This is a genomic window from Pygmaiobacter massiliensis (assembly GCF_900199435.1).
GTDB lineage: Bacteria > Bacillota > Clostridia > Oscillospirales > Ruminococcaceae > Pygmaiobacter > Pygmaiobacter massiliensis.
Genome location: NZ_OAML01000002.1, coordinates 402957 through 460627 on the forward strand (window position 1 = coordinate 402957; position 57671 = coordinate 460627).

51 protein-coding genes, 7 tRNA genes and 3 riboswitches (2 of these 61 cut by a window edge) are annotated in these 57671 nt (G+C 50.0%); of the genes, 14 read left to right on the forward strand and 44 right to left on the reverse strand.

The features are described from left to right. A protein-coding gene (gene pyk / locus C1A11_RS01935; protein ID WP_102048745.1) for a pyruvate kinase crosses the window boundary here: on the forward strand, positions 1 to 161 show its end. It extends 1585 nt beyond the left edge of the window; 161 of the gene's 1746 nt are visible here — the last part of the coding sequence; the start codon falls outside the window, past its left edge; its stop codon occupies positions 159 to 161. Between the two features lie 33 nt (positions 162 to 194). Continuing rightward, the gene (locus tag C1A11_RS01940) at positions 195 to 662 is read left to right on the forward strand and encodes an S-ribosylhomocysteine lyase (protein WP_207653944.1); all 468 of its coding nucleotides are present in this window, start codon (positions 195 to 197) and stop codon (positions 660 to 662) included. Positions 663 to 765: 103 nt separating this feature from the next. On the opposite strand, the gene C1A11_RS01945 is transcribed toward C1A11_RS01940, so the two are convergent. Beyond that, positions 766 to 1707, reverse strand: a complete 942-nt coding sequence (locus C1A11_RS01945; RefSeq protein WP_102048747.1) for a LysR family transcriptional regulator — start codon at positions 1705 to 1707, stop codon at positions 766 to 768. 134 nt (positions 1708 to 1841) lie between these two features. Here C1A11_RS01945 and C1A11_RS01950 point away from each other — a divergent pair, with 134 nt between their 5' ends. Together C1A11_RS01950 and C1A11_RS01955 are read left to right on the forward strand one after the other, a co-directional pair. Continuing rightward, positions 1842 to 3257, forward strand: a complete 1416-nt coding sequence (locus C1A11_RS01950; protein ID WP_242965785.1) for a YfcC family protein — start codon at positions 1842 to 1844, stop codon at positions 3255 to 3257. 34 nt (positions 3258 to 3291) lie between these two features. Continuing rightward, complete coding sequence (locus C1A11_RS01955; RefSeq protein WP_102048748.1) at positions 3292 to 4458, forward strand: M20 family metallopeptidase; 1167 nt, start codon at positions 3292 to 3294, stop codon at positions 4456 to 4458. Between the two features lie 168 nt (positions 4459 to 4626). Here C1A11_RS01955 and C1A11_RS01960 read toward each other — a convergent pair whose 3' ends face one another. From C1A11_RS01960 to C1A11_RS02030, 15 genes are all read right to left on the reverse strand, one after another. Next, positions 4627 to 6513, reverse strand: coding sequence for an ABC-F family ATP-binding cassette domain-containing protein (locus tag C1A11_RS01960; RefSeq protein WP_102048749.1), 1887 nt, complete (start codon positions 6511 to 6513; stop codon positions 4627 to 4629). Positions 6514 to 6749: 236 nt separating this feature from the next. Continuing rightward, positions 6750 to 7703 (reverse strand): alpha/beta hydrolase, encoded by a 954-nt coding sequence (locus C1A11_RS01965; protein ID WP_102048750.1) that lies wholly within the window; start codon positions 7701 to 7703, stop codon positions 6750 to 6752. Beyond that, positions 7672 to 8406, reverse strand: a complete 735-nt coding sequence (locus C1A11_RS01970; RefSeq protein WP_102048751.1) for a YjjG family noncanonical pyrimidine nucleotidase — start codon at positions 8404 to 8406, stop codon at positions 7672 to 7674. The genes C1A11_RS01965 and C1A11_RS01970 overlap by 32 nt, the downstream gene beginning before the upstream one ends. Positions 8407 to 8439: 33 nt before the next feature. Next, entirely contained in the window at positions 8440 to 9402 is a 963-nt protein-coding gene (locus tag C1A11_RS01975) for an NAD(P)H-dependent glycerol-3-phosphate dehydrogenase (protein WP_102048752.1), read from the reverse strand. Positions 9403 to 9436: 34 nt separating this feature from the next. After that, a complete protein-coding gene (locus tag C1A11_RS01980) occupies positions 9437 to 10633 on the reverse strand; it encodes a GDSL-type esterase/lipase family protein (RefSeq protein ID WP_102048753.1) in 1197 nt (398 codons plus the stop codon). Positions 10634 to 10657: 24 nt separating this feature from the next. Then, positions 10658 to 11293, reverse strand: a complete 636-nt coding sequence (locus tag C1A11_RS01985; protein ID WP_180950212.1) for an HAD hydrolase-like protein — start codon at positions 11291 to 11293, stop codon at positions 10658 to 10660. Positions 11294 to 11347: 54 nt separating this feature from the next. Then, positions 11348 to 12670, reverse strand: coding sequence for a pyrimidine-nucleoside phosphorylase (locus C1A11_RS01990; protein WP_102048755.1), 1323 nt, complete (start codon positions 12668 to 12670; stop codon positions 11348 to 11350). A gap of 152 nt (positions 12671 to 12822) precedes the next feature. Further along, entirely contained in the window at positions 12823 to 13776 is a 954-nt protein-coding gene (locus tag C1A11_RS01995) for an ABC transporter permease (protein WP_102048756.1), read from the reverse strand. Then, complete coding sequence (locus C1A11_RS02000) at positions 13776 to 14888, reverse strand: ABC transporter permease (RefSeq protein WP_180950213.1); 1113 nt, start codon at positions 14886 to 14888, stop codon at positions 13776 to 13778. Before C1A11_RS02000 ends, C1A11_RS01995 begins: the two co-directional genes overlap by 1 nt. A gap of 3 nt (positions 14889 to 14891) precedes the next feature. After that, the gene (locus C1A11_RS02005; RefSeq protein WP_102049214.1) at positions 14892 to 16397 is read right to left on the reverse strand and encodes an ABC transporter ATP-binding protein; all 1506 of its coding nucleotides are present in this window, start codon (positions 16395 to 16397) and stop codon (positions 14892 to 14894) included. Between the two features lie 292 nt (positions 16398 to 16689). Beyond that, complete coding sequence (locus C1A11_RS02010; protein WP_102048757.1) at positions 16690 to 17817, reverse strand: BMP family lipoprotein; 1128 nt, start codon at positions 17815 to 17817, stop codon at positions 16690 to 16692. A gap of 207 nt (positions 17818 to 18024) precedes the next feature. Further along, a complete protein-coding gene (locus C1A11_RS02015) occupies positions 18025 to 18435 on the reverse strand; it encodes a cytidine deaminase (RefSeq protein ID WP_102048758.1) in 411 nt (136 codons plus the stop codon). A gap of 150 nt (positions 18436 to 18585) precedes the next feature. Further along, positions 18586 to 19302, reverse strand: coding sequence for a purine-nucleoside phosphorylase (gene deoD, locus C1A11_RS02020; protein WP_102048759.1), 717 nt, complete (start codon positions 19300 to 19302; stop codon positions 18586 to 18588). Between the two features lie 82 nt (positions 19303 to 19384). Further along, positions 19385 to 20653 carry a replication-associated recombination protein A gene (locus C1A11_RS02025; protein ID WP_102048760.1) on the reverse strand — a complete coding sequence of 423 codons (1269 nt, stop codon included), beginning with the start codon at positions 20651 to 20653 and terminating at the stop codon, positions 19385 to 19387. Between the two features lie 28 nt (positions 20654 to 20681). Beyond that, positions 20682 to 21515, reverse strand: coding sequence for an alpha/beta hydrolase (locus tag C1A11_RS02030; protein ID WP_102048761.1), 834 nt, complete (start codon positions 21513 to 21515; stop codon positions 20682 to 20684). A 160-nt stretch (positions 21516 to 21675) separates the two neighbouring features. Here C1A11_RS02030 and nth point away from each other — a divergent pair, with 160 nt between their 5' ends. Then, entirely contained in the window at positions 21676 to 22314 is a 639-nt protein-coding gene (gene nth / locus C1A11_RS02035) for an endonuclease III (RefSeq protein WP_102048762.1), read from the forward strand. Between the two features lie 69 nt (positions 22315 to 22383). Beyond that, on the forward strand, positions 22384 to 22782 hold the full coding sequence (locus C1A11_RS02040; RefSeq protein ID WP_102048763.1) for a DUF3887 domain-containing protein: 399 nt from the start codon (positions 22384 to 22386) through the stop codon (positions 22780 to 22782). 78 nt (positions 22783 to 22860) lie between these two features. Here C1A11_RS02040 and C1A11_RS02045 read toward each other — a convergent pair whose 3' ends face one another. Next, positions 22861 to 23085 carry a hypothetical protein gene (locus C1A11_RS02045; protein WP_102048764.1) on the reverse strand — a complete coding sequence of 75 codons (225 nt, stop codon included), beginning with the start codon at positions 23083 to 23085 and terminating at the stop codon, positions 22861 to 22863. 204 nt (positions 23086 to 23289) lie between these two features. Beyond that, positions 23290 to 23389: riboswitch (TPP riboswitch) on the forward strand. 111 nt (positions 23390 to 23500) lie between these two features. Here C1A11_RS02045 and thiT point away from each other — a divergent pair. Continuing rightward, positions 23501 to 24073: an energy-coupled thiamine transporter ThiT gene (gene thiT / locus C1A11_RS02050; protein WP_102048765.1), complete on the forward strand. Its 573-nt coding sequence runs from the start codon at positions 23501 to 23503 to the stop codon at positions 24071 to 24073. Between the two features lie 209 nt (positions 24074 to 24282). After that, positions 24283 to 26940, forward strand: a complete 2658-nt coding sequence (locus C1A11_RS02055; protein ID WP_102048766.1) for a cation-translocating P-type ATPase — start codon at positions 24283 to 24285, stop codon at positions 26938 to 26940. A gap of 69 nt (positions 26941 to 27009) precedes the next feature. Here C1A11_RS02055 and C1A11_RS02060 read toward each other — a convergent pair whose 3' ends face one another. The 3 genes from C1A11_RS02060 to C1A11_RS02070 all read right to left on the reverse strand — a co-directional run bounded on the left by C1A11_RS02060 (position 27010) and on the right by C1A11_RS02070 (position 28992). Beyond that, positions 27010 to 27582 (reverse strand): chromate transporter, encoded by a 573-nt coding sequence (locus tag C1A11_RS02060; protein WP_102048767.1) that lies wholly within the window; start codon positions 27580 to 27582, stop codon positions 27010 to 27012. Next, positions 27579 to 28154, reverse strand: a complete 576-nt coding sequence (locus C1A11_RS02065) for a chromate transporter (RefSeq protein WP_102048768.1) — start codon at positions 28152 to 28154, stop codon at positions 27579 to 27581. Before C1A11_RS02065 ends, C1A11_RS02060 begins: the two co-directional genes overlap by 4 nt. A gap of 160 nt (positions 28155 to 28314) precedes the next feature. Beyond that, a complete protein-coding gene (locus C1A11_RS02070) occupies positions 28315 to 28992 on the reverse strand; it encodes a phosphoribosylaminoimidazolesuccinocarboxamide synthase (RefSeq protein WP_102048769.1) in 678 nt (225 codons plus the stop codon). Between the two features lie 55 nt (positions 28993 to 29047). Then, positions 29048 to 29147: riboswitch (purine riboswitch) on the reverse strand. A 94-nt stretch (positions 29148 to 29241) separates the two neighbouring features. After that, positions 29242 to 29422, forward strand: a riboswitch (cobalamin riboswitch). A 152-nt stretch (positions 29423 to 29574) separates the two neighbouring features. Between C1A11_RS02070 and C1A11_RS02075 the strand changes: the two genes are divergently transcribed. Further along, complete coding sequence (locus C1A11_RS02075; protein WP_102048770.1) at positions 29575 to 33789, forward strand: immunoglobulin-like domain-containing protein; 4215 nt, start codon at positions 29575 to 29577, stop codon at positions 33787 to 33789. A gap of 47 nt (positions 33790 to 33836) precedes the next feature. Then, positions 33837 to 34460, forward strand: coding sequence for a DUF4430 domain-containing protein (locus C1A11_RS02080; RefSeq protein WP_102048771.1), 624 nt, complete (start codon positions 33837 to 33839; stop codon positions 34458 to 34460). A 62-nt stretch (positions 34461 to 34522) separates the two neighbouring features. Here C1A11_RS02080 and C1A11_RS02085 read toward each other — a convergent pair whose 3' ends face one another. Both C1A11_RS02085 and dapF read right to left on the reverse strand, forming a co-directional pair. Further along, positions 34523 to 34798: an acylphosphatase gene (locus tag C1A11_RS02085; RefSeq protein ID WP_102048772.1), complete on the reverse strand. Its 276-nt coding sequence runs from the start codon at positions 34796 to 34798 to the stop codon at positions 34523 to 34525. A 12-nt stretch (positions 34799 to 34810) separates the two neighbouring features. Beyond that, on the reverse strand, positions 34811 to 35647 hold the full coding sequence (dapF, locus tag C1A11_RS02090) for a diaminopimelate epimerase (RefSeq protein WP_102048773.1): 837 nt from the start codon (positions 35645 to 35647) through the stop codon (positions 34811 to 34813). 297 nt (positions 35648 to 35944) lie between these two features. On the opposite strand from dapF, the gene C1A11_RS02095 reads away from it, so the two are divergent. Next, positions 35945 to 36511 (forward strand): LexA family transcriptional regulator, encoded by a 567-nt coding sequence (locus tag C1A11_RS02095; RefSeq protein ID WP_180950214.1) that lies wholly within the window; start codon positions 35945 to 35947, stop codon positions 36509 to 36511. A gap of 44 nt (positions 36512 to 36555) precedes the next feature. Here the strand turns inward: C1A11_RS02095 and C1A11_RS02100 are convergent, their stop codons facing one another. From C1A11_RS02100 to C1A11_RS02155, 12 genes are all read right to left on the reverse strand, one after another. Then, positions 36556 to 37248: an MgtC/SapB family protein gene (locus C1A11_RS02100; protein WP_242965786.1), complete on the reverse strand. Its 693-nt coding sequence runs from the start codon at positions 37246 to 37248 to the stop codon at positions 36556 to 36558. A 262-nt stretch (positions 37249 to 37510) separates the two neighbouring features. Next, positions 37511 to 37585 (reverse strand) — tRNA-Cys (locus tag C1A11_RS02105). A gap of 4 nt (positions 37586 to 37589) precedes the next feature. Continuing rightward, positions 37590 to 37665, reverse strand: a tRNA-Gly gene (locus C1A11_RS02110). A gap of 4 nt (positions 37666 to 37669) precedes the next feature. After that, positions 37670 to 37745 (reverse strand) — tRNA-Phe (locus C1A11_RS02115). A gap of 4 nt (positions 37746 to 37749) precedes the next feature. After that, positions 37750 to 37826: transfer RNA gene (locus tag C1A11_RS02120), tRNA-Asp, on the reverse strand. Between the two features lie 3 nt (positions 37827 to 37829). Beyond that, a tRNA-Val gene (locus C1A11_RS02125) sits at positions 37830 to 37905 on the reverse strand. Positions 37906 to 37995: 90 nt separating this feature from the next. Further along, positions 37996 to 38071 (reverse strand) — tRNA-Gly (locus C1A11_RS02130). A gap of 97 nt (positions 38072 to 38168) precedes the next feature. Continuing rightward, positions 38169 to 38477 (reverse strand): YerC/YecD family TrpR-related protein, encoded by a 309-nt coding sequence (locus C1A11_RS02135; protein WP_102049216.1) that lies wholly within the window; start codon positions 38475 to 38477, stop codon positions 38169 to 38171. Between the two features lie 83 nt (positions 38478 to 38560). Then, entirely contained in the window at positions 38561 to 39295 is a 735-nt protein-coding gene (gene ymfI / locus C1A11_RS02140; RefSeq protein WP_102048775.1) for an elongation factor P 5-aminopentanone reductase, read from the reverse strand. Between the two features lie 24 nt (positions 39296 to 39319). After that, positions 39320 to 39919, reverse strand: coding sequence for a DUF6553 family protein (locus tag C1A11_RS02145; protein WP_102048776.1), 600 nt, complete (start codon positions 39917 to 39919; stop codon positions 39320 to 39322). A 36-nt stretch (positions 39920 to 39955) separates the two neighbouring features. After that, positions 39956 to 40546 (reverse strand): TetR/AcrR family transcriptional regulator, encoded by a 591-nt coding sequence (locus tag C1A11_RS02150; protein ID WP_145995704.1) that lies wholly within the window; start codon positions 40544 to 40546, stop codon positions 39956 to 39958. 420 nt (positions 40547 to 40966) lie between these two features. Then, positions 40967 to 41042, reverse strand: a tRNA-Ala gene (locus C1A11_RS02155). A 164-nt stretch (positions 41043 to 41206) separates the two neighbouring features. Between C1A11_RS02155 and C1A11_RS02160 the strand changes: the two genes are divergently transcribed. After that, positions 41207 to 43120 carry an NAD(+) synthase gene (locus C1A11_RS02160; protein WP_102048778.1) on the forward strand — a complete coding sequence of 638 codons (1914 nt, stop codon included), beginning with the start codon at positions 41207 to 41209 and terminating at the stop codon, positions 43118 to 43120. Between the two features lie 35 nt (positions 43121 to 43155). On the opposite strand, the gene C1A11_RS02165 is transcribed toward C1A11_RS02160, so the two are convergent. From C1A11_RS02165 to glsA, 3 genes are all read right to left on the reverse strand, one after another. Next, positions 43156 to 44220, reverse strand: coding sequence for an alanine/ornithine racemase family PLP-dependent enzyme (locus C1A11_RS02165; RefSeq protein WP_102048779.1), 1065 nt, complete (start codon positions 44218 to 44220; stop codon positions 43156 to 43158). Between the two features lie 18 nt (positions 44221 to 44238). After that, positions 44239 to 45642: an alanine/glycine:cation symporter family protein gene (locus C1A11_RS02170; RefSeq protein ID WP_102049217.1), complete on the reverse strand. Its 1404-nt coding sequence runs from the start codon at positions 45640 to 45642 to the stop codon at positions 44239 to 44241. A 232-nt stretch (positions 45643 to 45874) separates the two neighbouring features. Further along, positions 45875 to 46807, reverse strand: coding sequence for a glutaminase A (gene glsA, locus C1A11_RS02175; RefSeq protein WP_423242018.1), 933 nt, complete (start codon positions 46805 to 46807; stop codon positions 45875 to 45877). A 297-nt stretch (positions 46808 to 47104) separates the two neighbouring features. Here glsA and C1A11_RS02180 point away from each other — a divergent pair, with 297 nt between their 5' ends. Both C1A11_RS02180 and C1A11_RS02185 read left to right on the forward strand, forming a co-directional pair. After that, entirely contained in the window at positions 47105 to 48046 is a 942-nt protein-coding gene (locus tag C1A11_RS02180; protein ID WP_102048781.1) for a LysR family transcriptional regulator, read from the forward strand. 367 nt (positions 48047 to 48413) lie between these two features. Continuing rightward, the gene (locus C1A11_RS02185) at positions 48414 to 49667 is read left to right on the forward strand and encodes a cation:proton antiporter (RefSeq protein ID WP_102048782.1); all 1254 of its coding nucleotides are present in this window, start codon (positions 48414 to 48416) and stop codon (positions 49665 to 49667) included. 73 nt (positions 49668 to 49740) lie between these two features. On the opposite strand, the gene C1A11_RS02190 is transcribed toward C1A11_RS02185, so the two are convergent. The 7 genes from C1A11_RS02190 to C1A11_RS02220 all read right to left on the reverse strand — a co-directional run. After that, positions 49741 to 50163, reverse strand: a complete 423-nt coding sequence (locus tag C1A11_RS02190) for a VOC family protein (protein ID WP_446677000.1) — start codon at positions 50161 to 50163, stop codon at positions 49741 to 49743. A 182-nt stretch (positions 50164 to 50345) separates the two neighbouring features. Beyond that, the gene (gene srtB, locus C1A11_RS02195; protein ID WP_102048784.1) at positions 50346 to 51125 is read right to left on the reverse strand and encodes a class B sortase; all 780 of its coding nucleotides are present in this window, start codon (positions 51123 to 51125) and stop codon (positions 50346 to 50348) included. 79 nt (positions 51126 to 51204) lie between these two features. Next, positions 51205 to 51960, reverse strand: coding sequence for an LPXTG cell wall anchor domain-containing protein (locus tag C1A11_RS02200; protein ID WP_102048785.1), 756 nt, complete (start codon positions 51958 to 51960; stop codon positions 51205 to 51207). Positions 51961 to 51978: 18 nt separating this feature from the next. Then, the gene (locus C1A11_RS02205) at positions 51979 to 52602 is read right to left on the reverse strand and encodes a hypothetical protein (RefSeq protein WP_102048786.1); all 624 of its coding nucleotides are present in this window, start codon (positions 52600 to 52602) and stop codon (positions 51979 to 51981) included. Positions 52603 to 52648: 46 nt separating this feature from the next. Then, entirely contained in the window at positions 52649 to 53149 is a 501-nt protein-coding gene (locus C1A11_RS02210) for a signal peptidase I (protein ID WP_102048787.1), read from the reverse strand. A 57-nt stretch (positions 53150 to 53206) separates the two neighbouring features. Next, the gene (locus tag C1A11_RS02215) at positions 53207 to 53746 is read right to left on the reverse strand and encodes a hypothetical protein (protein ID WP_102048788.1); all 540 of its coding nucleotides are present in this window, start codon (positions 53744 to 53746) and stop codon (positions 53207 to 53209) included. An 18-nt stretch (positions 53747 to 53764) separates the two neighbouring features. Then, positions 53765 to 57671 carry the 3' end of a Spy0128 family protein gene (locus C1A11_RS02220; protein ID WP_102048789.1) on the reverse strand. It continues 5327 nt past the right edge of the window, so the window shows 3907 of its 9234 coding nt (coding positions 5328–9234); its start codon lies beyond the right edge, outside the window; its stop codon occupies positions 53765 to 53767.

Below are 57671 nucleotides of genomic sequence, written 5' to 3' on the forward strand. Positions count from 1 at the left end.
TCACAGAAGAGCCGGGCCTTAACAGCCATGCTGCTATTGTAGGCTTAACGCTGGAAAAACCGGTCATTGTCGGCGCGGTTGGCGCTACCCATAATTTGACAGATGGGGCCAAGGTAGCGGTGGATGCCGAGCGTGGCATTGTGCGTGCTATCCCCGACTAACCACCAAGAAAGGACCCTTTATAGATTATGGAATTGCAACGTATCGCAAGTTTTTCAGTAGACCATACCAAGCTTGACCGAGGCATGTACACCTCTCGTGTAGATGGAGATGTGGTAACCTATGACATCCGCATGAAGCGCCCCAACGCAGGCAAGTATCTCGAAAATGCTGCTATGCATACTTTCGAACATTTGTTTGCTACCTACGCGCGCAGCTCTGCTCTTTCGGATAAAGTTGTCTACGTCGGCCCAATGGGGTGCCGTACCGGCTTTTACCTGTTGGTGCGCGGCATGAGCGAGCAGGAGGCAATTTTACTGGTACAGCAGAGCATGGCATTCATCGCGGCATACGAGGGAGAAATCCCGGGCGCAACAGAGCCGGAATGCGGCAATTACCGTGAACAGGATTTGCTTGGTGCAAAGCGCGAAGCTGCTGCCATGGTCCAAGTTCTGCAAAACTGGACGGCTGAAAAGCTTGCCTATCCCGCTTATCTTGCCTAACCGTAGCGATAGGCTAAAATTACAACCAATAAAAGCCGGAACCACTCCAAAAGTGATTCCGGCTTTTTGTTGGTAAAACTCAAAGCAATTTTGCCAGGGGCGTTCAACGCGGCCAGAATTTATCCAGCCGTACATCACGCATCTGGTCTTCTAAAAGCTGCAAAAAGTCCTGCATATAGGCAGGCACTACTGCATTTTTACGCCACACGGCATTCCAGCCCGTGCGCAGAGCCGGGTCCCCTATCGCAAAGCATTTGGTAGGCCTTAAGTAATTGAAATACCGGTGGTAGCTTTCCATCGTAAACGCGATGCCGAGTTCCTCCGCCGCCATCTGACAGCCCAGGTCAATATTGGTGATTTGCTGAATGTGGCGGGGCTCCACATTAGAATACCGAAACGCTGCCTCTGCAAGAATGCGGATAGAGCGCGGGCGGGGCAGCAAATAAAACACTTCGTTGGCAACGCTTTTCAAGTCTAAGTAAGGCAGTCCGTCTTTCCACTGCCAGTTATGGTTAAGCTGTGCCGCAGTTGCCGCACCCATAACGGCGAGCAGGCGATCTTGGTAAATCGGTTGCACCGTAAGTGCCGGATTTTCTAACGGCTGGTTGGTCACCAGCAAATCCAGCTCTCCTCCATAAAGCATTTTTTCCAAAATTACAGTCGAGTCTTCATGCAAAATGACCTCTACCCCGGGATGCAAATCTTGAAACTGCCGAATTAAACGGGGCATTAAATAAAGGCTGCGGTGGCGCAGGCTGCCCACGTGCAGTACACCTTTTGTGCCGCGCACATATTCTGCCAGCTCGGTTTCAAAATCGATTTTCAGCAGTTCCATACGCTGCGCACAGGACAAATATGCTCTGCCCGCCGCTGTGGGAACCAATTTTTTACCAGCGCGCACAAAAAGCTGGGTGCCCAGGCGCTCTTCTAGATTATTTAAAAAAACGCTAAGGGTAGGCTGTGTAATGCATAATTGCTGTGCCGCGCCGGTCAAACTTCCGGTACGTCCCAACGCCAACATATATTCCTGCTCCTTCAAATTCATCTGTCATTCCTCAAAATCATAGTTTTTATCAATGATATTTATAAAAATAATTGTTTTGTTTTTTTATTTTTTCTTCATTATAATCGAAGCAATGGGTCTGTGCAAGGCCTAACTATGTGAAGGAGAGAATCATTATGCTGAAAAAAGCGGAGAATGCAAAATCCAAAAAAGCATTCAAAATGCCTCACACCTTTGTCATCCTACTTATCATTATTTTGGTGGCGGTCGCGCTTACCTGGGTAATCCCCAGCGGTGAATATGCCCGTTACGAAAACGCAAGCGGCACAAAGGTAGTGGATGCCAGCCAGTTCACTTATGTGGATGACGTTTCCGTCAGTCTCCCATCGGTACCGTTGATGATTGTCAATGCATTTATCAAAAATGCGGATTTGATTATGCTTGTACTTTTTAGCGGCGGTGCAATTTACATGCTTACCAGTGCAGGTGCCCTGCAGGCGTTGGTCGCCAAGGTGGCGCGGCGGTACAGCCACCGGGTAGAAATTTTCATTCCGATGCTGATGCTTGTTTTCGCCCTGATTTGCACAACCCAGGGTGTTAACACCTTTATCGGCTTTGCGCCTATTATGGTTATGCTATCTCTCAGCCTTGGGCTGGATAGTATCATCGGTGTAGGTATCATCTTGCTGGGCGGCGCAGTGGGCTTTTCCACCGGCACGCTGAATATCAGCACCACCCTGGTGGCACAGAAAATAGCAGAGCTGCCGCCTTACAGCGGTATTGCTTATCGCTGGGTTTGCTTTGCTGTATTTTATGTAATTACCTGCGCATGGCTGGTGCGTTATGCAAAGAAGATTCAGAAAGACCCTACCCTTAGCCCAATGTATGACCTTGACCAGCAGAGCGAGTTCAAAAAAGCTGAGCTGGACGATTTTGGCGAGATGGACACGCGCAAAGTGCTTTCTATCCTTTCGCTTGTCGTTGCGCTGGTTGTTATTGTTTACGGCTGCATCGAGCTTGATTGGGATTTTCCCGAGCAAACGGCGGTGTTCCTGGTACTGGCTGTGGTCATTGGTCTGTTTGCTGGTTTCGACGCAAACAAAATCTGCACCGAGTTCTTGTCAGGCTGCAAAAAAATGCTGGGCGCTGCTTTTATCATCGGTTTTGCCCGCGCCATTGGCAGCGTGCTGAGCGCCGGCGTTATCACCGATACCATCGTTCATGGCCTTTCCACAATGCTCAACGGCCTGCCCGCCGCACTTTTGGGCGTAGGCATGCTGTTTGCAAACACCATTATTAACGTATTCCTTACCAGCGGCAGCGGCCAGGCAGCAGCTGTAATGCCCATTATGGTTCCGCTAGCAGACCTTCTGCATGTCACGCGCCAGACCTGCATCCTGTCTTTCAACTTTGGCGATGGCTTTTGCAACTACGTACTCCCCACTTCCACCGCGTTGATGGGCATTTTAAGCGCAGGCAATGTGCCCTATGACCGCTGGATGAAATTCATGTGGAAATTGTTCCTGGTGTGGTTTGCAGCCGGCAGCATTATGGTAGTAATCGCACAGATTATGCAGTACGGCCCCATGTAACCCGCAAACACTTTTACGAAGGAAAGAGAACAAAATGAAAGAAAATATTTACCATCTGATAGACGAGCAGCGTGATACCTTGCTAGAAATGGCAGACTTCATTCACGATAACCCCGAATATGACGGAGAAGAAGTACAGGCCAGTGCTTTGCTGACCGATTACCTGAAAAAAAACGGTTTCGAAGTGCAGCTTGGGCTGGGCAGTTGGCCCACCGCCTTCCGTGCTGTTTGGCATCATGGGCAAGGTGGTCCTAGCATTGGGTTATTGTGTGAGTATGATGCACTGCCCGGCATGGGGCATGCCTGTGCACATCATTTGCAGGGCCCGTCTATCTGTGGTGCCGCTGTTGCGCTAAAAAATGCAGGCATCGGCGAAAACTTTTCTATTGTAGTCTATGGCACCCCGGCAGAAGAAACCCGCAGCGCAAAAGTCAGCCTGCAAAGCGAAGGGTTCTTTTCCGACATCGATGTGGCACTGATGATGCATGGCGGGCCTGACACCTGCGTAGATATCAAGAGCATGGCTCTGACCAACTACACCGTCGTTTTCAAAGGCATCAGCGCTCATGCAGCCCTTGCTCCTGAAAAAGGCCGCAGTGCATTAGATGCCCTGCTGCTTAGCTTCCAGGGGGTAGAGTTCATGCGTGAGCATGTGCGTGACGACGTGCGGATGCACTATACCGTAAGCCAGCTCCCCGGCCCTGTCAACGTGGTCCCGGACCATGCCGTAGGCAGCTTTAGTCTGCGTAGCTACAGCACCGAGGTTCTGGCAGAGGTATGCAAACGCTTTGAGCAACTGATTCACGGTGCCGCCATGATGGCTGATGTAACCTGCGAAATCACTCAAACCAAAGCTTTAATGGGCAAAATTCCCGCTTTGCGCCTTAACGAGTTGGTGATGGAAAATGCCAAAGCCTGCAATGCTCCGGGCCTTGCCCCTGCGCGTGAAAAAACCGGCAGCACCGATTTTGGCAACATTATGCATCAGTTGCCCGGTTGCTGCATTCGGGTAAAGTTCGTCCCCGCTGGGACCAGCAGCCACTCGCAAGCCTTCGTAGAGTGCGGCAAAAACGAAGACGCACATCTGGCGATTCTCGCCGGTGCAAAAACACTCGCTGGCACTGCAATGGATATTATTACTGTCCCTGACCTGTTGCAGGAAATTCGAGCAGATTTCAAAGCAGGTCGCGCCCGCGTCTAGTTTTATTTCTAAACCCTCCCGACCATTTCGGTCAAACAAAAACAGCAAAAAAGGAAACGGCCCTGTGTGGGTTGTTTCCTTTTTTGCTGTTCTGTTTTTATTAAGACTTTTGTTTACGGTAACGTAGATACAGTCAGCCTTTGGGATTTTAAGCCTTATTTTAAAGAGCTAGCCCAGCCAATCGCCGTGTTCTTCCAGCAGTTTTTCCCATTCATCATATCGTTCTTGCTGCGCAAAACGTGCATCTTCCAGTGCGTCACAAAGTTCGCCCAGTTTTACATGGTCGGTTGTGTACTCGGGCAGTGAAAGATTGTTTTCCATCTCAGTGATGTCTGCCGCCAGCTTTTCGATTTCGGTTTCCAGTGTTTTTGCACGGGCACGCACCTCTGCTTTGAGGCGGCGCTCTTCTTTTGCGTTGACAGAAGGCTTATCCTGCGATTTTTCGTTTTCTGCCTTTTTTGTTGGCATTGCACTGGCGCTATGCGCAGCCAGCGCAGCAAAATTCTCGTAAAAATCTGCTTTGCCGTCTTCTAAATATAAAATAGGACAGCCGAGGCTTTTCATCAGGTAACGGTCGTGCGTAATCATCAGCAAGGTTCCTGTGTAAGCCATAAGGGCCTTGCCTAAACTCTCGCGGGTGTAAATGTCCAGATGGTTGGTCGGCTCGTCGAGAAGCAGCATATTGGGGCGCTCCAGCAACAGCTCTGCAAAACGCAGGCGCGAAAGCTCTCCGCCGGAAAGGCTAGATACTTCCTTAAAAACCTCTTCGCCTTTAAAGTTAAACCGTGCCAGTAGGCTGCGAATCTCCAGCTCGCTCATTTTGGGCCATTTATCCCAAATGGCATCCATCACCCTGCCGCCGCGGCGGCGCTGCTGCTGTTCAAAATAACCCATCTGCACACCGCTGCCCAGTTTGATACTACCGCTTTTCGCGCGCAGCTGCCCAGACAGCACCTTCAACAGCGTGGATTTGCCCGTGCCGTTAGGTCCTGCGATAATCAGCTTATCGCCACGCAGCACAGCAAGGTCTAGACTGTTGACGAGCGGCTTTGTGCCTGCAACCACTTCCAGTTTTTTTGTGGTAAGCACGTCCTCATAGGGCTCTAAGTCATACTCAAACTGAAACTTCAGCTCGTACCCCTGCTGATGCGGACGATCGGTAATCTCTAATTTTTCAAGCTGTTTTCTGCGGCTCTGCGCCATTTTTGTTGTAGACGCACGCACCAGATTACGGGCAACGTAGTCCTCTAACTTTTTCGCTTTAGCTACGTCTGCATCGTGCTGTTTTTGTTGCAACGCACGCTCCGCCTCTTTTTGGGGCAGATAGGCAGAATAATTGCCTTTATAAATATGAAGTTCGTTTTCTTCCATTTCCCAAATGCGATTGGTGACTGCATCCAGAAAATAACGGTCATGCGAAACCGTAAGAATTGCACCTGCATAGGTGTTCAGATAAGCCTCGAGCCACTCCAGAGTGGCAAAGTCCAAATGGTTGGTCGGCTCATCCAAAATCAGCACATCGGGGTTTTGCAGCAAAAGCTTGGCCAACTGCAACCGCGTGCACTCGCCGCCAGACAGTACCGGTATCGGCTTGTCATAGGTTTCTGGGCCAAATTCAAGTCCCGAAAGCACCTTTTTAATCTGCACATCCATATTGTAGGCGTCCTGCGCATCAATGACGGCCGTTGCTTCGGCATGAGCATTTAAAAGTGATTCATCGTGCGGGGACTGTTCGAGTGCAGCCTCCAGCTCGCGTAGCTTTGCCATGGCAGCAAGTGCAGGTGCATAGGCGGTGCGCATTTCTTCATAAATACAAAGTTCTGTGTCCAGGGCTGCATTCTGCGCAAGGTAGCCAACTGTTACGCCTCGCCCCAGCGTTACCTCGCCAGAATCCACATAAAGCTCACCCAGAATTACCCGAATCAGCGTTGTTTTGCCTGCACCGTTTTCGCCAATGATGCCAATGCGGTCCTGTCGGTCAAGCGTTGCATTGACATCGCACAGCACAGGCTCTGCGCCAAAGCTTTTATTCACTTTTTGTAGTGTAATATACATACTGAAAACCATTCCTTATTCTTCGCGGCCATCCGTAGCGGCCCTAAAAGCTTAAATTAAATTATATTATCGCCGATAAAAGCCTGTTTAAAATTTCTATTGCTTGACCCTCATGTGGTATTGCAACAACAGACCATCGGTTCTACCCTGATTTGCAGCAAAAAAAGATACCGCTGCAATGCACAACGGTATCAGTATATCATAATTTAGATGTTTTTTGAATAGGCAAGGGGCAATCAAACCTTGCTGCACCAGTGTTTTTCCAACCACGCCAGCACATCGGCATAAACTTCTGCGCGGTTGGTTTCATTCAAAACTTCGTGGCGTGCACCGGGGTAAAGGTGCAGCGTCAAATCCTGAATACCAGCCTGCTGCAGCCAGCCATGTACTTTTTTGACACCGTCGCCATAGTCGCCCACAGGGTCCATATCGCCCGAAATCATTAATACGGGTGTCTTTTTATCGAGCTTTTCTGCCCATTGCGGACTGCTGACTTTCTTAAGAATCGTCATCAGCTCGTGGAAGCCACCTACCGTAAAGACAAAGGTGCATTTGGGGTCTGCCGCATAAGCGGACACAATGTCTTTGTCACGGGTAATCCAGTCATAACCGGTAGCTGGGACTTCGATTTTTTTGAGATAAGTGCCAAAAGCCATTTTGTTTACAAAGGCAGAGCGATATTGCTTACCTTTAATGGCGCCAATGATATTGGTGAGCAGCAAGCCTACACCGCCAAGAGGATTAGGACCGCCAGTACCACTGATAATCAGACCGTCAATGGTGCCCGGCCAGCGTGCCGCATAAGCGCGAGCGTAAAAGCTGCCCATGCTATGCCCCAGCAAAATAACCGGCAGATGCGGGAAGCGTTTGTGTGCCTTTTCATTCATGGTGCGCAGGTCACGCAAAATATGCTCATGCCCATCTTTTTCACCAAAGTAACCATCTACCCCGGACGAGCCATCGCTGGTTGCACCGTGGCCAAGGTGGTCATTGCCGCACACGGCGTAGCCATTGTGACAAAGGTATTCTGCAAAGTCATCGTAACGGCCAATATACTCGCACATGCCATGTGAAAGCTGGATAACAGCTTTCGGTTCTACCGTGGTGTCTTCGTAAAAATACCCAATTACAGTATCTTTACCATTCGCTGATGCGAAATCACACTGCTGCTTCGTGATCTTTTCCGGCATTCTCAATCTCCTCCTCAGTTAGGATGATACGCTTGAGTTCTTCAAATCCACGTGCTACATAAGTAGGTTGCAAACCGGTGTTGTTTTCCCGGTCATTAAAATTGCACCAGCAGGTATCAAGACCCGCATCAATGCCACATTTAATGTCGGCCGAAAGGCTATCGCCGATGACAAGCACCTTTTTGCGGTTAGAAACACCGAGCCGCTCCAGTGCAATGTTAACAAAACGTTTATCGGGCTTGGTAATGCCCATTTTTTCCGAGATGAAAATCCCGTCTGCATAGTCCATAACATGAGAATTGACGAGCCGGCTTTTCTGCGCTTTTTCCACGCCGTTCGTAATAATGGCAATGGTCGCAAAGTCTTCGACATCTGCCAAAAACTCAAGTGCGCCCGGCAGTGGAAAAGCCCCCTGCCCCAGCATGTTCAAATAAAAATCGCTGATTTTATTTGCATTGCCAAGGCGCCCAAGATGGGCGAGGAATTTCTTCCATCGTCCCACGAGCACGGCATCTTTTTTCAGTTTACCCTGCTCCATCGCCATCCAAAGCTCATTGTTAATTTCTTTATATGCTGCGAGATTTTCTTCCGTATAAGGAAATTCAAATTCTGCAAATGTTTTTTCCAGCGCCTGTGCCTCTGTTGCCCCAAAATCCAGCAATGTGTCGTCGAGGTCAATCATCAAGCAATTATAATTTGCCATAAAACCCTTCTTCCTTTTCCGGTAAATTGATGTTTACAGATAAAATTCTTCTTTGGTACTGCGCGAAAATAATTTGCCGAAAGCTTCGTCAGCCGAAGCATTTTCGTAAAGAATGCTGTTAACAGTTTCGCAGATTGGCAGCTCTACCCCATGCTCGTGGCCAAGCCGCAACAGTGCTTTTACCGTCGGGGCACCTTCTGCGAGCTTGGTATACGGCTCACCTTTTACCACTGCTTCGCCGAATTTACGGTTGTGGCTGTGGGGAGAAAACAAGGTTGCCTCATAGTCACCCAAGTGGCAAAGCCCATAAGCAGAAAGCTCGTTGCCGCCCATTGCTGCAATCAGCCGCGCAATCTCGCGTGCCCCACGCGCCATCAGCGCGCCTTTCATGCTCGAAAGCCCTTTGCCATCCAGCATGCCAGCGGCAATTCCCATTACGTTTTTTGCGGCAGCTCCAATCTCGGTACCAATCAGGTCAGTACCAATATAAAGACGCAGCAGCTCGTTTTGGAAACCGCTTACAATCTCTTCTGTCAGCCCGCGCTCCTCAGAGTCCACTACCATGCAGTTCGGAATACCGGCAAGAAAATCCTGCACGTGGCCCGGGCCAACCCAAACTGCAACTTTAATAGCCTGTGTAATGCTTTCTTTCATCACACAGGAAAGGCGTTGGCCGGTTGCTTCTTCAAGGCCTTTCATGCAAAGAATAAAGGTCTTGCCCGCAACCGGGTAGCCATTGATTCGCTCAGCAAATTCCCGCAGGTGCTGTGCAGAGATAGAAATAATAATCGTATCGCTTGCAGCGAGTGCCTTGCCCAAATCGTCACACAGGGTCACGGTGTCGGGCAGAGTCAAATAGTCGTTTTTGCGGGTGTTGCGCAAAGTTTCAAAACTTTCTGAGCCTTTGCGGCCCCAAAGCGTAACATGATTTTTGCGGCTGTGAAAGCTTGCCAGAAACGAGCCCCAGCGGCCGCAGCCAAGTACGGTACAATTCATCGGGTCTACTCCTTCAATTCATCAGTGCAAACACTCAACCGGCCGGCTGTGTTACAGGGCCATCAACCGGGGCCGTGGGTGGTGGAGTTGTAGGCTCTACCGGGGGGACCGGGGTTGGGACAACGGTTGGGTGTGGCGTAGGCACCGGGGTAGGTGCTACTGTGGGCACCGGGGTAGGGCTGGGGGTCGGCGAAACGGTCGGTGTCGCCGTGGGCACAGGAGGCGCCGTGGGCACAGGGGTTGCAACCGTTTCAGAATCCGATGAGGACTCCGGCGTGCTCGAGACCACTTCAGAACCGGGCTCTACAAGGTCCGCCACTTCCGATTCACTCGGCATATAGGGCGCCTTCATGCGGGTGGGAACATTCTTCACTGCCGGGCGATCGTCTTTGGTATCCCAGCTGTGCGTTCTAAAATAATAGATAAATGCCGAGGCACCCCGTGCAGAGAGATGAATTCCATCACTCTCGGCGTACTCGGATTTCAAGAACCCATCTGAACCAGCCAAAATTTCAGCCGTATTCAAAAATGCTGTTCCCTTTTTACGCGCCAACTCTACAAGGCCTTTGTTAAAGCTGTCTATTTTTTTCTGTACTGCTGCGGCATTGCTTTTGTTCTTGCTCACCGGGGGCATTGCCGCAATGATGATATCCGTATACGGATAAGCACTTTGCACCGCAGTATAAGCCGCGTCATACTCTTCGAGGAATGCTTTGGTATCCATAGAAGTATTGTTAGTACCAAGCATCATCACAACGCGGCGAGGCTGCATCAGAGAAACTGCTTTTACCATTGTTACAGGGTCTTTAAATTCTTCAAACCAGATACATTCGGTATCAGTCACACCCTGAATGCCAAGGCCCACATAGCCTAGCATCTGGTCCAGCGTAATTTCGCCGAAATTAGCCAGACGAACCGTATTGGAATCTCCTAAAAACACGGTTTCTTCCAAATAGTTTTCGCCTGCATCCTCTGTTTTTGGCAGCACAACATCGTTATATCCCTCAATGGGCTTTTCAGTGTAAGACTCACTTTCGGGAGTTTTTGGCTGCTGCTTTTGTACGGCACAGCTAACCAGCACCGCAACCAGTGCAATCACAACTGCAGCCGGTGCAACAATGCCAAAAATCAGCTTTCGCCGCTGACGCGAGCTCAGTCTGTCATAATTTTTCACCCTGACGACAAGGCTTTGCCACCAGCGGGAAATCGGATTTTGCTTTTTTTGTTTCAATCAAAACACCTTATATCTCTTAAATTACCGCAAAAAAGATAGCAACTCACCGGCATCTTTTGCAAGAAGCACAGGCGAAAACGCTTCCAATTCGCCCGGCTTTGCATACCCGTAAGCCACACCAATGGCATCAATACCGCAGTTTGCTGCACCGCGCATATCGTCTTGCCGGTCACCGACCAAAACCACTTGTTCCGGCGCCGCGCCGGTGCAGTGCAAAAGGTCTCGCAGCACATCTGTTTTGTTAAAGATGCCCCGTTCTTCCTGTGCACCGCCCATCACATCAAAATAGCGTGCAATGTTAAAGTGGCCCAGCACCAGCACCGCCGCCTCTTTCGGCTTTGCAGTGGCAAGGCAAATGGTAGCCCCTGCTTCTTTCAAGCCTTTCAGCAGCTCCGGAATACCCGGGTACAGCGCAGCATTAAAGATGCCATCTTCATGATAAAACTTCCGGTACAGTGCGACGGCTTCCTCCACTTGCTCTGCCGGCAGATAATCGCCGAACATCTCTCGCAGCGGAGGTCCAAGGTAACGACGAAGCGCCGTTTGATTTTCTTCAATGCCAAACTGACGCAGCGTCTTCTGCATCGTCCCGGTAATGCCGGGCGCGGAATCTGCGAGGGTCCCATCTAAATCAAACAGCACGGTATCGTATCGCATAGTACACCTTCCAAAACGCATTTCGGTTTAGTATACCACTTTATCGCTCATTCGTCAAAAACGCACCACACCGTCGCGAGTAACCTTTGCCATAATAAGAGGGATAGGGTCGGGCTTGGTTTCGCTGAAGGTCATAGCAGAAAGATAAAGCTCTTCTGCACGTTTTGCCTTCTCTTCATCAGAAGTATAGAACACTGCAAGGGTCTCCCCTTTTTCTACCGCATCGCCTGCTTTTTTGCAAAGTGTAATACCGGCAGAAAAATCAATGCTGTCCTCTTTCTTTTCGCGGCCAGCGCCTAGCAGCACGGCCGAAATGCCGACCTGCTCGGTGTTCATACGGGCAAGGTAACCACTCTTTGGCGATTTTACCTCATACCGCAGCGCAGCCTGCTCAAACAAAGCAGGGTCATCAATCACAGCCGGGTCACCGCCCTGTGCCACGACCATTTCACGCAGCTTTGCAAGACCTTTGCCGTTTTTCATCATTTCTTCTGCAAGTGCACGGCAGGCATCAAAACCACCGAGGCCAGCAAGCTCCAGCAATCCGCCCGCAAGGTCAAGGCAAACGGTGGTGAAATCTTCGGGCCCGTGGCCGCGCAGGGTTTCCACTGCCTCGGTCACTTCCATACTGTTGCCGACTGCATAGCCAAGCGGTGTATCCATGTCTGTTACCAGTGCTGCCGTGCGGCGGCCATTGTGCTCGCCAATGGCGACCATTGCCTCTGCAAGGGCGATGGATTCATCGAGAGTTTTCATAAAAGCGCCGTTACCGGTTTTCACGTCCAGCAATATTGCATCAGAACCCGCAGCGAGCTTTTTGCTCATGATGCTGCTGGCAATCAAGGGAATGCAGCCGATGGTTGCAGTTACATCACGCAGTGCATACATTTTTTTATCTGCCGGTGCGAGGTTACCGCTTTGCCCAATCACCGCGAGGCCAATTTTGTTGACCTGCGCAAAAAACTCTTTCTGGTCCAATACGGTTTTCATGCCGGGGATGGCTTCCATCTTATCGACAGTGCCGCCGGTATGGCCCAGACCACGACCGCTCATTTTTGCCATTTTAACGCCGCAGGCCGCCACAATAGGTGCCACTACCAAGGTGGTTTTATCACCCACGCCACCGGTAGAGTGCTTATCCACCTTGACGCCCTTGATACCCGAAAGGTCGACCATATCGCCAGAGCGAGCCATGCAATCAGTCAACACCGCCGTTTCTTCGCTGGTCATGCCTTTGAGGTAAATTGCCATCAGCAGCGCAGACATCTGATAATCCGGGATGCTGCCGTCAGTATAGCCCTGCACAGCAAAAGCTAGCTCTTCGCGGCTGAGCACCTCGCCGTCACGTTTTCTTGCAATAATGTCATACATTCTCATAATGTTTCTCCTTTAACGCAAAACATTCACAAAAGCCAGTGTTTTTGTTTATTTTACAAACGCACCGCTTCGCAAAGTAAAGGGCAGAATATCCCCCGCCTTTGCCGAGACGAGGGATATTGATAGGACTTTTCAATTGTAAAGGGCTTTTATTAACGCGAGCCCTTATCGTAGGGAATACCCTCTGCCTTCGGGGCGCAGCTCGTTTTGCCGGTAAAGGCCAGCAGAATCAGCGTTGCCACATAAGGAATCATTTTATAGATGTTGCTCGGGATACCCAAGCCCACGAGGAACGGAATGCCGGAGTAAACTGCCGAAAGCGTTTTCATGAATCCGAAGAAAAGCGCTGCACCGGCAATGCGCCAAGGTTTCCACTGGCCAAAGATAAGCACCGCCAGCGCGAGGAAGCCGTAGCCCGAAACAGTGGCATTAAAGTTGGTGGAGGTCGGGATAACGAACACCAAGCCGCCGATGCCTGCAAGTGCGCCGGAAATCAGCACGCCTGCATAACGCATTTTGTATACGTTAATACCGACGGAATCAGCCGCCTGCGGATGTTCGCCGCAAGCGCGCAGGCGCAGGCCAAAACGGGTTTTGTACAGCACCAGCCAGCTGATGACCAGAATGCCAACGCCGATATAGGTGGTGATATAAGTGTTCTGGAACAGCAGCGGCCCGATGACCGGAATGTCGCCCAGCACCGGCACCGAGTTAATGCGGAACTGATTGACAAAAGGAATCTGCTGCACGCCCTGAAGCATACGCGCCACAAAGATGACGAAAGCCGGGGCAAAAATGTTGATTGCCGTGCCGCTGATAACCTGATCTGCCTTCATGTTGATGGCAGCGTAGGCATGCAGCAGGCTAATGAGCATGCCGGCAGCAGCTGCCACCAAAATGGCAAGTAGAAGAACCGGCTGGCCGGGCAGCGCGCCCTGCGTTTGATTGATGAAGTAGATGCCGGAGAATGCGCCGATAACCATGATGCCCTCAAGCGCGATGTTAACAACACCGGAACGCTCGCTGAAAAGGCCACCCAATGCAACAATCAAAAGCGGAATTGAGAAGTACATCATCTGCTGGATGATGAAATAGAGCATATGCATTACTCCTCACCACCTTTCGCTTTGATGACACCGTTCTCTTCTTTTCTGCGGCGCATACGGCCGATGACAAGTTTAAAGAACAGCGCAAATGCCGCAAAGTAGATGATAACCGAGGTGATGATATCAATGATTTGCGGGGCAAAGCCGAAGGCCTGCATGCTCTGGCCGCCAACTTTGAGGTACGAAATGAAAATACCGGAGAACACGATACCGATGGGATGAGACATACCCAGCAGCGCGACAGGGATGCCGTTGAAGCCCTCTGCCGCGAGTTCATCAGTGAGAGGAATACCGGTACCCGCGCCGGAAAGGTAATACAGTGCGCCGCCAATGCCGGCAAGTGCACCCGCGATAACCATTGAAAGCACGATACTGCGTTTTTCGTCGACGCCTGCATATTTTGCTGCGTCGCGGTTGTAACCGCAGGCCTTTAATTCATAGCCAAATTTGGTTTTATTGACAACGATATACATCACGACGCCCATTAGCATCGCAAGTAGAATGCCAATATTGACACTGGAAGGGGTTGCACCTGCCACAAAGAACTTATCAAAGCCCATTTTAGGAAGCACCGCAGTTGCTGCTGGCTGGCGGCTCTGATTTCTTGCCTGGTCAAACAACAGCTGGCGCACCAACAGGTTGACCATGTTAAGGCCGATATAGTTCATCATAATACAGGTGATAACTTCGTTGACATTGCTGTACGCCTTCATTAGGCCGGGTACAAGGCCCCACAGCGCGCCCGCAAGCGCTGCTGCAAGCAGCGCAACAATCCAGTGCAGGCCGGCCGGTAAAAAGGTCCATTTTACACCGACGTAAACGGCGGCAAATGCACCGGCGAGGTACTGGCCCGGGCCGCCGATATTGAACAGCCCTGTTTTATTGGCAAAGCCGACCGAAAGGCCGGTCATGATAATCGGAGTAGCATAGTACAGCACCTGTCCGAAATTCTTTCGGTTGACGATACCGCCGGTTACAATTGCACCAAAGCCTTGCATGGCTTTGCCTGAATCTGCAATAAACAAAACGATAAGACCAACCAAAAGGCCGCAAACGATAGCTGCAAGCGAGGAGGCAAGCGCCGAGAAATCTCTGTTTTTCTGTTTTTTCACGACTTAGGCCTCCTTTTTGCCAGAGCCAGCCATATAAAGGCCCAGCTCTTGTACCGTAACAGTTTTGGGGTCCAGCTCGGCGACAATCTCGCCCTCATACATCACAAGAATACGGTCCGAAAGATTCATGACTTCGTCAAGCTCAAGGCTAACCAGCAAAATGCCACGGCCTTCGTCACGTTCTTTGACCAGTTGTTTGTGGATATATTCGATTGCGCCTACGTCCAAACCACGGGTCGGCTGCACCGCAATGAGCAAATCCGGATTTCGATCGATTTCACGCGCGACGATTGCTTTCTGCTGGTTGCCGCCGGACATGCTGCGCACAATGGTGTCGCTGCCCTGTCCGCTGCGCACGTCGAACTTCTCAATCAGCGCATCGGAATAGCGATAAATCTCGTCAAATTTCAAAAAGCCATGGTTGCAGAACTGCGGCTCAAAATAGCGCTGCAGCACCATGTTATAAGCAAGTGGGTAATCCAGAACAAGACCATGCTTGTGCCGGTCCTCGGGGATATGCCCAAGGCCGCTGGTGTTGCGCTTACGAATGTGTGCATTGGTAATGTCCTCGCCTTTTAATACGACCTTGCCGGCGTCAATTTTCATCAAACCGGTAATCGCCTGCACCAGCTCGGTCTGGCCGTTGCCATCGATGCCAGCAACGCAAACAATCTCGCCGCGGCGCACGTTAAAGGTAACGTCTTTGACAAGGTGCTTTCCGCCCACTTTGCTGTGTACCGAAAGGCCTTCTACTTCGAGCACTTTTTCGCCGCAGGCAGCGTCGGATTTTTCTACCTGCAAGCTAACTTTGCGGCCTACCATCATTTCGCTCATCTCTTCTTTCGAAGCCGGAGCTACATCGATAGTACCGATGTATTTGCCTTTGCGCAGCACAGTGCAGCGGTCTGCTGCCGCTTTAATCTCGTTAAGTTTATGAGTAATGAAAAGGATGCTCTTGCCCTCTTTGGCAAGGTTTTTCATAATTTTCATCAGCTCTTCAATTTCCTGCGGGGTAAGCACTGCCGTCGGCTCGTCAAAAATCAAGATTTCGTTTTCGCGGTAAAGCATTTTCAAAATCTCAACGCGCTGCTGCATACCAACTGTGATATCTTCGATGATAGCATCAGGGTCAACCGAAAGGCCATACTGTTCTGACAGCTCAACCACGCGTTTGCGTGCGTCGTCCATTTTCAGCAGGCCACCTTTGACAGTTTCTACACCAAGGATGATATTTTCAAGCACAGTGAAGTTGTGCACCAACTTAAAATGCTGATGCACCATACCGATGCCTAACCGGTTTGCGTCGTTCGGGTCTTTGATTTTGACCTCTTGGCCATCTTTTTTAATAACGCCGTGCTCCGGCTGATACATGCCGAACAGAACGCTCATAAGGGTGGATTTGCCTGCACCGTTTTCGCCGAGCAAGGCATGAATCTCACCTTTTTTGAGTTGCAGGGTGATATGGTCATTTGCGATAATGCCGGGGAATTCCTTGACAATATCGCACATTTCAATGACATACTCGCTCACTCTGTACCCACTTCCTTCCTTTTTGATTTGGACTTAATACGAGTCGCAAGATAGATTAATTATACTATCTTTTCTAGTAAGTGACAAGAAAATTCCTCCGAAAATGAGTGTCTGAAAATCGTCAGTATGCCTAGAAAATTTTGTAAACTGTTTTTGGCAGAATATTGGCGAGGTTTTGGCTTTAATGCTAAACATAAAAAACGGCGAGAGCTTTCTGCTCTCGCCGTTTATCCTTCACTTTATGGCAAAAGATATTCTGAACGCGGTAGAATTACAGAGCTACAACGGTAACTTTGCATTTCTCGGTCTTCAGTTTATCAGCAGACTCTGCATCGGTGTCCTTCTGCAGGGTTACTTTGCCGGAAGCCAGGCTCTCGAACAGAGCTTTGTAGTCTTCCTCGGTGAATTTCTCAAACTTAGAGGTCTCCATGGGCAGGCCCAGTGCATTCTCAGCAGCGCCGAGGTTCAGGTTCTGGCCGCCGGGGAACTCGTTTGCATAGTATTTCTCGAGCATCTGCTGTACAGCCTCTGCCAGGCCTTTCATAGCGCTGGAAATAACGGTTGCGGACTCAGAGCTCTGGTCAACGTCAACGCCGATGACTTTGCCGCCCTCAGCCTCTGCTGCTGCCATAACGCTGTTGCCAACGCTGCCGCCGCAAGCAAAGATAACGGTGGTGCCGTTCTTGTACCAAGAAGCAGCCATAGCCTGGGCTTCCGGAGTAGCTGCGAAGCCGTCGGTGTTGGTGTACATCATTTCGATGTCAACGCCCATCTCTTTAGCTGCTGCGTCAGCGCCCTGTACGAAGCCGTAGCCGTAGCGTACAACTGCCGGTACCGGCTGGCCGCCGAGGAAGCCGAGTTTGGTGTTGCCGTCTTTTACTGCTGCATAGCCAGCGAGGTAGCCAACCTGCTCCTCAGAGAAGGTGATACCAACGGTGTTGTCAGCAGTTTTAAAATCAGAGTAATCATCGTTGTGGGGATTGCCGTCGATCAGGATGAAAGAAACATCGGGATATTTCTCCTGAACGGTGTAGATAGGTACCTCAAACAGGAAGCCCGGGGTAACAACTACTTTTGCACCATTCTGGATGGCCTGCTCGATCGAGTTGACATACTCGTCGTTGGTTGCATCAGCGGGTTTGTAGTACTGGCAGGTTTTGCCGTTTGCATCTGCATAGGCTTTTACGCCCTCCCAGGTGCCCTGGTTGAAGGACTTGTCGTTGATGTCGCCTTTATCGGTGATCATCGCGATCTCAGCGCCTTCGGTAGCGGTGCTGCCAGCTTCGCTGGAAGCCGGTTTGCTGGAAGCAGCCGGTGCGCTGGAGGCACTGCCGCCGCAAGCGACGAAGGTCAGGGTCATAGCAAGTGCCAGAACGAGGCACAGCATCTTTTTCGCCATAACTTTACACTCTCCATTCAATTTTCTTGTTGCCCAATGGGCAAGTTTCAGACAGGCTTTACAGCCCGTACTAAAGTATATCGCATTTCCAACACAATTTCAACGACAAACACGCAAAAAGACAATGACAAATTGATAACATCCACAAAATCCATGCCCCGACGAGTGACTTTTTTGCCCAAGTTTTTGGTAAATTGCGGAAATTCGCTAAGCCAGGTTTGCCGGGCCAAATCCGTAAGGCAAAAGCGCCCCCAATGTAGTTTCCTCATAATCCTCTTCAGATTTTGCCATAATCACAGCCAAGTCTGGCCCGCCAAACTCGTAAAGGGCTTGACGGCAGACACCGCAAGGTGCCGTAATCAAGCTATTAACTTCGCCTTCTTTGCTGCCTACAATGGCAATTGCCGCAAACTCACGCTCTCCTTCACTGACAGCCTTAAACAATGCAGTGCGCTCGGCGCAATTCGTCGGGGTATAGCTTGCGCTTTCGATGTTGCAGCCGGTATAGACTTTCCCGCTTTTGGCCAGCAGGGCTGCACCTACCTGAAAATGAGAATAGGGTGTATAGGCATATTTGCGCGCCTCGAATGCGCGACGGATTAATTCTTTGGTATCCATAAAAAGACCTTCTTTCCTTCAGCATTTCAAAAGGGGACAAAACAGCCCTGACTTTTCAAAGGATAAAAGGTCAGGGCCGCTGAGCTCTACTATTTTATTGTAGCCCGGCTGAAAAAATCCATCAAGCCGTACTTTGGTGCAGTTTTGAGTTTACAGCGCCGCCACTGCCCCGAGGGCGATTTTCATCATATTGGTGAAGCTGGTCTGGCGCTCTTCTGCCGTGGTAATCTCGGGCGAAACAAAGCTGTCAGAGATGGTCAGCAGGCAGGCTGCATTTTTGCCGAGTACTCGTGCATTGTTGAATAGCGCAAAGCTTTCCATTTCTACAGCCAGGCAGCCGCGCTCATCGCGCAGTTTCTGCCAGTACGGCTCTTTATTTTCGCGGTAGAACACGTCGCTGGAGTGAATTGTGCCTTCGATAACCGGGATAGACAGTTTCTCGGCAGCGTCGCGCAATGCACCGTTGAGCTTCTCGCTCGGGTAGGTAACATCTTCATCCCAACCGCTTTGGGTTTTGGCATAGCTGCTCTCAGAGTAAGCGCCGGTTGCCAGCACTACATCAAACACTTTTGCTTTTTCGGTGTAAGAACCAGCCGAGCCAATGCGGATGATGTTTTCTACGCCATACTGGCTATAAAGCTCGTAAGAATAGATGCCGATGCTGGGCATGCCCATGCCAGACCCCATAACCGAGACAGGGTGTCCCTCATAGGTGCCGGTGTAGCCCAGCATGCCGCGTACATCGTTGAAAAGCACAGGATCTTTCAAAAAAGTTTCTGCGATGAATTTTGCGCGCAGCGGGTCACCCGGCATCAGCACGGTTTTTGCGATTGCGCCTTTTTCTGCTTTATTATGCGGTGTTGCCATAGTTATTGCCTCCTGATGATACTTTGTAATATTGTATTATAATATAAAAAACGGTTTTGAGTAAGCACCAGCTTTCTCAGCTTTAGTGTTCCCCTTTTATTCTGTCCCAATAAGCTTTGGCAGCCTGTTCGGTTTTATTGGGACCATAGTGATAATAGGTTGTGCCCGCCAGCTTGTCCGGCAAATACTGTTGCTTCACCCAATGGTTTTCATAATCGTGCGGGTAAAGGTAGTTCTGCCCTTTCACTTTTGCATCCTCGCCGTCGAAATGCTTGTTTTGCAGGTTGCGGGGTGCTGGGCCGGTACGGCCTTTTTGAATATCGGCCATTGCCGCATTAATTGCATCATGACCGGAATTACTCTTTGGTGCCGTGGCTAGCAGTATTGCAGCATCCGCAAGCGGCAGGCGTGCTTCCGGCAGGCCCAGCTGCAACGCACTGTCCACGCAGGCTTTTACAATAGGAATCGCCTGCGGGTACGCAAGCCCTACATCTTCGGCTGCAATTACCAGCAGCCGGCGGCAGGCCGAAATCAAATCGCCTGCTACCATCAGCTTTGCCAGATAATGCACCGCAGCATCCGGGTCTGAACCGCGAATGCTTTTCTGCAAGCCCGAAAGGGTGTCGTAGTGCTGGTCGGCATCGCGGTCGTAGCTCATGCTGCTGCGCTGGGCTACCTGCTGCACCATCTCTTCGCTGATGATTTTGGTGCCATCTTCACAGCGAGCTGCGCCGACCACCAGCTCCAGGCTGTTAAGACCTTTGCGCATATCTCCGCCACAAGCCCCGGCAAGCAGCCGCAAAGCATCGTTTTCAAACACGATTTTGCAGTCTTCCTGCGTTTCCATCAGTCTGAGCGCTCGTGCAAAACCTTCTGCTACATCTTCGGTAGAGAGCGGCTTAAACTCAAACACTGTGCAGCGGGAAAGCAGCGCACTGTAAACATAAAAATAGGGGTTTTCGGTAGTCGAAGCAATCAGCGTAATGCTGCCATCTTCAATACACTCCAGCAAGCTTTGCTGCTGTTTTTTGTTTAGGTACTGAATCTCGTCAAGGTAGAGCAGAATGCCCTGCTGGCTCATCAACGTACCAATTTCTGCAATGACCGATTTGATGTCAGCTGTCGAAGCAGACGTGCCATTTAGCTTGTGCAGCCGCATGCCGCTGTTTTCTGCGATAATGCGGGCTACCGTAGTTTTACCTACGCCGGACGGGCCGTAAAATATCATATTGGGGATACGACCGGCATCCATATTCTTGCGAAACACTGTCCCCGGCGCCAAAATTTGTTTTTGTCCTGCTACATCGTCCAGCGTTTTGGGGCGCAGACGATCTGCAAGCGGGCTGTTCATCTGCCGTCCCTCCTGTTGTGAATCATGTTTATTTTACCTCGGGTGTGCATTGCCAGTCGCCGTGCTTCGCCTGTGCATACTGGTTGCCCAGGAACATATCCAGCGCGTAAACCAGACTGCGGTCCCAGAATTTCCACTCATGGTTGCCGTCCCATTCCATATGGCGATACTGTGCCAGCGGCAGTTTTTCCAGCGCAGCGCGCAGTGCGTCGTTTTGCGGGTGGATGCCATAGACATCGTAATCCTGCTTGCCGACGGTAACCAAAATCTTGGGCTGCTGCTCTGGGGGCAATGCGGCCGTTTTGGCTGCAAGTTTGTAGAGGTTACGATTTTCAGGAATTTGGAGCGAATCTCCAAATACCGGCACAAATGCGTGTGCCAGTGTCGGCTCTTTTTTGCCATATTCAATCATCATGCCCGGGTCAACGGCGCCGGAAAAGCAGCCGATGCCAGCGTAGCGCTCTGGGTGGTTCATACCTACCATCATCGCGCCGTAGCCGCCCATCGAAAGCCCTGCGATGAAATTCTTTTCCCGCTCTGTCGGCAGCTGGAACATTTTGCCCAGCAGCTGCGGCAGCTCTTCGGTGAGATAGGTGTAAAACGCCCCGCCATAGGCCATATCCTGATAAAAACTATTGTCACAGTTGGGTGCAACCAAAATCAGACCATTGTCCGCTGCATAGCGACAGGCGGAGGAAAAATGGAACCAGTCTGCACTGCATCCGTTATAGCCGTGCAGCAGCGTAACAACGCCCCGAATTTCCGGCACTATTTCGGTCGGCAGGTCGTTGGGGAAATATAAATCGACGTCTACGGTGCGCTGCAGCAGAATGCTGCGAATGCGCGCATTGATGTATGCCATCGGTCGTTCAGCTCCTTTACGCGGGCAGATATTTGCCCTGTTTATTTTCTCTCATCTAAGGAGAATTATAGCACGGCTGCCAAGAAATGTACAAGACAAAGTACAAGACAAACTGTGCAGATTGTGATATACTTTTCAAAAACTGAACCGGGAGGTTTATATGCGTAAAAAAGAACGCGCCCTGGGCGTGATTGAAGGTTTGAAAAAAGAATATCCACTTGCAGAATGCACGCTGGATTATGCAAACGCATGGCAGCTTCTGGTGGGGGTACGGCTTGCCGCACAGTGCACCGATGCCCGCGTAAATATCGTCACCTCAGAACTGTTTGAAAAATATCCGTCCCCTGCTGCCCTTGCCGCCGCAACGCCGGAAGAAATCGAAGCAATTGTTAAGCCGTGCGGCCTTGGTCGCACCAAAGCACGAGATATTCACCTTTGCATGAACGAGCTGATAGAAAAATACGACGGTAATGTGCCCGACGACTTCGATAAGGTGCTTGCCCTGCCTGGTGTTGGCAGAAAAAGCGCTAACCTGATTATGGGCGATGTGTTTGGCAAACCTGCCATTGTCACCGACACGCACTGCATCCGCCTGTGCGGGCGCATGGGGCTGACCAAAAACAAAGAACCAAAAAAAGTAGAGATGGACTTGTGGAAGATTATCCCCCCGGAAGAGAGCAACGACTTTTGCCACCGGCTTGTATTACACGGGCGTGCTGTTTGCGATGCCCGTAAGCCGCAATGTGACCGCTGCGCCGTAAAAGAATATTGCGAAACCTTTGCAAAGCAGCAAAAATAAGTAGTTTCGGCTACATAAATTGCAGTGTCACCTTATATACAATAAGCAAACGGAAAGGACAGAGGAAGCATGATGAAAAGAATTTTGACCATATGCCTTGCGCTGACGATGGCAGCAGGGCTGCTGACCGGCTGCGGAGCAAAACCGCTGCCCGACGGCTTTGATAAAGAAACCGTACTTAGCGCAGCACGCGAAATTGTTACGGAACTGGAAAACGAAAAGTACGATGAAATTGCCGCCAAAATGGACGCTACTCTTACCCAGGCAGGCGGTGCCGAAAAAATTGAAGAGGTGTGGGAAAGCTATTCTGAGCAGCTTGGTGATTTTAAAGAGTACACAGAGGAATCCACCTTTGGGCAGGATGGCTACGGCGTTGCAGTTCTCGTTGCAAAGTACGAAGACGGCACTGCGCAGTTTACCATTTCTTTTGATTCTGAAATGAAACTGGCCGGCTTTTACGTAAAATAAGCATATAGCTAAAATAAATGCGGCAGAGAGCATTGTGCTTTCTGCCGCCGTTTATTTCACGCGGTTTCTGCCGCGTGGTTATCTTTCCTCGCCGTATTTGCGCTCAAGGCGCTCCAAATCAGCCTTGTCAATCCATTCTTCACAAAAGCCGCAGTCACAACAAACATAGCGACCTACCTTTACCGCGCCTAAATTAGTAAGGCCGCAAGAAATGTGATTGCCTGCACCATAGGGACCGACGGTACCTGGTGCACATATAATATTATTGCCGCCACATTTCGGGCAGTGCTTGCTGTTTTTCATTTTGCACCTCTTTTTCATCTTATTTGGTTCAGCACATCATATCAACCAGTCACTGTCGAGATACAATACCTCGTTTTTTGACAGGTGCTGTATACAGGCCGCGATTTGCTTTTATCAGCCTCCCTATGATGTTTTTTGAGCCCACACTTGAAAAATCGCAAAAAGGTATTGACATTCCGGCACGCTGCGATAGAATAAACAAGGACATAAAAACAGGGGTGCCGAAAGGCTGAGAGCTGTTATTGCAGTAACCCTTTAACCTGATCCGGATAATGCCGGCGTAGGAAGTTTAATATAGCAGAGGCGTGTTTCTCACCTCTGTCCCCTAAACTTTTGGGTAACACCTGTTTTGCATCACTGCAAGGCGGGTGTTATTTGTTTTTATGTACTTTTATTTTACGGAGGTACTCAAACTATGACCCAAACTTTTTCTAAAACTCGCACGCTGGTAGAATGTGCACTGATGATTGCCATTGGCACGATTCTTTCCATGATTAAGCTCATCGAGCTGCCCAACGGCGGCAGTGTTACACTGCTTTCGATGCTGCCTTTTATTCTGGTATCTTTTCGGCACGGCGTTAAATGGGGCCTTTTGACCGGCCTTGCCAACAGCCTTTTGCAGATGCTGCTTGGGTTTTACGCACCGCCCGCCGGCACTGCACTTGCCTTTTTTGGCATGATTATGCTGGATTACGTGCTTGCATTCTCTCTGCTTGGCACTGCGGCCGCTTTCGCAAAGCCCTTTAAAAACAAACTTACCGGTGTTGCAGTAGGTACTGCTGCGGTTTGTGTCATCCGTTTTCTGTGCAGCTTTTTCTCCGGTATTTTAATTTGGGCAGCCTATGCGCCCTCTGATATGCCACTGTGGCTTTACAGCCTTACTTACAACGGCAGCTACATGGGTGTTGAGCTGATTTTGACCACAATTGGCGCCGCTGTGCTCTATCAGGCAAAACCGACTATTTTTAGCGCTGTACAGGACAACTAATTAAAATTGTCTGCTTGACATTGCCCCTTTTTTGCCGTATATTGGAAAAAGCAAAAGGGAGTAGTTGTATTCTTCGTATCAACAGCCGTCGAGCTTGCTCGGCTGGTACGAGGACCTTTTTAGGAAACGAGACTTTTGATGCAGAGATCTGTATCAAAAGTCTTTTTTTATACCATAATTGTAAAATAAACCGTTGGAGGTAATCGCACATGTTCGAACAAAAGCACAGCGAGGACGTCTTTCTCGAGCTGGGAAGCAACCCTTCTGGTCTTTCCGCCGCAGAAGCCGCCGACCGACTCGCCAGAGATGGTGAAAACGCCCTCAAAGAAAAGGATCCCCCTACCCGTTTGCAGACATTCCTAGCACAGCTCAAAGATCCCATGATTTACATTTTGCTAGGCGCTGCCGCCATCTCTGTTTTTCTAAAAGAGTATTCTGACGCCGTTATCATCCTTTGCGTAGTGCTGCTAAATGCTGTTGTTGGCATGGTGCAAGAAGGCAAGGCGCAGCGCGCACTGGAAGCGCTGAAACAAATGAGCAGCCCGACCGCTACCGTGCGGCGTAACGGCATTGTATCCGAAATCCCGGCCGCTCAGCTGGTAAAAGGCGATGTTGTATTGCTGGATGCCGGGCGCGTAGTGCCCGCCGACCTGCGTTTGACAACAACCGCCAGCCTGAAAGTGGACGAAAGCGCCCTCACCGGCGAAAGTGTTCCTGTAGAAAAGGATGCAAAATTCCTGGCAGAAGGCGAAATTCCGCTGGGCGATCGCATCAACATGGCTTACAGCAGCACCAGTGTTACCTATGGCCGTGGCGAAGGCGTTGTTATCGCAACCGCTGCCGATACTGAAATCGGTCGTATTGCTGCCATGCTGGAATCCAGCACGGATGAGCTGACTCCGCTGCAAAAGAGCCTGGCTGTTCTTGGCAAAATGCTCGGCATCATCGCTATTGTGCTCTGCGTTGCACTGTTTGGCATCGCAATTCTGCAAAAGCGTGACATTATTGAAATGCTGCTTACTGCTATCAGCCTTGCTGTTGCTGCCGTGCCGGAAGGCTTGCCCGCAGTTGTCACTATCGTGCTGGCCATTGGTGTGCAGCGCATGGTTAAAGTCAACAGCATCGTGCGCCGTCTGCCCGCCGTAGAAACGCTTGGCGCAGTCAGCGTGGTTTGCAGCGACAAAACCGGTACCCTCACCCAGAACAAGATGACCGTTATCCAGGTAATGTCCAATGGTAACGTTAAGCCGGTTGCCGAGCTGAATGCAGAATCGGATCGACTTTTCTTGGACGGCTTTGTGCTTTGCAACGATGCTTCTACCGCAAATGGCAGCCGCATTGGCGACCCCACCGAGCTCGCCTTGCTGGATATGGGCGCACCGCTCTCTCTTACCCGCGAAGGCATCGAAGAAACCGCTCCCCGCATCAACGAGCAGGCGTTCGATTCTGACCGCAAACTGATGACCACCGTGCACCGCCGCGGCGAGGAAATTGCCGCTTATACCAAAGGCGCCGTTGATCAGCTGCTGCCCCACTGTGTTTCTATCTGCGAAAACGGCGTTACCCGTGCTATTACCGCAGAAGACAAAAAACGTATTCTCGGTGCCGCAAGCGATATGTCCAAACAGGCACTGCGCGTGCTTGCCCTCGCTGTTAAATATGGCGACAGCACCGCTACCGAAGAAGAGCTCACTTTTGTCGGCCTTGTCGGTATGATTGACCCGGCTCGCCCCGAAGCCAAAGCCTCGGTTGCAAACTTCCGCAAAGCCGGCATTACCACTATCATGATTACTGGCGACCACCGCGACACCGCTTTTGCCATTGCAAAAGAGCTCGGCATCGCTGAGCAGGAAAGCCAGTGCATCACCGGTGAAGAGCTGGATTCTATGACACAAGAGCAACTGAATGCTCGTGTACTCGACCTGCGTGTGTTCGCCCGTGTTTCCCCCACTCACAAAGTGCGCATCGTTCAGGCATTCAAGTCTCATAACAAAGTAGTTTCGATGACCGGCGACGGCGTAAACGACGCCCCCAGCCTGAAAGCTGCTGATATCGGCGTTGCAATGGGCATCACCGGCACCGACGTTGCAAAAGGTGCTGCCGACATGGTGCTTACCGATGACAACTTCTCTACGATCGAAAAAGCCATCGAAGAGGGCCGCGGCATCTATGCCAACATCAAAAAGACGGTCATCTTCCTGCTCGGTTCTAACCTGGGCGAAGTTACCGCTATGTTCGGTGCTATCGTCGTCGGCCTCGCCAGCCCGCTCAAAGCGGTTCATATCCTGTGGGTTAACCTTATCACCGACAGCTTGCCCGCACTTGCACTGGGCGCCGATGAAAAACCCCGTGGCATTATGGAGCGCCAGCCGCGTTCTGAAAAAGACGGCCTTTTCTCCGGCGGCGGTCTTTTCCTTACCATCTTCTACGGCATCCTCATCGCACTGATGACAGTCAGCGCTTTCCTTTATATCCCCGTCTCTCAACTGCTTGCTTCCGGCACGCCAATCAACGTCGCATCTCTGGACGCGCTGCTCGTAGGCGATTTGCTGACCAAAGCTCAGACGTTCGCATTTACTACCCTCGCTGTCAGCCAGCTGTGGCACAGCCTTGGCATGCGCGACGTTGACACCAGCATCTTCATCACCCTTCGCCACCAGAACAAGCTGATGTTCCTCTCGTTCGGCGTAGGGTTGCTGCTTCAGGTTTGCGCTACCGAGATTCCGCTGTTTGCAGGCGTTTTCGGCACCGCTACCCTTGCTTTCAGTGAGTGGCTGAGCCTTATTGTATTCGCGATGCTGCCTTTGCTCTTCCACGAAATCTTCGTGCCTATCCGCAAAGCACTCGGCGTAAGCCACCACGCTTAAACTTTTCTTATCAGCATAATAAAAGCACCGATGCCTTTTATGGCACCGGTGCTTTTTCTTTATCAATATTTAAGCGGCAGGCAGCTTCATAACAAGGCCAACAGCTAACCGTGCTGCTCCGCAAAGGCTCATCACTAAAATCGGGTTCCATTTTTTAATGCGTAGAATAACAAAAGCAGCGAGGAATAGCACTGCGCCGATCCAATCCACAGCCGAAAGCTGAATGGCGCTGCCGGCAAAAATCACTGTTTGCAGGATGGAAAGCCCTGCCGCAGCAATGAGGGACACAACCGCAGGCCGCAGGCAACCCAATACGCTTTGCAGTGCCGGTAGTTTTTGATAGCGGCGGTAGACATACGCCAGCAGCGAAACGATGATACAGGCCGGGAAAATGCTGCCGAAAGTGGCAACTACCGCCCCCAGCGGGCCCGCAACGCGTGTCCCCACAAAGGTTGCCGCATTGATAGCGATAGGGCCGGGGGTCATCTCCGCAATCGTGACAAGATCGGTAAATTCCGCCATTGTAAGCCAGCTATGCAGCTCTACTACCTGGTTTTGTATCAGTGGCATTGCGGCATAGCCGCCGCCGATGCTGAACATGCCTACCTGCAAAAAGCTAAGAAACAATTGCAACAAAATCATTTTTTGCGTCCTCCCTTCAGCGGAAGATAAACGCGCAAAAGGCCAATCAGCCCTGCTGCCAGGATAATGTAAACGACATTGACGTCAAACACAAAGGTAGCAATAAATGCTGCTGCCATAATGCAAAGCGAAAGCAGTTTTTTTTCTTTTACTACGTTTTGCCCCAGCCCGCATACCACGTCCAGAATTACCGCCGCAACACCCGCCTGCATGCCCTTTAGCACCAGCGCGACATAAGGGTTCGACGCAAAAGCGGCATAAAAAAGTGAAATCACAGACAAAATCAGCATCGGCGGCAAAATAGTGCCCAGCACAGCCACCGCCGCACCAAGTGCACCTGCCATATGCCAGCCAACCAGTATCGAAGCGTTTACGGCAATCGCGCCCGGTGAAGACTGAGCCAGCGCTGTCATGTCCAGCATCTCCTGCTCGGTTAGCCAGTGCAATTCATCTACGAATTTACGTTTCATGAAGGTGACAATCACAAAGCCGCCGCCAAAGGTAAAGCTACTGATGTACAGTGTTGAAAAAAACAGCTTTCGCAATAGAAATTTATGATTATTTTGTTCCATATTCTTCCTCCTAATCGTTATTATACGGCGCCTGCCTTAAGAAGTAAAATATCAGTTTCTAATCAAAACCATCGGTGTTTTCCGTTAGTGTGACCGGCTGCAAATAAAAAACTCCCCTGCTGAGTTAAAGCACAGCAAGGGAGCAACTATTTATATTAAATTAGGCGAGGAACATTGCAGACAGCACCATCGGATCCATAACTTCGCCATCTTTGTAAACGCGCATATTGCCCGAAGCAATCTCATCAATCAGCAGCACTTCATCTTGGTTAAAGCCAAACTCAAATTTAATATCGTAAAGCTCTACGCCTTTTTCTGCTAAAGCTTCTGCAACAATGCGGGTGATTTTCTGCGTCAGCACTTTAGTGGCTTCATACTGCTCGTCGGTCATTACGCCAAGCATTACAAGTCCGTCTTTGGTTACCAGCGGGTCGCCTTTTGCGTCGTTCTTAAAAGTCATCTCTACATAGGTATCCAGCGGAGTGCCCTCTTCCACATAATCGCTGTAACGTTTGTAGAAGCTGCCCACTGCGCGCAGGCGGCAGATGACTTCAAGCCCTTTGCCAAAGGTTTTTGCGGGCAGAACTTCCATGGTGCCGTTTTCCAAATCGGCCGAAACGAAATGAGTTTTGACGCCTTTTTCGTTCAAAATTTTAAAGAAAATTTCAGACATCGCAAGGTTCTGCTTACCAATGCCTTCAATCGAGAGCCCTACGGTGTTTGCCCCGGGGTCGAACACGCCGTTTTCGCCGGTTACGTCATCTTTGAACTGCAGCAAATAATTGCCGTTTTCGAGAGCATAGACATCTTTGGTTTTGCCGGTGTAGACCTTTTTCATAAGTAGCCTCCATTAAATAGTGGTTTTTTTACAAAACAGACATTTAACCCGAGCGCCATTACAAAATGACCCCCATAGTACAGAGGTTACGGCCTCTGCGTAGATACACCTTCACCAATTTGAAGGTTTATATGGGCAAACAATCTTCTTTGCAATAACATGATAACATGTCCGCGGTGCGCTGTCACCACATAATATTAGCAGAAAATCGTTTTGGCTTTATTTTGATTCTTGTGTATTTTGTTGCAGTTGCTTTTTTGCGGCTCTTCCGGTATAATTTGGCTATAAACAGGGAATGCGGTGAAAATCCGCAACAGCTCACACTACTGTGAGGAAGAACTTGCAGCGCAATGCCACTGTCTTTCGGCGGGAAGGGCGCTTGCCGGGCTATTACTTCCAAGTCAGGATACCTTATAGTTACATGACTCTTTCGGTGAAGGAAAGTGGAGTGCAGAGCGCAAAAGGCTCGGCTGCCGGTATGGTGGGCGTGGCTTTGTTTTTTGTTTTCCGCAGGCCTCAGGGCCTGCTTTTTTGTTGCCCTGTTTTGCATTTTCTTCGCGAAAGGGCGGAAAAGAGGAAAATGTGAAACGTATACTTTCTTTACTGCTGGCAGTCTGCCTGTTGTTTGGCACACTGCCGGCAACTGCTCTCGCCAGTAGCACAGCCGGGCTGGCGGCAAATTCGTCAGTCACCTCTGGCGCGCTGCCAGGCGAACCGGATGCAGAAGCTGCTGCGCCGCCTGAGGCTACAGCTTCGCCCGAAAAGTCTTCTGCTGACCCAACAACACCGCCAGCAGCAGAAACCCCTGTGGCACCGGCCTTACTGGAAGGCTCTGATTCTTCTGCCGCAGAGCCTTCACCGATGCCAACAACCTCAGCTGCGCCTGCGCCCGAAGCCCCGGCATCTTTTGCAGCAGCTGGTCCCATCACTGCCACACTGCGCATCGAGCTGTACGACTCTACACTCCAGGCTCCCACGAAAATTACGATGCCTGAGGTGTATAAGCCGCTGGCCGATTACGGGCTAACCGTAAAGCAGGATCCCGGTTATTTCACCCCGCTGCACCTGCTTGCAGAATACTGCATCAACGTGTACGGAATGGAACCTAAAGATGTAATCGAAGTAACCAGTACCGGGTTTGTTACCAATTTCATGGGGCTGAAAGGCTCCAACAACATCCCCGAAAGCGGCGGAAACCTTTTGACCGACACTTCTTTCATGTTCGCCATTAATGACCGTTACCCGGTACGTGACAACGGGATTGGATATACCCTTGCGGATTATCCGCTCACTTCCGGCGATACCTTTGTGCTCTACGATATGTGGTTCTCGGGCAGCACACTTAGCGGAAATTATGCTTACTTTACACAAAAATCAATAAGCGGCTATACCGGCGACCCCATTGCCCTGCAGCTTCTCGGTTTTTCCGGCATGACGGGAAATCCTGCTTCTATAGAAGGTGCAGAGCTTCTGTTCTATGATACCAGCATGACGGTGCCCAACACGACCGACGCCGTAGGTGAAGCGGTGAAAGCAGACGGCACCACGCAAGCTGTTTTTAGCAAGCCTGGCACCTATGTGGTTTCCGCAAAGCGGCTGAGCGGTTATTATCACAACACACCTTTTGTGTGCGCACAGGATATCAGTCGCCCTTACGCGCTGGTTACCATTACCGATCCGCCCCCGATGACCGATGCGCAGGCGGTTGCCTACGACAAGAGTATTTTGGACATTGGTGACCTCAGCGCTGTCACTGCAAACCTCTCGCTGCCCACCGCAGGGCGACGCGGCACTACCATCACCTGGCAAAGTGATAATGCGGCCATCAATGCGGACGGGCTTGTCGTGCGCCCTGCTTATCCACAGGCAGATCAGACGGTCCATCTTACCGCAACCATTCGCTGCGGCGCAGAAGCTGCGATAAAAGAGTTTACCGCCACCGTTAAAGCTATGACAAAAGCAGAAGTAGAACAGCAAATAAAAGATGCTGTTTCCTCTGTTTATGTTTCTTCGTCGCTCTCCGCTTCCGGCCCCAGTAATTTGATTATGGTATGGGAAGACAAGCTGGCTACGGCGGGCCATTCTGAAATTAAAGTTTCCATCGTGGCTTCTGAAAACACCAACATCGCGCCGGATGGCACCATCACGTTTAACCAGTATTATTGCAAGGCACCGGTCACACTACGCTTTGCACGTTTGGGTGTCTTTTACGAGCAGACCATCACTTACACAGTCAACACTAAAACACTTACCGCGCAAGAGCGGGTAGATACCGTTGCTGAGGTTCTGTCCTTTCATGATATCAAAAGCACCAATGAAGATGCCTCTTTTGTTACCAAAAGCCTGACAAACGTCAAAAGCATGACCGGGTACAGCGGAGTGAAAATCACTTGGAAAAGCTCGTCTTCTGCTGTTTCGATTGGCTCTTACTCTACACACAGTGTCAAGCGGCCCGCTGCTGGGCAACCGGATGCGCCGGTAGTGCTTACCGCGACCATCACCGCAACCGGTGCTACCACAAAAACCAAAGACATTACACTAACGGTTGGTGCTTACACGACCGCGCTGGAAGCACTCGGTCTTTCCGCCGGCACCCTCGATTTTTCGCCTGCTGTGCAACGCTACACCGTTCACCTGCCGCAGAATGCCGAAACCCTGGTCGTAACTGCAAAGCCGAAAGACCCTTCGGCTACCAATTTTGTGATTGGCAGCTCCTCTTTTTCGTCTAACGGTAATAAAGAAAGATCAGTTACTGTTACGCTGACCGGGCTCGTAACGGAGTTGCCCATCAGCGTTACCTGCTCCGGCCAAACCGAAACCACCCTATTGACTTTGGTACGCGACCTGCCGGAAAACGCTGCGCTCTCTGCTTTTTGGGGCAGTTTTCGCAAAAACAGCACCGCCAACGCGGTGGTGCAAAATGCAAAACTTTCTTTTGCAGAGGAATCTGCCACGCTGCGCTGGGAAAGCAGTAACTCCGCGAGCGGTGGATTGACCAGCTACCCTGGCAGCCCTATCTGCGTAGATAGCAAGCTATACCTTGCACGGGATAATAAATTGCTCAGACTGAACCTGGAAACCGGCGAGGTGGAAAAAGAAACTGCACTTGCCGGCGAAACCGGATATGCTGCGATGCTGGCCTATGCAGAAGGCCAGATTTTCGTGCCATTGAACGGTGGTGTAGTGGAATGCCTAGATGCCACCACGATGCGCTCTTTATGGCGCACTTCAGCGCTCGGCGGCAGCTCTTTGCAGGCGCTCGCCCCGGTGTCTTACATCTATGGCAAAGTGTTCTGCGGCTTTTATGACTACACCAGTCAATCCGGCACGATTGCCATGCTAGACCCCGCCGCCGCTCCGGATGCAAGCGGACAGAAGGTGTGGACGAACACCTATGGTGCAGCCAGTTGCTATGGCAGCGGTGCTACCATGGCTGGCGAAAACATTGTTTTGGCAGACGAAAGCGGAATGCTGACACTGTTAAGTAAGGATGGCAGCCAGCTTGACACCGCCCCCGTTGAGGGTGCTGTACGCAGCCTCCCGGTCTACGAGCAAAATGCCGTTTATGTAACCAGCGCAAAAGGCCTGCTGTACCGTTTCGAAATTGTGTCAAATAAGCTGCAACAAACGGCAAAAGCAGAGCTCCCCGCATCCAGCGTCTGTTCACCTGTCATCGCAAATGGCCTCGTTTTTGCTGTCGGCGGCGCTTTTGGCGGCAACGGCTTTTGTGCCGTATACGATGCAGCCACGCTTAATTTGCAGGCACAACTGCAAACCGCAGGGCCGATACAGTCTTCCCCGCTTGCCATTGCTAACAGCGAGGGGGTTGCGCTTTATGCCGTACAAAACACAGCAGATGCACCGCTGCTTCGCTTTACCTACCATACCCAGCAAAAAGCGCTAACGCAGCAAACGCTTTACACGCCTACGGTGCAAAACTATGCTACTTTCAGCCCCGTGCTGACCGAAAGCGGCTTACTGCTTTATGGCAACGACAGCGGCACCCTGCAAGCATTGGCGCTGCAGCCTGTGCCTGTGCGTCCAGACCCCACACCTACCCCCAGCACCACCCCTGCGCCCGATACCATCTCCCCCGCACCGGAAAGCAGCGCAAAGCCTAATGCTAGTGCTTCCCCTGCAAAGAAAAAGCCTGCTGCGGTTTTGGTGAAGCCTGAGGCAGCTCCTGAAGAGACGTTAGAAGCTTCTAGTGCCCAGCAACTTGCCGCACTTGAAAAAAGCCTTGCTGAAAACGCAGAATATTGCCGCCTTTCCCTTACGCCTGAAACGAAAGTTTCCAAAGAGCTGATTGCGCAACTCAATACTACAAAAAATTGCAGGCTTGTGCTTGATTATGGCACCTACACCGTTAGCTTTGGACCGGGAGACCTCGCTGTACCGGCAAAGGATTTTTGCATTTTATTTGACCCCACTATCCTTTCTGCCGAGCAGCAAGAAAAGTTTGGCCCAGAGGCCACCGGCTTTCGTATTTCTGCTGAGGGGCTCGACATTTCTGGCAGTTTCACGCTGGTATTGCCTTATAGCGGAAACGCTACGCACTGCTACGCTGTGCAGGCAGACGGCAGCCTTGGCTCCAGCGTGCCTCTTACCCTACAAGACGGCTATGCAATGTGCAGCCTGCAAACCGAGGGCAATTATCTGCTTGCAAGCCTGCCAGAAGAGCCGGTACCTACTGCGGCTCTCCCCTCCACTGCTTATCTTCCCGCTTTGGCAGCCTTTGCCGGTATCGCAGCGGTCTTGCTGGTAGCATTTATCTTGCTCAAAAAGAAAAGCCGATAGGCACCTTTGCGGTTTTGTATCTACTTTAAAACAAAGGATTGGTTTGAATGAAAAAACTATTTTCGCTGCTGGTTGCCGTAGCGCTGCTTTGCAGTTGCACAAGCGCACCACCTGCGCCAGCATCTTCTTCTATGCCGCAAATTGCAACCAGCATTCCCCATGCGCTGCTGCCGGTTGCAGAACCAACACCTGTGCCAGACGCTTCCTCGTCGTCTGATACAGGGCGTCCAGCATCTTCCGCGGTTGCTACTCCAGCGCCAACCGCCACACCCCCTTCCACGGCTCCGGCTGCACCTGCGCCAGCTCCTGTACCCCCCGCGCAAATTACCGTCACGATTTCTGCGGATTGCTCTGCGGCAATTCAGGCGGGGCACAGCGTAAATGGCGGCTCTGCTACCGTACTTGGCGGCACTACTGTTTCTTTAGCACCCGGCAGCACCGTTTTAGATGCACTTGCAGCCAGCGGTGTCGCTTACAGCGCCAACGGAGGATACGTTTCTTCCGTTGGCGGCTTGTCTGAGCGCGATTGCGGCGGCGCAAGTGGATGGCTTTATCAGGTAAATGGCGCCTTTGCCTCCACGGGCGCTAACAACTACGTTCTCTCCGGCGGTGAAACCATTTCGTGGGTTTATACCGTCAATGGTGGCAGCGACGTAGGCGCACCTTTTTAACTTATCTCAATAAACGCAAAGGCACCCGGCCAGAATTTTCTGCCCGGGTGCCTTTTTTATATCTATCGGATAATGAATTGCGTTTCTTTTTCCAACGGCAGCTTCCTTTGCTGCATTTGCTCCACACTAATGAAAGCCCGCCCCGCTTGCAAAATTTCGCAAAATAAATCAATCTGCCCACACGGACCCTGCACTTCTATTACCACAGTGCCATTTTCCTGGTTTTGCACCCATCCTGCTAGGTAAAGCCTTTCTGCGGTCATTTTTGCAAACCAGCGTAAGCCTACGCCCTGCACACTACCTTCTAATATCAATTCACGTCGCTCGATTTTTCTCACCTCGGCATTATTCTATCCTTTTTCCTGCATCCGCGCAAGCAGCTCTCCGCAAAGGCGCCCCCGGCAGATCCACTGTGCTGGCCCTGTAAGCCACAAAACACCCTCTGCGTCTCTTTTCACCTGCACGCGCCCACCTTCGGTGGTTACGGTCACTTGGGGACGCAGCAATCCCATTTGCTGCCCTACGGCAACAGCCGCACAGCAACCGCTACCGCACGCCAAGGTAAGGCCCGCACCTCTCTCGCAGGTGCGTACCGCCAGTGCATCGGGTGCCAGGATAGTTGCAGCACTAAAATTCGTGCTGTCGGGGAAATCCGGATTATGCTCAAATAGTTTTGCTTCTTTTACCAGGTCGGGCTCCTCGCAATCTTTTACGAACCAGATGGTATGCGGTACACCTATTTTAACACAGCTTATTTTTTTATTATGGTAATCTCTATTTAGTACCTGCTTGCCCGGCAGAAGCACTGGAATCTCAGCAGGCTCAAACTGCGGCTTACCCATCTCTACACTGACGCTGCCCCCGCTGATTAACCGCACTTTATGGATACCTGCATCACTTTCAATGGTGAATTGGTCGCTGTCAGCGAAGCCCTGATCGCGCACATAACGCGCAAAGCAGCGAATCCCGTTGCCGCAAAAAGATGCGGGGCTGCCATCCGAGTTGTAGTAAACCATTCGCACAGTCGCTTTTTGGCTGGGTGCCACCATCAACAGACCATCTGCACCAACGCCAAATTTGCGGTCACACACCATTTTCGCAAATGGCGAAACAGGCCACCGTAAGTCTTCCCTATGCATTAAGATAAAATCATTCCCACAGCCTTGCATCTTCGCAAACTCTACCATATCCTCACCTCTGTTGCATTTTATGCTTAACGTCCGTGAAGTGGCACTTTTTAGGCCTTATGCCCTATGAAACATCGATTTTTTTGCAAATCCAAGAAATCTGTATTCTTTCAGACTAACAGAATTGGTAAATTCTTATTAACACATTTATTGGATATTAAATCACATTTTGTGATTTAATATTTTGTGTTTCAGCAAGAACAATGAGTGTTTTATATAAAACTATTTAAATTCTGTTAAGATATGCCATAATGTTATATGACATACTCAATAATTATGATTATAGAGGAGAAGCCTGTGTTTCAAATTAATCTAAAACGGCTACGGGAGCGAAACAAATGGTCTCAGGTAGATTTGGCAAAACGCCTTGGCGTATCACAATCTACCGTTGGTATGTGGGAAGCGGGAAGAAATAAGCCAACTTATACTACTTTAATTCGTATTGCGAACGAATTTGGAGTGTCTGTGGATGCACTTACGGGAGGGCACAATAATTATGCGCCTTGTGCACCTACATTTCCAGAAGCAATTCTTTTAGCTTCTGAATCGGCTGCTTATGGCATCAGAACCACATTACCTGAAACGCAACGTATCACCATGCCTGATGACTCCATGACACCGGAAATTCATCCAGGAGATCTGTTGGTCATCCGTGCTATTCCCAGCATCGAACCTGAAAGTTTAATTGCTTTTCTCTACAAAAAGTCTTTGTATGTTCGTAAAGTCTTTTTTGCAGAAGAAACTGTGATTGCCACCGCTTTAAGCGCCTCCGCGCCTCCTATCTGCTTTTCGGCAACGGAGTATGAAAATGAGGGTGTGCTGCTGCTCGGCGAAGTATGTGAACTGGTTCGAAAATATTTCTAGCCATAAAAAAACCGCTTTAGCATTTTGTTGCTAAAGCGGTTTTTTTAGTTTTTAAATGCTAAAACATTAGGGTCCGCCTCGCAGAAAGCCAGCATCTGGTCTCCAGACGGTTGCGGCTTGCCAAACACTTCTACGCGTAGCACCTGCGAGTTTGCCTTCTTTTCAAAGCTTTGCACTGTTACGTCGAACCCTTTGCTCCGCAACAGCTCTACAAAGGCGCTGGCCGCATTAGCCTGTGGCCGAAGCTCTACGGTGAATGTTTCGGAAAGATTGCCCTCCAGCCGCTGCAATGGGCCGTGGAAGACCAGTTGCACCAGCAACATTAAAATCGTCGCCAGCGCACCCAATAAGTACATGCCTGCACCAATTGCCATACCAATACCGGCTGTTGTCCAGATACCGGCTGCCGTCGTAAGGCCTTTGGTAGACCCTCGGCGCACAAAGATAACCCCTGCCCCCAAAAAGCTGATGCCAGTCACCACATTAGAAGCAATACGAGAAGGGTCCAAACCAATTGATGGATTCGCCAGTACGTCAAAAAAGCCGTATTTGGAAACAATCATCACCAAGGATGCACCCATCGCCACTATAATGTGCGTGCGGATACCGGCATTTTTTTGCCTGTGGCTGCGTTCCAGCCCAACCAAGCCACCCATAACAGCCGCAGCAAAAATCCGTACCAGATAAATCAGCTGCACCTGAGGTGTAAAATGTGCAATCATCGCATTCAAATTCATGTCGTTCACCGCTTTCTGAAATGATACCAAGAATATTTCTTAGTTCCATTAAACCTAAAAAGCACTTAAAAATCAAGCTTTTTCAGATATAAAGCAAATATATGGTTTTTTCTTGCGGTTTGACACTAATAAAGGGCAACCATATTATTTTTTTACGGATTCTCTTCTTCTGTTTTAAAACCGGGCTATGCTCATTGCATATAAGATAAAATTCTAGAATAAATAAAAAAAAGACAGTCTTACGACTGTCTTTTTTTCACCGTGGAGGTGCTGGACGGATTTGAACCGTCGCATGAGGGTTTTGCAGACCCTTGCCTTACCACTTGGCTACAGCACCAACTTGGAGCGGTCTACGAGGCTCGAACTCGCTACCTCCACCTTGGCAAGGTGGCGCTCTACCAGATGAGCTAAGACCGCATATTGGTGCCTCCGGACGGAATCGAACCATCGACACGGGGATTTTCAGTCCCCTGCTCTACCGACTGAGCTACAGAGGCAAATTGGCGACCCGGATCAGGCTCGAACTGACGACCTCTAGCGTGACAGGCTAGCGTTCTAACCAACTGAACTACCGGGCCAAATGGTGGGAACAACAGGGCTCGAACCTGTGACCCTCTGCTTGTAAGGCAGATGCTCTCCCAGCTGAGCTATGCTCCCATTTGTTAAGGCCAACACTTAACATAATACCACATTGATGGTGCTGTGTCAATATGATATTGTCATTTTTATGCCACTTTTTAGTGACATTGGAGCGGTCTACGAGGCTCGAACTCGCTACCTCCACCTTGGCAAGGTGGCGCTCTACCAGATGAGCTAAGACCGCATGTCCCTCGTCGCTGAGGTTTGTACCGCTCAGGCGACGAGATTTATTTTACCGCATAAAAACGTTTTTGTCAACACGTTTTTTGAATTTTTTTAAATTAATTTTCTTTCGGCTTTTCCGCCAGTCGGCCAAGCATGGTTTCATACCCGCCTGCCCCATACTGGATACACCGATTCACCCTGCTAATGGTTGCAGTGCTAATTTCGACCTGCTGCTGAATTTGTTCATAGGTAGCACCCGCGAGCAGCATCTTCGCTGCATGCAAACGCTGCGCCATATCCCGCAATTCTTTCACAGTACAAAGGTCTTCAAAAAAGTTACGGCATTCTTCTGCATTGTCCAGCATGCGAATCGTTTGAAAAAGCTCATCCACTTCTGGACTATCCATAATATTTCTGACCGGCATCCAGGCTTCCTCCATTTCATTTTTCACTTTAAAGTGATACAGCATCATTATACCTGCCAAGTCAAAAAAAAGCAAGCGGATTCTCAGACAACCAGGCCGCCATTGCAGCCCAATACCTGCCCCGTGATAAACGAAGCTTCCTCTCCTGCCATAAATAAAACCGCACGCGCCACCTCGGCTGGAGTACCTATTCTGCCCAGCGGGGTTTCATCGGCAATTTCAGCAACTTCTGCTGCGGCAAGGTGTGCGTTCATTTCAGTATCTATCATTCCCGGGGAAACGCAGTTCACTCGGACCCCAGAGGGCCCCAGCTCCTTTGCAAGCGCCTTGGTAAGCCCTATGAGGCCCGCTTTGGTCACAGAGTAGGCAACTTCACAAGAGGCCCCTACTTCGCCCCACATCGACGCTATGTTGATGATATTACCGCTTTTGCGGGAAATCATGTATTTTGACGCAGCTTGGCTGCAATAAATCGCAGAGTCGAGATTTGCGCCGCAAATTCTGCGCCACTCTTCTTCCGTCATGCAGTCAAACAGCCCTACTTGAGAAATGCCGGCGTTGTTTACCAACACATCCAAACTTCCAAAGGTTTCTTGAATCGTCTGTGCTGCCGCAAACGCAGTTTGGCGGTTCGCGAGGTCGCCACCAACCGCCAGCGCCTCAAAGCCGGCGGCGCAAAGTTCTTGCGCCAAGGCCTCAGCCTTTTGCTTACCGTGTTGATACCCCAGCGCCACACGGTATCCGTTTTGCGCAAACAGCACTGCAATTGCACTGCCAATGCCGCCGGAAGCGCCTGTAATCCAAGCTGTTTTCTTCATTGAGTATCTGCCCCTTTTTCCCATTCATTTTGTTTCTTCGGCTAAGGTTTCGCCCGGAAACGTTTCTTCAAAAGCAGTTTTCGCGGCTTTATATAATATTGTATATTCTTTGCTCAGTCCTGCCTGTTTTGGCAGTTCTCTTGTCACACGGGTAATTTCGTCTGCAATTTTTCCCATTACCTTTTCTTCTCCAAGCGGCATCGTGCCAAATAGCTGCGAGCCGTATTTCCCATCTTTGGTGCAAGTGTAGATATAAAATCGCATCATGGCACAGAGCTCTTCATAAAGCATTTCTTCCGCACGTGCGCTTTCTTCTGCAATTTCGACACCTAAAACAGTTAGGTTGCGGGTTAAATCTCGCGTCAACCGCTTTTTACCGAACCAGCCGCTGCCATTTGTTGCCGAGTAAAGCATATCCATCCAGACGCCTACATACCTGTCTGGCAGCTTCGCCTGAGCAGGCTGGTCTCCATATCGTTGCTGCCAAAAGCGCAGCCTCAACAAGTGCTCTTGCTGATGTTCTTTATCTTCTTGCAGCGCTTCTTCCAGCATCGCATACCGCGCTTTTAGGCGATATTCTTTCCCATATGCGTTTTTCCACTGTGCATATTCTTGTTCTGTCATTTTAGCGCTCCTTTCCTTCTTTAAGCTTCATTGTTTTCAAGTGGCGCATATGCCTTTAATTACCAATTTCAACCAAGCGGTTCCGTTCGTCACCAGGTCAAAACGGTTATCGCTAGCACACCAAGTATAGAGTATCCCGTTGACTGCGCATAAAGTATATTCTGCTATCTGGCGGGCACTACGCTCAGACGGAAACACGCCTTGGGCCTGAGCCTCTTCTACTAGGGTTACTATTTCATGAAAAATCCGATTCCCATCAAAAGACATACCTTGAAGTGAAGTTCTATCGCTTAACCCACTTTGGTAAAATTCACGAATTAGACGTACCCCGATTTTCTCTTGGATAAATACAAAGCCTTTTTCCAGCAGGTTACACAGCTGCGTTTCGACCGAACGACTTTCAAAGGAAACCGAGGAATTCCCATAAAATTCATCATCATATCGATGTATCATCTCATTAAGCAATTCGTATTTAGAGGAATAATGATAATAAAAGGTTGGCTTGCTTATTTGTGCCTTCTCTGTAATTTCTTTTACGGAAATATCCATGATGCCGCTTTGGGCAAATAAATCCAACGCGCACTGAGAGATTCGGCACTTTGTTTCTAAGCTTTTTTTATGTCGCACTCTATTTTCACGCTCCTAAAAGAAAACAGTGTTTCTTATTATATTGAGTGTGCTTGCATCAGCCTGCAGCACCGAGCAATTATTTTACCATTAACAAAGCTCTTCAGATCAAGTAAAATTTTCGACTCATTTATCTCTTTTATTATATAGTATTATAAAAGGTTTTGGAAAGAAAATAATTATATTCTTTTCTTTCACTTCTAATTGAGCACTTCAAACTGGCGGTACGCAGGATGGTTACGCCAGGAGTTTTAATGCTATGTTTTTGTTGAAGACCACTTAACGGCACATCTCCTTTTGATAGGCTTCTGGACTTGTATTTTTTTAAATAAGCGCGGCAAACGCGCAATTTAGTGGTAGCCAAGAAAACAAAAAGAGACATAAACATAGCCAAAACAGCTTGCTTATGCCTCTTTTACTTGGTGGAGACGATGAGGATCGAACTCACGACCTTACGGATGCGAACCGTACGCTCTCCCAGCTGAGCTACGCCCCCAAGTGTAAAATTTAAGATTGCTCATCTATTATAATACTTCAAATTCGCAAATGCAAGCCTGTATTTACAAATTTATCCTGCCCCTCGTTGAATTTGAACTGGCGCGGGGGTATAATAAAATTGAACTCGAAAAATGTACATGGGACCCGAATGGAGGATAAAGTGTGAGAGATGGTTTTATTAAAGTAGCGGTCGCCTCACCCACAATGAAATTGGCAGACCCCGTACGCAATGCGGACGAAATGATAGCGCTTGCGCGGCAAGCAAACAGCGAAGGCGTACGGCTTGTTGCTTTTCCTGAATTAAGCCTGACCGGCTATACCTGTGGTGATTTGTTTTTACAAAGCTGCCTACTGCAATCCGCATCTACCCAACTTTTGCGCATTGCCGAGGAAACCAGCAATTTGAATGTGGTTTTAGTCGTAGGCGTGCCGTTTCAGGTCGCCGATAAGCTCTATAACTGCGCTGCCGTGCTCTGTGCAGGGCAAGTTTTGGGCATCGTCCCAAAAACCAATATCCCTAATTACAGCGAATTTTACGAGCGCCGTCAGTTCGCCCCTGCACCGAGTGGCAACTGTATGGTTTCACTGGGCGACCAGCAGGTATTGTTTGGCACCAAACAGATTTTCTGCTGCCGAGAGATGCCGGGCTTCCGGATTGGCGTTGAAATCTGTGAAGACCTTTGGGTTCCCATCCCGCCCTCTGGCGCTCTTGCACTGGCCGGTGCCAACGTAATCGTCAACGCTTCTGCCAGCAACGAAACCGTCGGCAAGGCTTCTTATCGCCGCTCTCTCGTCACTGGGCAATCCGCGCGGCTTTACTGCGGGTATCTATATGCCAGCGCTAGCCTTGGCGAATCTTCCAGCGACCTCGTTTTCGCCGGGCACAATATGATTGCCGAAAACGGAACCCTGCTTGCCGAAAGCGCCCTCTACAAAGACGGCCTTACCATCACGGAGCTGGACTTGCAGCGCATTAGCCATGAGCGTATGCGCGTTTCCTCCTTCGTTTCTGATGCTGCCTCTGACTTTGCACAGACCTTTTTCAGCCTGCCGATGGAAGAAACCAAACTGACCCGTACCATCGACCAGCACCCCTTTATCCCGTCCGACGCACAGGACCGCAACGGGCGCTGTCAGGACATCTTGTCCATTCAGGCACACGGGCTTGCACGGCGTGCAGAGCACACCCACTGCTCTTCCCTCGTCATCGGCATCTCCGGCGGCCTAGACAGCTGCCTGGCCCTGCTGGTAGCCGTACGCGCCATGGACTTGCTGCATCGTCCCCGCACCGATGTCATCGCGGTGACAATGCCCTGCTTTGGCACCACCAGCCGCACCAAATCCAATGCAGAAGAGATGTGCCGAGAGCTCGGTGTGACTTTCCGCGAAGTTCCGATTACAGAAGCGGTTCGCTGCCATTTCCGCGACATCGGGCATGACGAGGCGAATCACAATGTGGTTTACGAAAACACCCAGGCGCGTGAACGCACACAGGTACTCATGGACATTGCAAATGCACAGAACGGCCTGGTAGTTGGCACAGGCGATCTTTCGGAGCTTGCGCTTGGCTGGGCAACTTATAACGGCGACCATATGTCAATGTACGGCGTAAATGCTTCCATTCCCAAAACGCTGGTTCGGCATATCGTGCAGTATGTCGCTGATACGAGCGAACCGACCCTGGCTGCGGTGCTTAACGATATTCTCGACACCCCGGTAAGCCCCGAGCTTTTGCCCGCGCAGGAAGATGACATTGCACAGCGCACTGAGGACATTGTAGGCCCCTATGACTTGCACGATTTCTATCTTTATTATCTGGTGCGCTTTGGCTTTTCTCCACGCAAAGTGTATCGTTTAGCGGTTTATGCCTTTGACGGTGTTTTTGCGCCGGAAGTCATTTTGAAATGGCTCAAAATTTTCTGCCGCCGCTTTTTCAATCAGCAGTTCAAACGTAACTGCCTGCCGGATGGTCCCAAAGTTGGCAGCGTTTCCCTTTCGCCCCGTGGCGACTGGCGCATGCCCAGCGATGCTTTCAGTACCATTTGGCTGCAAGAGCTCGAAGAAATCACAGAATAAATTAAAAAGGACAGGCTTCGGCCTGTCCTTTTTCTTTAATCGATATAAACTTTTTCTACGTATTCAGAGGTGAACGCACGCAACGTGGCAAAGTAACCAAGCTTTAATTCTACGATATCTCCTACCTGGTAGCTGCGTTTACTATCGGTAATGTCCAGCATCAAATGGTCAGAGCTCGCTCCCAGCATCGTAATGCCTTCATCCAACGGCACCGCGGTCTCTGCATCAAAATCCTGTTTGCCGAGGGCACAGACCGCTCTAAGCCGCTTGCCGCGGTCTTCAAAGCTCGGGCGGTTTCCGTAAGAATCCACCCCAATCTGGCCCCATGGCAAGGAGGGCTTTTCTTTTAGTTCCACAATTTCGCATTCCAGAATAAATGCATCATTGCGGGTGCCAGGCAAAAAGCGATATTGTGCTCGCTCTTTACCAAACAGCAGAGATTCGCCCAGACGCAGGTTGTTGACACCTTCGCAGATACCTCCACGCAGCATCAAATCCAACGTTGCGGAGTTGCCACCACTGACGACGCTGACTTCACGGCCTACCCGTTCGCTCACGCGTTGAGCAAGGCTGGCAAGCTGTTGCATTTTTCTTTCATCCGGCTGGATGAAAGAAAAACAAGTGAGGTTGGTGCCGATGCCATACAGTTCTACATTGGTCATCCGCTCCACCTGCTCTGCGGCTTTCAGCAGTTCATCGTAATCCACATAGCCTTCGCGAATGTCGCCAAGGTCTGCCATCAAAATCACTTTATGCTTTTTGCCGCATGCGCCAGCCGCTTCATTAATGGCATCAATCGTCGCAAGCTCAGAGTTCAGCGACACATCTGCATGCTCTACCAGTGCCGCTACTTCGCTGCGCATCGGCGGACGAATCAGCCATTTTTCTGCATCAAGCCCTTTGAGACGAGCAAGATTCTCTACGCGAGAATCACCGATTTTGTTCACTCCGGCATCCAAAAAGGCCTGTGCAATTTTTGGGTCACCCCGCACCACCTTGGTGACGCCGGTGACAGAAAGCGCGTGGCCGGCACAAAGGCCGGCCACGATGCTTGCATTGTTCCGAATACGCTCTAGATAAATGCGTACACGCGGATACATTGTAATACTCCTATCGAATTATTTCCAATATTCCAGTTCGTCAGGATTCAAGCCAATGTCAGCCGCTTTGAAGACCGGGTTTTTGCCTTCTTTTTTCTGCTTCTCGTAGTCTTTGGTTGCTTTCAAAGCAATGTTGCCCAAAATGACGCAAGCCGGCAGGTTGATCAGGCACATCAGAGCCATCATGAGGTCTGCAATATCCCATGCAGCGCCCATGCTCAGGCCCGCACCAACAAAGATGACTGCAACAGCAAGCACACGGAAGCCGATCATGAATTTTTTGCCCGGCATTTTTTTATTGATGAATGCAAGGCAGTTATCTACATAGAAGAAGTTGCCCAGCAGGGTGGTGAATGCAAACAGAACCATTGCGATGGTGATGAATACGGGGCCAAGTTTGCCAAACACAGTAGAGATAGACTGCTGTACATAGGCAGCACCTGCGAGTTCTGCGCTCGGTGCAATGCCGGAGCAAAGGCACATCAGCGCGGTTGCAGTGCAAAGCAGCAGGGTGTCAATAAAGACGGAGAGCATCTGTACCAGGCCCTGTTTTACAGGGTGGCTAACGTCCGCAGCAGCTGCCGCGTTAGGAGCAGAACCAACACCAGCCTCGTTGGAATAGAGACCACGTTTGATGCCGTACATCATGCAGGAACCAGCAATGCCGCCGAAAATTGCCTGGAAGTCAAATGCCTCAGCAAAAATCTGAGCAAACACAGCGGGGATAAGACGGAAATGGAAAATAAGCACGATGAGAGAAACAGCAACATACATGATGCCCATAACGGGGACGATGGCACTTGTTGCTTTTACAATGCGCTTGCCGCCGCCCATAATGCAGTAGCCAACCAGCACAGCAAGGATTGCACCAATGATCCAGGGAGTAACAGCGGGATCGTAGAAGCTGTAAACCGCAAAGGTGGACTGCAGGTTATAGGAAGCCAGCATATTAAAGCCGCCTGCGTATGTAAGAATGAGGAAAACCGAGAAAACTACTGCGATCCCGCGGTTTTTCAGCGCAGTCTCAATGTAGTAAGCCGGGCCGCCGTAGCTGTCGCCATTGGCATCTTTCCGCTTGTAAATCTGGGCCAGGGTGCTCTCGATAAATGCAGAAGCACCGCCAATGATAGCGATAATCCACATCCAGAAAACAGAGCCGTAGCCACCAAGGCAAATAGCGGTGGAAACACCAACGATGTTGCCGGTGCCCACACGGGATGCCGTAGAAACCATCAAAGCCTGGAAAGAAGAGATAGAACCTTCTTTTGTCGGCTTTTCAGCAACAACTTTAATGGATTCTTTGAACATACGCAGCTGGATAAATTTCGTACGGAAAGTAAAGTAAATACCAGCCGCAAGCAAAACGATGATCAGAATAGGATAATAAAGAACACCGTTGAGAGCGCTAACAATAGACATCATAAAACAACACACTCTTTCTTTGAATTTTGTGTAAGTACACTTTGCAGTGTACCCGCCGCAAATTGTTTTGTGCGCCTGTGCAAACCAGGCCAACCAAACCGGTAAAACTGCACGGGCAAACGTCTGTTTTCCTGCTCCCATTCCACAGCATGCTTAAAATCACTGCAGAATATGAACCATTCCTGCCCTCCTTTTTTAAAATAATAAACAGAAAACGCCTCGGCCGAAGCCGTTACACAACTTTTTTATCAGTACCTGCAAAATAATGCAGGTTCAGATGACGAGATAAATATTCTAAAATACGGTAGGCGCCAATGCTATTTCCTTTCGCATCCAGACCAGGGCAAAAAGCCGCAATGCCCATCTGGCCTTCTACGGAAGCGACAATACCGCCGCCTACACCGCTTTTCGCGGGAATTCCCACTTTGATTGCAAATTCGCCAGAGCCATCGTACATACCGCAGGTCACCATCAGTGTTTTCACGATACGTACAATCCAGCTTTCTACAATGCGCTCTCCGGTAACGGGATGGCAGCCATCGTTTGCCAGAATTACAGCGTAATTTGCAAGGTCTTGTGTATGAATGCTGACAGAGCACATTTTAAAATACAAATCAAGTGCTTCTTCTGCATCACACTCTAAAATGTTTTCGCTCTGCATCAGATAAGCCATTGCACGGTTGCGCATACCTGCCTTTTTCTCAGAAAGGTAAACCGCTTCATTGAGCGTAATGGTATCACGTCCACACAGTGTGCGTACCAAATCAAGAAATCTTCCAAACGGATCTTCGCCGCCTACGCAGCAGCTTGCAGTGGCAATCGCACCAGCATTAATCATCGGGTTAAGCGGATGAAGCGTCTTGGTCTCCAGCTTTACGATCGAGTTGAACGCGTCACCGGTAGGCTCTACGCCTACTTTGCTGAACACCTTATCATAGCCAACCAGCTCAAGTGCCAAAATCAGAGACATCGTTTTTGAAATGCTCTGCATCGTAAATTCCTGTTGCCAATCCCCTGCGTGGTAGGTTTCGCCTTTTTTGGTAACCAGGCACACGCCCACATGGTCCGGGTTTCCTTTTGCAAGTTCAGGAATGTACGTAGCTACTTTTCCCTCTTTGATAAAGCCTCTTGCGTAGGCCAGTGCGTCATCAATTGTTTGCTGAATCATGGTTATGCTTACTCCTTGCTATTACAAGTTGCGATACACGGTTAGGCACTATGTATTCTTTTCTATCACATTCTACCATGATATTGTGCATTGCGCTAATACCGTTTAGATATAACCGCTATCGCCTACCCGTATAGCAGTAATGCCATAACCTTCGGTTTTCTTTTTGTCAGTTTTTACAACAGAAAACTTCAACATACTTCAACAAAAGATCCTGAAATAGTATATAATAAATATAAAAGAAAGAAAAGTCGTCACGCTTAAAACGTTTAAAATATGGAGGTCAAACAAACGATGAATATTAAGCATCTTGAGTTTTTTGTTGCGGTTGCCCAATACGGCTCTATCAACAAAGCGGCTCAATCGCTCTATATTTCGCAACCACACCTAAGCCACATTATTAAAGAAATCGAAACCGACGTAGGCTTCGATCTCTTTCAGCGTACCAAACAGGGTGTCGTGTTGACCCCGGAAGGCGAACAGTTTTTAGAGCACTCAAACGCAATTTTACGGGAAATGGAAAACCTCAAGCGTTTCTCGCGCAAAGTAAAGCCGGATAAAGACCGGCTAAGCCTTTCTATGACCAAGTTTTCACATACAATGGAAAGCTTTAACGAAGTGTGTTGCCACAACGAAAACCTTGAAAGTTTTTCTTATCGCCTAAACGAAGGCTCCACAGTAGACGTTATCGACGACGTGCTTACTGGCACCGCAGACGTCGGCGTTATTCATTTTGCCAGTCATGAGAGCGCACATATGCGGTCTTCTCTTGAGCAAAAAGGTATCACTGTTACCCCCATCGCCTCACTTTCGCTGCATATCGTAATTTCGAAAAATCACGAGCTGATCCAGCGTGGGCAGCCGGTAACTCTTGCAGCTTTGCAAGAGTACGGCTTTGTGCGCTATTACGGCCAATACGAGGATTTCATTTACAATATCGCCACTGAAAATGTACATCTGGATCTCAACAACTCTCCCAAAATCACCTATGTCTACGGGCGCGCAGCACTGCTACACCTAATTGCTTCCAGTAATTTTTACACCATTGGAATTCAAGGATTCACCACACAGGACTCTATGTATCAGGTGCTTTCAATGCCCATTCCCAACTGCAAAGAGCGCGTAGAATTTGGCATTATCACCTTGAAAGATTGCCAGCTTTCTGATTCCGAGAAAGAATTCGTGGACAATGTGACGGACCGCTACCGCCGGTTGCAGTTAGAAGACGAAGAATAGAATATTGCTAAAAACCGCTGCCGCATCCTTTCCGGCAGCGGTTTTTTCATGTGTGCGAGAAGATTTTTAGCGATTTCTTTGCTCGAAAAAATTCAAGTTTCCAGCGGTTTTCTACTTCAAACTTCAGAAAAAATCGAAAAAATTTCGCTTTTTTTACGCTTTTTGTTTTTCTTGAAATCTCTTGTTTGTTTTCACCAAATCCATCTTGAATAAATAGTTGTTTTACCGATTGCTATTTTTTCGGTTAGTGATAAGATGTAGCTTGCACCTTTCATGGTGTTTCTGATTTTTGCAAGAAGATCAGAAGTCGGCGTGTTGGTCGTGCAGTGGCCAGCACATCGGCGGTTTTAGAAAGGAATGAAGGCTCATGGATAGTTTGCAATTTTTATTAGGCCTCGCGCTTATTCTTTTTTCCACCAAAGCGCTGGGGCTTTTGACGCGCAAATTTAAAATGCCGCAGGTAGTTGGCGCGCTGCTGGCCGGGCTGTTGCTTGGCCCTGCGGTTTTCAATGTAATGGGTTCTACTGATTTTATCGAGCAGGTGGCGGAAATCGGCGTTATCGTGCTGATGTTCGGTGCCGGTGTAGAAACTGACCTGCAAGATTTGAAAAAGTCGGGCGGGCCCGCTTTTATCATCGCCATGATGGGTGTGATTGTGCCGGTGGTCGGCGGTTTTGCAGTCGCTTCCATCTTTTATCCGGCGGCTGGACCTGACCAGCACTTGATTTTGCTGCAAAATATTTTTATCGGCGTTATTCTTTCTGCTACCAGTGTTTCGATTACGGTAGAAACACTTAAAGAATTGGGCAAGCTTACAACCAAATCCGGCAATGCTATTTTAGGCGCAGCGATTATCGACGACATTATCGGCATTGTGGCTCTCACACTGATTACCAGCATGGCCGATACCTCAATTCGCATCAGCACTATCGTGTTTCAGCTTGTCGGCTTCTTCGCCTTTTCGGGCATTGCCGGTTACCTATTCTTCCGATTTTATAAAAAATGGACCGACTCCTACGGCTCTGACCTGCGCAGATTCATCATTATCGCATTTACTTTTTGCCTTGTAATGAGCTATTGCGCGGACCGCTTTTTCGGTGTCGCTGATATTACCGGTGCCTATATCGCCGGGCTTATCATCTCTTGCACCAACGTAAAAGAATACGTGGCCAAGCGTTTTGACACTTTGTCTTATATGATGTTTTCCCCTGTATTCTTCGCTTCGATTGGGTTAAAGGTGACCGTGCCCAACTTCTCCACCTCGATGCTAATGTTCACGATTGCGCTTGTTCTGGTTGCGGTTCTTTCCAAGGTAGTCGGCTGCGGTATTGGTGCCAAGCTTTGCCGCTACGATAACCACGATGCACTTTGCATTGGCTGCGGCATGATTTCGCGCGGTGAGGTGGCTTTAATTGTCGCCAACAAAGGCGCTTCTGTTGGCTTAATGAGTCCAGAGCTGTTTGCCCCGGTCGTGCTCATCGTGATGTTCACATCGATTATCTCACCGATTTTGCTCAAAATTGCCTATGCACACCACACCCCCTCGCCGGGCGATGCCTTCCAAGAGGATGCTATCACCCGCAGTGTAAATCATCAACTAGAGCTAAACCAGGGAATGTAGCCTATTTTACAGGCAATAAAAAAGAACGCAGCCAGCTGGCTGCGTTCTTTTTTATTTTCTTAATACTGCCGGATTACATAATCAGCATGCCCTGTGCATCGAATTCAAAATTCGGTCCCCACACTACCTCCCAATAATAGCCGTCGAGGTCAGCAAAATAGCCGTGATAGCCACCCCAAAACGCATCCTGAGGTTCTTTGACAATCCGCGCACCGGCTTTACGGGCAAGTTCTATTACCTGCCGCACTTCTTCTTTGGTTTGGGCATTGTAGGCAAGTGTAATGCCAGCGAACCCCTCTGCCAACGGCGGCGGAGCCTCTTGGCTAATATCGAGTGCGAGCAGATCGCGCGGATATAGTTCCAGTTTTGTACCCGGTGTGCTGAAAAAGATTACTTCTGGTGCGTCTGCTGTTTCTTCGGTCAAAAAGTCCAAGCCGTCACGGTAAAATCGCACAGCGCGCGCCATATCCCGCACGCCCAGGCAAATAACGTTCATTCTGTTCACTTGCTGTTCCCTCTTTTCTTTTTCTAGCGACTCTGCTTGCTTACTGTGCGCCTGCACAGCGGCGTGCGGCTTTGCAGTTCCTGCCGCATATATCCGGGGTATCACAAAACAGCTCGGGCAACCAGAATAGTAAATACCCTATCACAACCTATATCGCCCTGTTTTAAATGCGTTTATGCCAGCTTGTCGGTGCATTTCGCATGCACCACAAAACGCTCTCTGGTTTGCGAAGTGCCAGAAACACAGGTGGATAGTGTAATCACATAATCGTCCTCATCTACAGATACACCTGTATCATATAAAGACCGCTCTTTCATTTCCGTAAGAAACTTTTCATACTCCGGCCCTTTGCGAAATCCGATGCTGTAAACAGCCGGATCTTCCACTTCGACAGCCTCTATCGAGAAAATCTCGTACTTCCAGCTGCCATTTGGGGTGTAGAGCATAAAACTGCCGCCGTTTTCCTCGTAAAACGTTTTGTCTTTAAATTTTGTCAGCCCACCAAACATCGAGCCATCTTTGACATTGTGACCGTAAACAATAGTGTGTAAATCTCCAAATGTTTCGCTGTTTTGTGCTTCCATAAAAATAGCGCCCGCTGGCCGGTAAGCGCCTGTATATGAGTGATTTAAATAAAAGCTGTCATCCGCTCCCCGAACAACCGGATAATTCAGCACCGGAAGGGCTGGCATCTCTATCCAGCCAACAACATCTTTATTTTCTGCGCGCAGCTGTTCCCAGTCTACCGAACGCAGGGGCGTTTGCCCCGCTTGCAGCTCCTGTTTGGTATAAGCAGCGGCCAAACCCGCGTATTCTTGGCGTGCTTGCTGGTACTGCAAAAAAATACGTCCCAAAAGCACTGCCGGCACCGCAATCAGCAGAACAGCAAGCACCCAAATAAGCAAGTTTTTATTTTTTCGTTTCTTTCGTTCGGTCACCAGCAAATCCCCCATCTTTTGTTTCTTCGTCCGTTATAACAGCAAAGCCGGCTGCTATTATAACAGTCGGCTTTATGCTGATTAAAATAAGACCTTACTGGTTTTGAGCATTCTGTTTTTTCCGTCGCAGCAGCAAAACCACGAGCAGAATCACACCTGCCAGCATCACCGCAGAAAGCAGCAGAATCGGCGCATTGTCACCGGTCTGTACATTTCTCACGACGGTGCGAATCACCGTTTCAATCTTTGTTTCTGTTTTTTCTACGGTTACTACTACATTTTCTACATCCGCAACCCGAAACGCAAACTGAATCTGGCCCAGCTGGCTCTGGTAGTCGTTGCTGGTTGCGGTGCCATCAATGGCGATGGAAAAATTGACTGTCGCTTTTTTGCCCGGCTCTAAGCGTGCAACGTTCATCCAGTTGCCTGCCGAAGAAGCGGTGAGCGTATCAAGGTCGCTGTTCAGCTCATACATGCCCTTGCTGCCGGTGCCGCCAACCTTGTTGCCTGCGGCATCTTTGCCATAAATGTAAGAGGTGCCGGCGTCGGTGGCCACTTTAAGCCCAATGGTATAAACCGTACCGGAAGCAGCGTTGTCTTCCAGTGCTTTCAGTACCCGCATATCCATGTAGAAATCAGCAGGCTTATCCGAATCATTGGTCAACACGATATCCTGACTGCGGCTGGTGCCGGGGAGCAAATCAGAAAAGCTGATATCCCCGTTTTTCACCTGCAGCTCTTTACCGGTGTACGAAACGTTAGAAGTCGCATCAGCAGCAAAAGCGCTGATGGCAAAGCACACGGTCAGCAGCAGCGTAACAGCCAGAGAAGAAATTCGCTTGTTTAACATTTTGTGCCTTCCTTTCTCTTACTGTGCCACAGCAGTAATGCTGCCGTTTGCATCCAGCGTTGCTTCAGTACCCCAAGCGCCGAGAATTGCTTTCGCATTCAGCTCGTTATTGTCTTTCTGGTACTGCACGGCCTCTGCGGTAACGTCAAGACCCACACGGCATTTTTCGTATCCGCTCAGCTTGGTATCCAGTGTCAGGCTTTTCAAAAAGACATCGGTGCTTTCTCCCGCGGCGAGAGGATGTTTGTACACCAGCACTGTCTGTTCTGAGGTCTGGCGAAGAACCAGCCAATCTTCCTGATTAGCAAAGTTCATGGCGATTTTACCGACGTCTTTATCAAAGACTTTTTCGCCATTCATATCTTTCCAATACTTGGTGACAGTAACCCGAACATACTCAGTGATATTGGTATTGGTCGCCGGGTTTTTCACTGCATAGTTGCTGGCAATCACATCGCCTGGCTTTACTTGGGTATCATCTGCTTTCGCCTGCGAGGTAAGCTCTACTTGCAGCGTGGGGGTTTGCAGGTTTGCGTAAATATTACGGTTGGTCGCAGCGGTTTTTGCCGCCAGGGTTCCACCCACAAGAGCAACCGCGAGAATCGAGAGTATCATACCGGTCAACAACAGTTTCTTTTTCACTTTGCGGTCTCCTTCTTTCTATAAAATCAAGAAATTGGTTCAAAGCTTACTCGTGCTTTTTGCCGGATTTTTTATCGCAAGCAGCGATTTCCGGCAAGAAGATGGAGAGGATCAAAACAATCAGCACGCCAACTGCAGCTAAAATACCCGGGCGGGTTTTCAGCGCTTCACACACAGTTCCCAGTGCAGGCAGATGAAATTCCACTCTGCCGATTACTTGAGACGGGGTTACCGGCGCCATGTCCGTCACATTATTTGCATCGCCCTTGGTAGTAAAGTTGCCGCCATCATCAATGGCAGCGATGCGGTGAGTTACCACCGCGCCGCTTTCCATTTGAAAAGTGATGATATCGCCGACGGCCAGCTGCTGGCCCTGCACCTTTTCGGTGTAGACCAAGCTGCCGGCGCCAATGGCGGGTTGCATACTGCCAGTAAGCACTGCATAGGTTTCAAGCCCCGCAACACGCGGCAGCAGCAGTGCCCCTGCAAACAGCAGTAAGGTTGCCACTGCCATCCATGTTACGATGTTTAGAATTTTACGGCCCAAAGTTTTGCTCCTTTTTTCTGCCTCAATCCAAGGTTTTTATTGGTCATCATGAGGCAGTTAACTGTTGCTGTTACTGCTGCTTGCACTCAAAAAGCCTGCTTCATACAAATCCCATATCTCAGCGGGGTCTGTGTAGACTTTGCCCTGATAGGTAAGCTCTGACTGGACAGCCTCTTGATAAAGACTGATTTGCAGGTGTGCAAGATCTGCCGCAGTGTAACCATCACCAAGCGCCACGGTGTCAAACAAAGGCTTGGTGCTCTCGCCCGGTGCGACGGGGGTATTATAATAATACCATTCCTGGCCGTCGTAAGTCCAACCATTTGCCGGTGCGTTTACAGTAACCAGGCCATCCTGCAATACGCTGTAACGCATACGCACATAGCAGGCACTTTTGCCGGTGTTCTGTACCGAAGGCTTTTTCACGGCATAGCCGTCTTTTTCTTCAGTGATGGTAGTGGTGATGCCGCCCACAGGGTAGTTGCCCCCCTGTGCGGCCGCATCTGTGAAGTAAGAAAATGTGGTGCCCACGAGGCTGACACTCAACAGTGCAACAAGGAGAGCGCCAACAAAGGTTACTTTGAGATTCTTTTTCATAATTGACTGCCTCCTTCTTTATTCTGCTATGCCCGCGGGGGAACCGTTCGGCCCTGTACCTGCCGGGGGTTCTCCGCCGTCGTCATCGTCGTCGTCACCTGCCACCTTGCCGGTACGGTTATCGTTTACAAGTACAACGTCGCGGCTTGCAAACGGGTCGGTGACCACTTGATCTGTGATGATTTCTTCGGTGCCGCCGTGGATTACGATAACACCGTCGGTGCCGCCCAGCTCGCTGACTTTGGTGGGTACATATTCTCCTGTGGTCGGGTCGTAGACGTTGACCACTGCCGAAGCGTAGGAGAAGTACTCCTCATTGGTAAGCCGGTTTGTAAAGCTTGCAAGCACGGTTGCTCCGCTTTCCTGTGCAGCGCTCTGCACAAGCACGGTAACAGCGTCGCCATTGATGCTTTCATAGCGCAAATCTTTGCGTTCGGTTACGGTGTATTCGCCTACCGGCACACCGCGCAGTGTAATGCGTGCAACATAGGTGTCGCCTTCCACGCTGCTGTTTTCATCAATCTGGAGCATAATGCCCTTGTAGGCAAGATTTTCCTGGCTGGTGCTTGCTACGTCAAAGGTAAAGATGGCCTCGCCCAGTGCCGGGTTATACTCTGCAACGGGCAGACGCTTTTCAAGTGTGAGATTGCCAAGTTGGATGGTATTGCGCACGGTGATAGGCAGCTGGGTCAGCGTCCCCTCTGTTGTGCTTGCCACGGCGTGAACCTCGGTCTCGTAATATTCAACCGCATCTTCCACCACGGTGTAGGTGATGGGGGTATGTGCAGTATCATACTTCGGATAGCCTTTAAAGAGTGCCTGCCAATGGCTGGTTGCTGTAACCTTCGCTGTTGCGACCGGGTTTTGGGTGTCGCCGTTGGCCACAAGGTTGTAGGTAATGCTCTGGGGACGGAGCCGGTCGGCATTGTTGTTGTCGACCCACTCTTTGGTGACGCCGATGTCAACGGTTTCATAGCGGTTGGTGAACACAATCTTCGCATCTGCATCCGCAGCGTTTTTCACGCTCCAGTTCGTCTGCAATTTGCCGTTTCCAGCCTCATCCGAAATAGTCACCACTACGGTGAATTCCGTATTGTCGTAAGTCAGTGTACCGTCAGCACCACGCACCTCGGTCACTTTGTACTCGTAAGAGGCGGTACGTCCGTCTGCATCTCCGATATCGCTTTCGGTGAAGCAAATCGGTGCAAAAGCAAATTTGCCATCAGCACCGTTCTGCGCCACAATCTCGGTCAGTGCGTTGCCGTTTTTATCTTTCAGCGGTGCACCATTCAGCGGCTGCAGTTTAAAGCTGAACTCGTTTGCTTCCATCTTGCGGTTTGCAACGTTTTCCAGCAACTTGCTGCCGTTGACGGTTACTGTGCCGGTTGCGGCATAGGTGTTTGCAATCGGTGCCGCTTCTCCGTTTTCGATGAGCTGATTGTTTGCATCGTAGTAGGCCGCAGTAATATTCAGGCCGCCGTTGCCGACATCCTCTACTTTAACCTCTACTTTGTAGGCATGCGCATCGTAGGTGTAACCGGCTGCGTTTTTCGCAGTCTCTTGAATGGTGTAGGTAAAGGTTTTGCCTATATCTGCTGTAGTGTAATTCAGCGCCTCAAAGACTACGTTGCCGGAAGCATCATTCTTCACAGTCTGCAATTTTGCTCCGCTTTCGTCAGAAAGGGTAAACTCAAACTGTTCTGCCGCCAAAGGACGACCAGACAAGGATTTGTGAGCTTTCAGCACTTTGGTGCCGGCCGCTTCGTACACGTTAGCAAAGACGATAGCGCTTGCCGGGCTGTTTTCGTTGCCGGTTATCGCTGTGTCTACCGCGAGAGAATTGTTCTGGGCATTGTAACGCACTGTGTGTGTTACGGTGAAAACGGTTTTGTCGTAGGTAATGCCGTTCAGCGCAGTTGTTTCTGCCCCCGAGGGAATCACCTCAGACACGTTATAAGTGAATGTTTTGCCTAGGTCTGCCTGCGTGTAGTTGATTACACCGAAATCGAAGGCTGCCGGCTGCTCTTTTGCTGCTGCCGGGTTGCCAACCGTCAGGCTTTTCAATGTTGCGGCTTTCGTCTGGCTTTGTGCATCTGCACCAGCCAGAATAAACTGGAACTGGTTTGCCGTCATCGCTGCATTTGCAAGCGTTTTAACACCAGTGATGCTCTGCCCTACTTCTGCTGCATAAACGTTTTCAAATGCCGCAGTTTTGTCTGCTTTCGGAGTGAGCGCGTAGATGTTTTCGCTGCCTGCTTGGGTTGCGCCGTTCACGGTGAGTGCAAGGCGGTCATTTGCAGCGTCGTAGCCCACGGCCACAGTCACGTCATAGCTCGTCGGGTCAATCGCTACACCTGCTACATTATTATCTTTCTCGGTAATGCGATAGATGTAAGTGTGGCCGATGTCTGCCTGCGTGAAATTAAGACCGGTGAAGGTAAAGTTGCTGCCGCTGTTGTTTACAACCAGTTTGCCGGCAGTTGCACCATTCAGCGGAGCGTTGTCGAGTGCTTCTATCTGGAAGCTAAACTCGCCATCGCGCAGCGTACGGTCATTGATGGCCTTGGTGCCGGTAAGCTGCATCGAAATGTTTGCCGCATATTTGTTGTCAAAAGTTGCGGTGTGACCAGTTGCCGGTGCAACAGTGTAGGCACCGTTATTGCTTACCGAAGCCGCAGCGCCGCTGCCGGTTTGTACGCTAAACGCCAAGGTTCCGTTGCTGCTTGCGCTGTCTGCCACGGTTACGTTAACCATGTATTGGGTGCTGTCTGTGGTTACGCCAGCTGCGTTGGTAGCAGCCTCTGTGAGCAGATAGGTATAGGTTTTGCCCATATCATCCTGCGTGTAGCGCAGCCCGTCAAACACAAACTCGCCGCCCTGGTTAGAAACCAGTTTTTCTGCGACTTTACTGCTGCCATTATACAGCGGTGCGCCGTTCTGTGCAGAAAGTTTAAAGCTAAACTCGCCATCACGAAGGTCGCGGGAGTTAATCGATTTGGTGCCTTTAATGGAGAGCGCACCGTTTGCGACATAGCTATTGACAAAGCTGGGTACATTTCCTGCAGTTAAGGCGTAAGCAATTTGTGCATTCAGCCCTTCCTGATTATTAATGGTAAAGCTCAATGCACCGTTGCCCGCATCTTTCACAGCAACCGTGAGGTGATAAGAGTTTGGAGCATAAATGATATTGCTGTCAGCGCCCTGCTGCTCTGTCACCAGATAAGTGTAACTTTTGCCGATGTCTGCCGCGGTAAAGCTACCGCTGTTCAAGGTGAAGGTTCCGTCAGTGTCAATCACCGCAGTTACAGGTGCAACATCTACCATCGGTACACCGGCTGCGTCAAGCTGCTGCATCTGCACCGTAAACTCGCCTGCCTTAATAGGCCGGTTAAAGCTCTTGGTGCCGGTGACTTTAAAGCTGCCGGTTGCTTTGTAGGTGTTGGTAAAGGTAGCAGTGCCAGCGGGGGTCAGCGCATAGTCGCCACCCTTAGCGGTCAGCGGCGCCTGCACATCTGCAATTTTCTCTACTGCAAAAGCGAGTTTGCCGTTGTTGCTGTCTGTTACTGTAACTGCAATTTTGTAAGCTGCGGTGTCATAGATAATCGTGCTGTCTGTGCCCGTTTTTTCTGTAACTACATAATAATGCGTGCCCAGATTTTGCTCGGTATAGCTCAGCGGAATGCTGAAGCTGCCGTTTGCTGCTACATCTACGAGCTGGGCTTCACCAATCTTATTGGCAAAGGTGGCATCCATCTCTTGCAGCTGCACTTTAAACTCGCCGTTTGCCATGCCGTTGCGATATTCCAGTGCTTTGGTGCCGGTCAACGCAATGCTGCCGGTTGCCGCGTATTTGTTTGCGAGAGTCGGTGCCGTGGTGCCATTGTCTGCTGTCAGTTTGCCTGCTGCATCGTAGTAGGTATTGGCC

Coding starts and splice junctions, on each gene's coding strand:
- deoD (WP_102048759.1), bottom strand. CDS start 19,302: ATGGCAACACCGCATAATAAAGCAGAAAAAGGCGCAATCGCAAAAACC.
- C1A11_RS02010 (WP_102048757.1), bottom strand. CDS start 17,817: ATGGCGAAAAAGATGCTGTGCCTCGTTCTGGCACTTGCTATGACCCTG.
- thiT (WP_102048765.1), top strand. CDS start 23,501: ATGACCCAAACTTTTTCTAAAACTCGCACGCTGGTAGAATGTGCACTG.
- ymfI (WP_102048775.1), bottom strand. CDS start 39,295: ATGAAGAAAACAGCTTGGATTACAGGCGCTTCCGGCGGCATTGGCAGT.
- C1A11_RS02170 (WP_102049217.1), bottom strand. CDS start 45,642: ATGATGTCTATTGTTAGCGCTCTCAACGGTGTTCTTTATTATCCTATT.
- C1A11_RS02005 (WP_102049214.1), bottom strand. CDS start 16,397: ATGTGCGATATTGTCAAGGAATTCCCCGGCATTATCGCAAATGACCAT.
- C1A11_RS01955 (WP_102048748.1), top strand. CDS start 3,292: ATGAAAGAAAATATTTACCATCTGATAGACGAGCAGCGTGATACCTTG.
- nth (WP_102048762.1), top strand. CDS start 21,676: ATGCGTAAAAAAGAACGCGCCCTGGGCGTGATTGAAGGTTTGAAAAAA.
- dapF (WP_102048773.1), bottom strand. CDS start 35,647: ATGGTAGAGTTTGCGAAGATGCAAGGCTGTGGGAATGATTTTATCTTA.
- C1A11_RS02070 (WP_102048769.1), bottom strand. CDS start 28,992: ATGAAAAAGGTCTACACCGGCAAAACCAAAGATGTCTATGCTCTCGAA.
- C1A11_RS01990 (WP_102048755.1), bottom strand. CDS start 12,670: ATGAGAATGTATGACATTATTGCAAGAAAACGTGACGGCGAGGTGCTC.
- C1A11_RS02060 (WP_102048767.1), bottom strand. CDS start 27,582: ATGATTTTGTTGCAATTGTTTCTTAGCTTTTTGCAGGTAGGCATGTTC.
- C1A11_RS02025 (WP_102048760.1), bottom strand. CDS start 20,653: ATGAACAGCCCGCTTGCAGATCGTCTGCGCCCCAAAACGCTGGACGAT.
- C1A11_RS02055 (WP_102048766.1), top strand. CDS start 24,283: ATGTTCGAACAAAAGCACAGCGAGGACGTCTTTCTCGAGCTGGGAAGC.
- C1A11_RS02180 (WP_102048781.1), top strand. CDS start 47,105: ATGAATATTAAGCATCTTGAGTTTTTTGTTGCGGTTGCCCAATACGGC.
- C1A11_RS02200 (WP_102048785.1), bottom strand. CDS start 51,960: ATGTTAAACAAGCGAATTTCTTCTCTGGCTGTTACGCTGCTGCTGACC.
- C1A11_RS02215 (WP_102048788.1), bottom strand. CDS start 53,746: ATGAAAAAGAATCTCAAAGTAACCTTTGTTGGCGCTCTCCTTGTTGCA.
- C1A11_RS01960 (WP_102048749.1), bottom strand. CDS start 6,513: ATGTATATTACACTACAAAAAGTGAATAAAAGCTTTGGCGCAGAGCCT.
- srtB (WP_102048784.1), bottom strand. CDS start 51,125: ATGGGGGATTTGCTGGTGACCGAACGAAAGAAACGAAAAAATAAAAAC.
- C1A11_RS01995 (WP_102048756.1), bottom strand. CDS start 13,776: ATGCATATGCTCTATTTCATCATCCAGCAGATGATGTACTTCTCAATT.
- C1A11_RS02100 (WP_242965786.1), bottom strand. CDS start 37,248: ATGAATTTGAATGCGATGATTGCACATTTTACACCTCAGGTGCAGCTG.
- C1A11_RS02040 (WP_102048763.1), top strand. CDS start 22,384: ATGATGAAAAGAATTTTGACCATATGCCTTGCGCTGACGATGGCAGCA.
- C1A11_RS02145 (WP_102048776.1), bottom strand. CDS start 39,919: ATGACAGAACAAGAATATGCACAGTGGAAAAACGCATATGGGAAAGAA.
- C1A11_RS02135 (WP_102049216.1), bottom strand. CDS start 38,477: ATGCCGGTCAGAAATATTATGGATAGTCCAGAAGTGGATGAGCTTTTT.
- C1A11_RS01985 (WP_180950212.1), bottom strand. CDS start 11,293: ATGCGATACGATACCGTGCTGTTTGATTTAGATGGGACCCTCGCAGAT.
- C1A11_RS01945 (WP_102048747.1), bottom strand. CDS start 1,707: ATGAATTTGAAGGAGCAGGAATATATGTTGGCGTTGGGACGTACCGGA.
- C1A11_RS02065 (WP_102048768.1), bottom strand. CDS start 28,154: ATGGAACAAAATAATCATAAATTTCTATTGCGAAAGCTGTTTTTTTCA.
- C1A11_RS02080 (WP_102048771.1), top strand. CDS start 33,837: ATGAAAAAACTATTTTCGCTGCTGGTTGCCGTAGCGCTGCTTTGCAGT.
- C1A11_RS02045 (WP_102048764.1), bottom strand. CDS start 23,085: ATGAAAAACAGCAAGCACTGCCCGAAATGTGGCGGCAATAATATTATA.
- C1A11_RS02015 (WP_102048758.1), bottom strand. CDS start 18,435: ATGGATACCAAAGAATTAATCCGTCGCGCATTCGAGGCGCGCAAATAT.
- C1A11_RS01965 (WP_102048750.1), bottom strand. CDS start 7,703: ATGCCGGAAAAGATCACGAAGCAGCAGTGTGATTTCGCATCAGCGAAT.
- C1A11_RS02190 (WP_446677000.1), bottom strand. CDS start 50,163: ATGAACGTTATTTGCCTGGGCGTGCGGGATATGGCGCGCGCTGTGCGA.
- C1A11_RS01950 (WP_242965785.1), top strand. CDS start 1,842: ATGCTGAAAAAAGCGGAGAATGCAAAATCCAAAAAAGCATTCAAAATG.
- C1A11_RS02185 (WP_102048782.1), top strand. CDS start 48,414: ATGGATAGTTTGCAATTTTTATTAGGCCTCGCGCTTATTCTTTTTTCC.
- C1A11_RS02165 (WP_102048779.1), bottom strand. CDS start 44,220: ATGTATCCGCGTGTACGCATTTATCTAGAGCGTATTCGGAACAATGCA.
- C1A11_RS02030 (WP_102048761.1), bottom strand. CDS start 21,515: ATGGCATACATCAATGCGCGCATTCGCAGCATTCTGCTGCAGCGCACC.
- C1A11_RS01975 (WP_102048752.1), bottom strand. CDS start 9,402: ATGAATTGTACCGTACTTGGCTGCGGCCGCTGGGGCTCGTTTCTGGCA.
- C1A11_RS01970 (WP_102048751.1), bottom strand. CDS start 8,406: ATGGCAAATTATAATTGCTTGATGATTGACCTCGACGACACATTGCTG.